Raw genomic sequence first — 54,023 nt, forward strand, 5'->3', positions numbered from 1 at the left:
CGCCTTGACCTGGGCGAGGGCAGCGGCGGCCTGTACCGCCTCGGAGCCGGTGAGCTGGTCCCATGGGACCTCGGCAAGTTCCCGGGCGTGGTCGAGGACGGCGGTCGCCGTCTCGAGCGCTCCGGGAAAAGTCATGCGCTCAGTCTATCGAACAAGTGTTCGAACAGCAAGGGTTGTACGCGATCTATCCGAGGGAATCTGGGGCCCGCCGGCCGGGAAACAAGGGCGCCCACCCGCCCTCCTCGCTCCGTCCAAAGCCCTATCGATCGCCACCACCCACAGCCCGCAAGGTCGCGGGCAGAGGCACGGCGTCTCGATACGACCTCGCGCCAGAGCGCTCGGCCTACTCGACGACCGACGGCGGCTCGGATTCTCTCGACGACCGAGGGGCGCGGCCCGTCAGTCGGCGGCGGCGCGCAACCCGCGCACTCCTTGCTCCCGTCCAAAGCCCTTTCGGTCGCAACCACCCACAGCCCGGAGGTCGCGGGCAGAAGTGCGGCGTCCGATCGACCTCGCGCCAGAGCGCTCGGCCTACTCGACGACCGGAAGGCGTCTCGATACGGCCTCGCGCCAGAGCGCTCGGCCTACTCGACGACCGGAAGGCGTCTCGATACGGCCTCGCGCCAGAGCGCTCGGCCTACTCGACGACCGAAGGCGTCTCGATACGGCCTCGCGCCAGGGCGCTCGGCCTACTCGACGACCGATATCGGCTTCGGTTCCTCCTCGACGACCGATGGCGGCCGGCTCGCGCGACCGAGGGGCGCGGCCGCCGGTCGGCAGCGGCGCGTAACCCGCGCCCTCCTCGCTCCCGTCCAAAGCCCCTTTCGGTCGCCACCACCCACAGCCGCAAGGCCGCAGGCAAAGGCACCGCGTCTCGATACGACCTCGCGCAGAGCGCTCGGTCTACTCGACGACCGGACGGCGCTCGGCTCCTCCTCGACGACCGATGGCGGCGGTCGCAACTACCCACAGCCGCGAGGCCGCAGTGATCGCACCGCGTCTCGATACGGCCTCGCGCCAGAGCGCTCGGCTCCTCCTCGACGACCGATGGCGGCCGACTCGACGAACCGCGACGGGCGCTGGATCAGCGGGGGGAGGCGCGCACCTCGTGTCGACCGGAGAGGTCGACCTCGAGCACGGCGGTGCCGTCGGGGGCGGCGACCACCAGATCTTCTGCAGCCCCGAGCACGTCGTACTCCCGTCCCGGGACGAGCCGGTCGAGCAGCAGGACGGTGCGGACCGGGCCGGCACCGGGGCGGAGGACGAGGTCGAGGGCGTGGCCGTCGGTGACGGCGCGGGCGACGAGGACGTCGGGGTAGGCGGCCTCGGCGAGCACCGGACCCTGGCGCCAGGCGTCGGGGGCGCCGTACCGCACCAGGTCGCGCAGGGCGCTATGGCGGCCGAAGCGGCCGAGGTTGGCGTAGAGGTTCGTCATCCCGGAGGCGCCGGCGTAGCGGCGGGCGCCCGCCGCCTCGGCGATCTCCTCGCCCTCGTCGAGGGAGCGCTGCACGCGGGCGGCGAGCTCCTCGTCGCCGAGCTCGCGGGCGGCCATCATCAGCACGACCCGGCTGTAGATGTCCTTGCCGAGCTGGTAGTTGCCGGGGTCGAGCCGGTTGGCGACGCCGGGGCGGGTGGTCACCGTGCCGTCCTGCTCACGGAGCTGCTCGCGCAGCAGCCACCAGGTCCGCTGGGCGATGTCGGGCAGCGCGGCGTGCATCCAGAACGACGTCGTGGTCTGGATCGCGGGCCCCGACCAGAGGTTCCACGACAGCCCGAGATGGCTGCTGCGGACGCCGATGATCCGGCCGTCCGGGCGCAGGAACTCCGTCTCGTACGACGTGCGCAGCCGGTCCTCGACCTCGGCGAAGTAGCCGGTGCCGTGCAGGCGGTCGTGGCTGAGCATGGTGTTCATGCCGAACGTGTTGCAGACCGTGTAGATCCAGTTCGGCTCGCACGGGAAGAGCGCGTACGGCGAACGCTGCACGTTGCGGTGGATCGACGCCGCGAGCGTGCCGTAGTCGTTGGAGTAGCCGACGTCGTCGCTCCAGCGGTAGGTGAGTGCGCCGGGGCGGGAGAACCGGTCGTCGTTGAGCGACTCGTACATGCCGACCATCAGCCCGTGGAAGCCGGTCAGCATGATGTTCTCGCGGTTGTCCACCGGGTCGCGGTCGAGGTCGAGGTTGCCCCAGGCGTTCTCGAGCGCCCAGTAGCCCCAGATCCTCCGGTCGAGCAGCTTCACGATCGCGTTGCGCTGCGCCTCGGCGAGGTAGCCCGTGAAAGCGGGCGTGCGGGTGAACTGCGACATCGCCAGGGAGTAGCCGAGCGCGTTGCACTGGTAGCGGGTCGCGGCCTCGCGGAACTGGTCGATCTTGGTGAAGCCCTCGAACGAGTCGACGGGCTGCAGCGCGAGGTCGAGCGCGTAGCGCAGGTGGGCGAGGTCGGCCTCGGTGTGCTCGGCGACCGGCACCCGCACGTCGAGCCCCGGCGGCCCGGTGATGACGAACTCGACCTGGCCCAGTCGCTCGTTGATGCGCTCGCTGGCGCGCACCTGCCGCGCGTGGCGCACCCGGTGCGCGAGCACCGCCGCCAGGACCAGCGCCGGGCCGACGGCCAGCACGACCACCCACGGCAAGACCCGGAGGTCGTCCTCGCCGCCGCTCAGCACGCCGCCCAGCGCGGCGGAGCCGACCCACACCAGCGGCGGCAGGACCGTCGGCCCGGCAGCCCACCAGACGAACACGGAGAGGACGACGGCCAGCGCGGCAGCGACGGCGAGCAGGGGGCTCCCGCCGTACGCGAGGCCGCCGCCGGGCAGCGCCAGCCCGAGGCCGGCCGCCGTCCACCCCGAGCCGAGCCCGAGCAGACCTGGAAGAGCACTGACCAGCCAGAGCACGGCATACGCCGCGATGGCGCGGCGCTGGCGGCGGGCGGTGGTCGGAGGTACGGCGCGCGGGGGGACCGGGAGCAGCAGTCGGACCCGCTCGTCGGCGACCGTCGTCGTCATGCGCGCACCGCCAGCATCGTGCCCCCGGCGGCGGCCAACCACAGCCCGGAGGAGTGGAACGCGGTGTCGCTCAGCAGCGAGGCCTCGGCCCATCCGAACCAGCCGAAGGCGTGCATGCCGACCAGGCCGAGGCCGAACCAGGCGAGACCGACCACCACCAGTGCCCGCGCGGCCGGCCGCCGCGCGGGAGCGGTCCTGGCCGCCACGACGGGCGGGCCGGCGGCCACGGCCACGCCTCCGGGTGCCGGCCGGCGAGCGGGCGGCGCGAACGCCGCGGCGGCCTGCGCGGCGCGGGCGCCGGGCACCACGGCGAACCAGCCCCGGCGCACCACTGCGACCAGGTAGGCGAGTGCGACACAGCAGCCCATGCGGACCTCCCGCTAAGTGAGAACGGCAGCGTTCCTACTTTGACGATGAAGCAGGAACGGCGACGTGTCAAGATGTTCTGCGTGCCCGAAGCGGTCCGCCCCTACCGCGGCGTCAGCGCCGACGACCGGCGCGCGCAACGTCGCTCGCAGCTGCTGGAGGCCTGCCTCGACGTGGTGGGTGCCGAGGGCGTCGCGGGTACGACGGCCGAGGCGGTCTGTGCGCGGGCCGGACTGTCGAAACGCTACTTCTACGAGAGCTTCGCCGACCGCGAGGCGGTGCTGGTCGCCGCGCTCGACGCCTTCTTCGAAGCCGCTCGGGAGGCGATCACACCGGCGCTCGCCGAGCCCGCCACCTCGACCGGGGAGCGGCTGACCCGCACCGTCGCCGCTCTCGTCGGCGCGCTGTCGTCCGATGCCCGCACCGCGCGCCTCTACGTCGAGTCGTCGCGGCACCCCGCCCTGGAGCTGCGCCGGATCGCGGCGTACGACGAGTTCGCGCTGCTGATCCTCCGCTACGGGCTCGAGGTCGACACCGAGCCGGCGGACCCACGCTCGCGGCTGGTCGCGCTGCTGCTCGTCTCCGGCACGACCGAGGTGATGGCGCGTTGGCTCTCCGGCGACCTCGACCTCGACGAGCAGACGTTGGTCGAGACCGTCGCCGGGATCGGGCTGGCCGCCGCGGAGCTGCTCAGGGGCCCGTGAGCGCGCGGTCGATCGCGTGCGCGATCGTGTCCTCGCCGCCGACCAGGTTCCACTGACGACCGGTCGTCTGCGGGCGCTCGAGCACCGCGGCCAGGACCGCGGCGACGTCGGCGCGCGGCACCGGGGCCCGTGGCACGTCCTCGCCGATCGTCACCAGTCCCGACGGCTCGTCGTCGGTCAGCCGGCCCGGGCGGATGATCGTCCAGTCGAGGTCGGTGGCGCGCAGAGCGGCATCGGCGTCGCGCTTGGCCTCGACGTACGCCTTCCAGACCTCACCGACGTCGTCGCCGACCGGGTTGTCGACGTCGATCGCGGAGACCTGCACGAACCGCTGGATGCCCGCGCTGCGGGCGCCGTCGATGGACTTCAGAGACCCCTCGAGGTCGACGGTGCGCTTGCGCTCGACGTTGCCGTCGGGCCCACCGCCCGCCGCGAAGACCACCGCGTGGCAGTCCTCGAACGAGCGCGCGAACGCGGCGGCGTCCTCGCGCTCGATGTCGAGCAGCCGGACCTCGGCGCCCAACGACTCGAGGTGGCCGCGCTGCTCCTCCTTGCGCACGAGGGCCACCGGCTGGTGCCCCGCGCCCGCGAGCAGCGGGTGCAGCAGGCGGGCAATCTGGCCATGACCTCCGACGATCGCGACGCGCATGGGCCCAACCTACGCCCGACGTGACCCGGCCCCTCTAGGGTCGGGCCGTGGCCGACTGTGTCTTCTGCGCGATCATCGCGGGCGACAGCCCGGCCGACGTCGTCCTCGACGAGCCCGACCACCTGGCGTTCCTCGACCGTCGTCCGGTCTTCAAGGGCCACGTCCTGCTCGTGCCGCGGACGCACGTCGTCACGCTGCCGGACCTGCCGGCAGACCTCCGCGACGGGTTCTTCGAGGCCACGCAGCGGCTCGCGACCGCGGTCGTCGAGGGACTCGGCGCCCAGGGAAGCTTCGTGGCGATGAACAACGTCGTCAGCCAGTCGGTGCCCCACCTGCACTGCCACGTCGTCCCGCGCACCAAGGGCGACGGCCTGCGCGGGTTCTTCTGGCCGCGCACGAAGTACGACGACGGCGAGGCCGTCGAGTACGCCGGCCGGCTCCGGCGGGCCCTGGGCGGAGACCGGCTGTAGGAGGCGTTGCGGCGTCTCGATACGCTCGCTAGCGCTCGCTACTCGACGACCGGGTGCGTGCAGTCGCTACTCGACGAACGGATGCAGGAGTCAGCAATGGGTCGTTTCGACGGGCGGGTCGCCGTCATCACCGGAGCAGCGCGCGGGATCGGTTTCGGCACCGCCACCCGTTTCGCCGAGGAGGGCGCGTCGGTCGCGATCGTCGACCTCGACGAGTCCGCTGCGAGCGAGGCCGCCAGCAGGCTGCCGGTGACCGACGGCGCGAAGGCGATCGGCGTCGGCGCGAACGTCGCCGAGTCCGCCTCGGTCGACGCCGCCATCGAGCGCGTCGTCTCCGAGCTCGGCGGGATCCACATCCTCGTGAACAACGCGGGCATCACCCGCGACAACCTGCTCTTCAAGATGACCGAGGAGGACTGGGACCTGGTGATGGGCGTGCACCTCAAGGGCGCGTTCCTGATGGCGAAGGCCGCCCAGAAGCACTTCGTGGAGCAGAAGTACGGCAAGATCGTGAACATCTCGAGCATCTCCGCGCTCGGCAACCGCGGCCAGGCGAACTACTCCGCCGCGAAGATGGGCGTCCAGGGCTTCACCCGGACCCTCGGCATCGAGCTCGGCCCCTTCGGCATCAACACCAACGCCGTCGCGCCCGGCTTCATCGCCACCGAGATGACCGACGCCACCGCAGCCCGGCTCAAGCTCGACGTCGACGAGTTCCGGCGGCTCAACGCGGAGGCCAACCCGGTCCGCCGGGTGGGCTTCCCCGAGGACATCGCGGCTGCTGTGTGTTTCCTTGCAAGTGACGAGGCGTCATATATCACCGGCCAGACGCTGTATGTCGACGGCGGAATCAGCCTCGGCACCTGATCCAATAGTCACCAGCCACACCAGCTCCAGCACCCATCGACGATCGGAGTCCGTCGTGCGTCCTGCGCGCCAGCTCATCGGCATCACCGCCACCCTGACCGCCCTCAGCCTCGGCCTCGCCGCCTGCGGAGGCGACGACAGCGGCGGTGACGGGGACAGCGATGCCCCGGGGACCGTCGCCGAGAAGAAGGAGGAGCCCCAGACCTGGCCGCTGACCGGCCTCCCGGTCGACGGCAAGGGCTCCGCCGACGCGGACCACCCGGTGCTCGTCCTCAAGCTCGACAACACCGCGTCCTCGGCTCCGCAGCAGGGGCTCTCGCAGGCCGACCTCGTCGTCGAGGAGCTGGTCGAGGGCGGGATCACCCGGCTCGCGGCGTTCTACTACTCGCAGATCCCGGGCGAGGTCGGCCCGGTGCGGTCGATGCGCGCCAGCGACATCGGCATCGTGGCGCCGGCCGACGCGGCCCTGGTCACCAGCGGTGGCGCCGCGCAGACGGTGCAGCGCATCAACGACGCCGGCATCGAGATCTTCAACGAGGGCAGCCCCGGCTTCTTCCGCGAGAGCAGCCGGAGCGCGCCGTACAACCTGTTCACGGACATGGGCAAGGTCGCCAAGGCGTCGGAGGACGGCAAGGAGGCGCGTCCCGACGACTACCTGCCGTGGGGCAAGGAGGGCGACCTGCCCGCCGGCAAGCCGGCCGGCACGATCACCGCGGACTTCGGCTCCCACTCCACCAACTGGGTCTTCCAGAACGGCACCTACGTCAACCAGAACACCTACGCCGCCGACGGTGACGAGTTCCCGGCCGACAGCGTGCTGGTGCTGCGGGTCGACGTCGGCGACGCCGGCTACACCGACCCGGCGGGCAACCCGGTGCCGGAGACGATCTTCGAGGGCACCGGCAAGGCGCTCCTGTTCCACGGCGGCTCGGTGGTCGAGGGCACGTGGAGCAAGGACGCCCTCGACTCGGCCGTCCAGCTCGAGACCAAGGGCGGCAAGCTGAAGGTGCCCGCCGGCCGGGTGTGGATCGAGCTGGTGCCGATCGACGCCAAGAACGGCTCAGTCACGTACGGGAAGTAGGGCGGTCGGCAGCTCGACACCGGTCTCGACCATGAGCTGCACGCCCTGGAGGAGGAAGGCGATCGCGGCCTCGACGCGGTCGGCCGCCTCCTCCGGGTCGCTCGCGGTCGCGACCGACTCGCCGGCCGACGACATCGCGCCGAAGAAGATCCGGGCGTAGGTCTGCATCATCGGCTCGTCGAGCTCCCAGTCGCCTGCCTGGAGGACCGACCGCACGATGTCGAGGACGTTGGCGAACGTCGAGCGCTCCTCCTGCTCGCGGAACCGCTCGTAGCCCAGCACCGCCGGGCCCTCCTGGATCACGATCCGGCGGTAGCGCGGCTCCTGGACGACCGCGAGGAACGCGCGCAGCCCGGCCAGCGCCTTGTTCCACGGGTCCTTCTGGCCCTTGAGCGCCTGCTGGATCCGCCTCGCCGCGTCGTTCTCGACCCGCTCGAAGACCGCCTCGAACAGCGCCTGCTTGCCGGAGAAGTGGTGGTAGAGCGCGCCCTTGGTCACGCGGGCGCCGGCGACGATGGCGTCGAGCGACGCCGCGGCGTAGCCGGACTCGGTGAAACGCTCCTCGGCGACGTCGATCAGTGCGCGCTTGGTGGAGGCGGAGTACGCCGCCCTGCGCGTCGCCCCCGGGACGCTCGGCACCTTCGGGACCTTCGGCACCTTGGGGACCAGTTTCGACACTGAAGCCTTGGCCACCTCGTCAGCATATGTCGTGCGTCACGTCGGCGGCCGGCCGTTGTGACGATCGTCTGTGGCGGGCGCCACGCCCTACGCGGAAACCCCGTAGATACGCGGAATTCTCCGTTCAACCGGGTGTCTGGGATCACGCCCGAACCTGTTTGGCATGACCGGATCCGGGTCCATACTCTGAGTACGTACCAACGGTATGTCGGTGGTCCCCGGAGCTCCCCTGGGACACCCCATGTCACCGGCACGTGCCTGCGTCCGTTCGGGAGGACCAGGTGCCGTTCACACCAGCAAGGAGCTGACCATGACCTGGAAGGCCTTTCACAACCGGGGCGAGACCCTTCGCTCCGTCATCGCCGCCGCGGCAGACCGCCGCGACGGCCTTCTCCCGATGGACGTCCCCGGCGTCTCCGAGCGGTTCCAGGACGAGCTGGACCTCCTCGGCGCGCTGCAGCTGAAGTGGCACACCCGGCTGGCCGGCTACATCGAGGGCGAGCTCTCCGTGCAGCCGATGGACCTCGAGTCCGCCGTCGCCACCGCCTGGGCCCGCGCCGACCACGAGCTGCCCGGGATCCGGAAGATCATCGACCACTACCGCGACCACCCGGTGGACGACGCGATGGCGCAGGCCGTCGCGCGGTTCACCTCTAAGGAGCACCACTACCTCGCAGCGATGGCCGGCCGGGCCGGCATCGGTCGCGAGGAGGGCCAGCGGATCGGCGCTGCCATCGAGGAGCGCGCCCGCACCACCCGCCCCGGCACTCCTGCCATCGAGGTCGTCGAGGAGGCGCCCCGGCGCCCCCTCCTCGAGCGGCTGCGCGCAGTCGTCGCCGCCTGACGGCGACCCGGCCACCCTCCCAACCCGGCCGGGCTCTCCCCAGACAACAGCCCCGGGCTCGACGCCTCCCTCCCTCCGTGTCGTCCCGGGGCTGTTGCGTGTCCGCCCATCGGGGAAGATGGAGCCGTGAACGACTCGTTCCGAGACCTCACCGCCGGGATGCTGCTGCTCGCGAGCCCGGACCTGCTGGACCCGAACTTCGTCGACACCGTCGTGCTGCTGCTCGACGTCAACGACGAGGGTGCGCTGGGCGTCGTGCTCAACCGGCCGAGCGCGCTGCCCGTCTCCGAGGTGCTGGGGGCGTGGGGCGACGTCGTCGAGGAGCCCGAGGTGCTCTTCCAGGGCGGTCCGGTCTCGACCGACGGCGCACTCGCCGTCGCGCTCGCCAGCCCGGGCGGTGAGGACGCGCTGGGCTTCCGCGCGGTCGCCGACCGGCTCGGCCTGCTCGACCTCGACACCCCCGCGGAGCTGGTGGCCGGCACCGTCGAGCGGCTGCGGATCTTCGCCGGGTACGCCGGGTGGGGCGCGGGACAGCTGGAGGGCGAGATCGACGAGGGCAGCTGGTACGTCGTGCCGGGGCGCCCGGACGACGTCTTCCGGCTCGACACCCGCGAGCTCTGGCGCGAGGTGATGCGCCGTCAACCGGGCGACCTGGCCCTGCATGCCACACGCCCGGCGGATCCCGAGCTGAACTAGAGTGGCCGACGTGACCACCATCGGATTCTCGACAGAAACGGACGTCCGCGAGGACCGCCGTACCGTCCCGACCGACGAGGGTGACCACGAGCGCTTCTCGCACTACGTGCAGAAGGAGAAGCTCACCGAGGCGATGGTGATGGGCACCCCGGTGGTGGCCCTCTGCGGGAAGGTGTGGGTGCCGAGCCGCGCCCCCGAGAAGTTCCCCGTCTGCCCGGACTGCAAGGAGATCTGGGAGAGCCTGAACGACGGTCCGTCCGACCCGGGCTCCGGGGAGTGACGGGCCCCGACGACGCCGCCCCTCTCACCTCCCTCGGTCCGGCCTGGCCGGAACGTGCGGCCTGGGGCACGGCGACCTCGCTCCGGGCGTGGCAGGCGGCCGCGCTGCGCGACTACCTCGACCGCTCGCCGCGCGACTTCCTCGCCGTCGCGACGCCGGGCGCCGGCAAGACGACGTTCGCGCTGTCGGTGGCGGCCGAGCTCCTCGGCCGGCGGTTGGTCGACCGGCTGATCATCGTCGCCCCGACCGAGCACCTGAAGATGCAGTGGGCCGAGGCGGCGGCCAAGGCCGGGCTGCCGATCGACCCGACGTACTCCGCCGGCAAGGGCAAGATCAGCAGCGACTACGTCGGGGTGGCCGTGACCTACGCCGGCGTCGGGGTGAACCCGCTCGCGCTGCGCATCCGCACCGAGCGGTTCAGGACGCTCGTCATCCTCGACGAGATCCACCACGCGGGCGACGCGCTGAGCTGGGGCGAGGGCGTCCGCGAGGCGTTCGAGCCGGCCACCCGACGGCTGGCGCTGACCGGCACGCCGTTCCGCTCCGACGTCAACCCGATCCCGTTCGTCACCTACGCGCCCGGGCCCGACGGCGTCCCCCGGTCGGTCGCCGACTACACCTACGGCTACGCGCAGGCGCTGGCCGACCACGTGGTGCGGCCGGTGCTCTTCCTCGCCTACTCCGGGGAGATGCAGTGGCGCACCCGCGCGGGCGACGAGGTCGCCGCCAGCCTGGGGGAGCCGCTGACCAAGGACCTCACCGCGCAGGCGCTGCGGACCGCGCTCGACCCGCAGGGGTCGTGGATGCCGGCCGTGCTGCAGGCGGCGGACAAGCGGCTTTCCGAGGTACGACGCCACGTGCCCGATGCTGGGGGCCTGGTGATCGCGACCGACCAGGACTCCGCCCGCGCCTACGCCAAGCTGCTGAAGTCGATCAGCGGGGAGAGCGCGACGATCGTGCTCTCCGACGAGAAGGCCGCGTCCAAGCGGATCGCGGAGTTCAGCGCGGACGACAAGCGCTGGCTGGTCGCCGTACGCATGGTGTCGGAGGGGGTCGACGTGCCGCGGCTGGCGGTCGGCGTCTACGCCACCACCACCTCCACGCCGCTGTTCTTCGCCCAGGCCGTCGGCCGGTTCGTGCGGGCCCGCAGCCGCGGCGAGATCGCCTCGGTGTTCCTGCCGTCGGTGCCGCGGCTGCTCGGCTTCGCCTCCGAGCTCGAGGTCGAGCGCGACCACGTGCTCGGTCGCAAGGTGAGCAGCGACGACGACATCTTCGCTGCCGAGGACGACCTGCTCGCCCGCGCGCAGGCGGGAGAGTCCGCGTCGGCCGAGGAGCAGGCGGTGCCGTTCGAGGCGCTCGGGTCGCAGGCGCGGTTCGACCACGCGTTGTACGACGGCGCGGCGTTCGGGCACGAGGGCGAGGTCCATGTCGGCTCGGAGGAGGAGATGGACTTCCTCGGGATCCCGGGCCTGCTCGAGCCGGCCCAGATGAAGGAGCTGCTCCAGCAGCGCCAGGCCTCGCGTGGCAGGGCGCGCAAGCCCCGGGCCCCGGAGCCGGACACCGTGGAGCAGGTCACCACGCACGAGCAGCTCGCCGTCCTGCGACGCGAGCTCAACGGCCTGGTCTCGGCCTGGAACCACCGCACCGGCCAGCCGCACGCGATCACCCACGCCGCGCTGCGCAAGGAGTGCGGCGGCCCGGCGGCCGCGATCGCGAACGCCGAGCAGCTGCGCGCGCGGATCGATCGGATCCGCGAGTGGGCGATGCGTCGCACTTCGTGACTCACCCCACAGGGAAGGCTTGCCTTAGTTAGGTTAGGCTGACCCGCTGTGCGGACAACCGACGTGGAAGCGGGCGCCCTGACGGGGCACGACCTGGTGCTGGGCTACCAGCGCGCCACGGTCGTGCACGGCGTCTCGGTGCGCCTCGAGGCCGGCGTCGTCACGGCCCTGATCGGCCCCAACGGCAGCGGCAAGTCGACCGTGCTCCGGTCCCTGGCCCGGCTGCACCCGGTCGCTTCGGGCAGGGTGACGGTGGGCGAGGCGGACGCGTCGCCGCTGAACGCGAAGGAGTTCGCACGGCTGGTCACGCTGCTCTCGCAGTCGCGGCCGCACCCGTCGGGACTCTCGGTCCGGGAGGTCGTGGCGTTCGGCCGACACCCGCACCGCGGCCGGTTCGCAGCGATGTGCGACGCGGACCGGACGGCGATCGAGCACGCCCTCACGGTCACCGGCGTGACGGCGATGGCCGACCGCTCCGTCGACCAGCTCTCCGGCGGTGAGCTGCAGCGCGTCTGGCTCGCGACCTGCCTGGCGCAGGAGACCGGCGTGCTGCTGCTCGACGAGCCCACCAACCACCTCGACCTGCGCTACCAGGTCGAGACCCTCGATCTGGTCCGCGACCTCGCGGACCACCACGGGACGGCGCTCGGGGTCGTCCTGCACGACCTCAACCACGCCGCCACGGTCGCGGACCGGGTCGTGCTGCTGCACCAGGGCCGGGTGCACGCCGTCGGCACGCCGGTCGACGTGCTGACCGACGAGCACCTCTCGGAGGTCTACGGACTCCCGATCCGCTGCCTGGTCGACCCGGAGACGGGCGCCGTGCGGGTCGAGGCCCAAGGCAGACACCACCAGCGGAACCGCTGACCGAGCGCCCGCACCCAACAGTGAGGAACCGATGAAGACACGATCGATCGCGGCTGCCCTGACGGCGCCGTTGGCGCTGCTCCTGGTCGCCTGCGGCACCTCGGACACGGACTCGGGGGACGACGAGGCGCCGAAGGCCAACGACTCGGCCGACTGCGCGGACGACACGACCGCCACCGCCGAGGGTCCGGTGAGCCTCACCGACTCCTACGGCCGCACGGTCGAGCTCGACCAGCCCGCCGAGCGGGTCGCGGTGCTGGAGTGGCAGCAGACCGAGGACCTGCTGACGCTCTGCCTCACCCCGGTCGCGGTCGCCGACGCCGAGGGCTTCGCGACCTGGGACACCGCCGAGGAGCTCCCGGAGGACGTGACCGACGTGGGCACGCGCGGCGAGCCGAACCTGGAGACCCTGTTCGGCACCAACCCCGACCTCGTCATCGTCGAGGCCTACACGGCCGAGGACGAGATCATCAAGCAGCTCGAGGAGTACGACGTCCCCGTGCTCGCGACCAAGGGCGCCGACGCGGCCGACCCGGTTCAGAACATGCTCGACACCTTCGACCTGATCGCCGAGGCGACCGGCCGCCAGGAGCGCGCCGAGCTGGTCACCGAGCAGTTCGAGACCTCGCTGGCCGAGGCCAAGCAGGCCATCGAGGACGCCGACATCGCCACCGACTCCTTCGTCTACTTCGACGGCTGGATCCAGGGTGGCAACGTCGCGATCCGCCCCTTCGGCCAGGGCTCGCTGATGGGTGAGCTCGGCGAGGAGCTCGGCCTCACCAACGCCTGGGAGGGCGAGGTCGACCCGGCGTACGGCCTGGGCCAGACCGACATCGAGGGCATGAGCGAGGTCGGCGACGCCACCTTCTTCTACACCGGCACCACCGACCCCGCCGGCGACGTCAACGCCGAGCTGGCGAAGAACAGGGTCTGGAACGAGATCCCGGCCGTCGCCGAGGGCCGGGCGTACGCCTTCCCGAGCGGCATCTGGACCTTCGGCGGCCCGCGGTCGGCCGAGCAGGTGATCGACGCATACGTCGACCTGCTGACCCAGTAGCCGACAGCGACGAGGGATGGTGGTCGAGCAGCGGCTGCGGGAGACCCGGACACCCGGGTCTGCCGAAGCCACTCAGCAAGGGCTGGGACGCGTCGGCGTCCTCGGGGGGACCGGTGCCCTGCTGCTGCTCGCTGCCTCCCTCGTCGTGGTCTCGGGCTGGCACCTGACCCAGGGCACGTCGGCCATCGGCGCCGGGGACCTGCTGCGCTGGGCGGTCGGCGAGGGCACCTCCGACGCCGGCAACATCCTGCTCGGCTCGCGGGTGCCGCGGCTGGCCGCCGGCATCGCCGTCGGGTTCGCCCTCGGGGTCGCGGGCGCGCTGTTCCAGTCGCTGGCCCGCAACGCGCTCGCCTCCCCGGACACCCTGGCCGTCACCGGCGGCGCCTACCTCGCCGTCACCACCGTGGCGGCGTTCGGCCTGTCGGTGCCGCTGTGGGCCTCCGGCCTCACCGCGTTCGTCGGCGGCATCGTCGCCGCGGGGGTGGTGCTGGGCCTCGCCGGAGGAGCCGGTACGTCGACCACCCGGCTGGTGCTCGCCGGCTCGGCCGTCGCGCTCGCGCTCCAAGCGGCGACCTCCACGCTCCTCATCCTCTTCGACGAGGAGACGACCAGCCTGTTCGCGTGGGGGAGCGGCTCGCTGAGCCAGCTCGGCCTGGACGCGTTCCAGCAGGCGGCACCGGTCGTCGTCCTCGCGACGGCCGGCGCCCTGCTGCTCGCGCGTCGCCTCGACCTGCTGTCGATCGGCGACGACAGCGCCGCGGTGCTCGGGGTGCCGGTCCGGCGGACCCGGGCGCTCGGCACGATCCTCGCGGTGCTGCTCACGGCGGCGAGCGTCACGCTCGCCGGTCCGATCGGGTTCGTCGGGCTGTTCGCTCCCGTGATCGTGCGGCTGCTCGGCAGCCTGGTCCCGGCGCTGCACCGGCACGTCATCCTGATCCCGGCCGCTGGGCTGATGGGCGCGCTGGTCGTCGTGCTCGCGGACGCGCTGCTGCGCGCCTTCCTCGGCGCCGACGAGGCGATATCGATCCCGACCGGCATCACGACGACGATCGCCGGCGCGCTCGTGATGATCCTGCTGGCGCGCCGCGGTCGGGACTCCGGCCCGGCGAAACAGCCACCCGCCGCGCGGGTCGGCCTGCGCAGCCGACGGCGGTTCGTGCTGGTGCTGGTGCTCGCGACCGCCGCGGCGGGTGGGGTGGTCCTGCTCGGCCTGCTCGGCGGCGACACCTGGCTGCGCACCGGCGACATCGGGCTGTGGCTGAACGACGAGGGCAACCCGCTCATCCGGTTCGCGCTCGATGAGCGCGCTCCGCGCGTGGCTGCCGCCGTGCTCGGTGGCGCCGCACTCGCTCTGTCGGGGTCGCTGGTGCAGTCGACCTGTCGCAACCCGCTCGCCGAGCCGGGCATCCTCGGCATCACCGGCGGCGCCGGTGTCGGCGCGGTCGTGGTCGTCACGGGCAGCGTCACCGCAGCCCCCTCCAACAACGCGGTGCTCCTCGGAGCGGTGATCGGCGCGCTTGTCTCCTTCCTGCTGGTCTACGGCCTGGCCTGGCGGCACGGCCTCGACGCCGACCGGTTGCTGCTGATCGGCATCGCGACCTGGTACGGCGCCGCCGCCCTGACCACGTTCCTCCTGGTGCGCTCCAACCCGTGGGACACCCCGCGCATCTACACCTGGCTGTCCGGCACGACCTACGGCCGCACCTTCGACCAGGTGCAACCGGTGGCGATCGTGCTGGCACTGGCGATCCCCCTGGCCTGGGTCGTACGACGCGAGCTCGACCTGCTCGCCCTCGACGAGGACACGCCGCGCCTGGTCGGCGTCGGCCTCGAGCGGGTGCGCCTCCTGGTGCTGGTCGCCGCCGCCCTCCTCGCCGCCACCAGCGTCGCGGCGGTCGGCGTGGTCGGCTTCGTCGGGCTGGTCGCGCCGCACATGGCGCGGGCGCTCGTCGGTGGCCGCCACTCACGGTCGCTGCCGGTGGCGGTGCTGATCGGCGCGGTCCTGCTCGGTGCCGCCGACCTGGTCGGCCGCACCGTGATCGCACCGGCCCAGGTGCCGGCCGGCCTGGTCGTCGCACTCATCGGCGCGCCGTACTTCGTCTACCTGCTGGCGCGTTCCCGCGCCTGAGGCGGCGTGCTGCAGACTGACGGCGTGATCGGTCGTCTCGGGTCCCGCGCCAGGTCCGTCCTCGTCGCGCTCGTGGTGGTGGCGCCGCTCGTCGCCGTCGTGCGCGCGTGGGCGCTGCCGCCGGCGGACGCCGTCGCCACCGGGGTCGCCCCGGCCGCGGCCGAGCGGGTCGACGTGAAGGAGCGGCTGGCGCGGCTGCCGATCGTGGCAGGCGTGACCGAGCTGAAGCACCCGGGGCCCGCGCGCTTCTTCCGCCTGCGGTTCCGGCTGCCCGTGGACCACGACCGTCCCGGCGGCCGGACGTTCACGCTGCGCGGCACCCTGCTGCACAGCGGAGTCGGCCGGCCGATGGTGATGGCGGCCAGCGGCTACTACGTCTCGACCTGGAACCTCGCCTACCGCTACGAGGTCACCCGGATCGTCAAGGGCAACCAGCTCGACCTGGAGCACCGCTTCTTCAAGCCGTCGCGGCCGAGGAAGCCGCGGTGGCACTCCCAGCTCACGATCGGTCAGGCGGCTGCCGACCAGCACCGGATCGTCCGGGCGCTCCAGCGGACCTACGGCAAGCCGTGGATCTCGACCGGTGCGTCCAAGGGTGGGATGACGATGACCTATCACCGGCGGACGTACCCGGGCGACGTCGCCGGGACCGTCGCCTTCGTCGCCCCCAACGACGTCGTCGACGACGTCGACGCCTACGACGACTTCCAGGCATCGGTGGGCGGTCCGTCCTTCGCCGGGTGTCGCAACCGGCTGGTCGCCCTGCAGCGGCGGCTGCTGACCGAGCGGGAGTGGTTCCGTGGCCGGCTCGTCCGGTGGGCGCGGCACCACGACCAGCACCTCACGCTGGTCGGTTCGGCCGACCGCGCTCTCGAGGTCGCGGCGATCGAGACCTACTACGCGTTCTGGCAGTACCAGTCGGCCGCGTCGGCATGCAGCGACGTCCCGACCGCAACGGCCCGGCGCGGCCGGGTGTGGAGCTGGGTCGACGACGTGCTCGGCTGGCGCTCCGTCACCGACGAAGGCATCCGCCCGTTCGTGCCGTACTACTTCCAGGCCGCGACCCAGCTGGGCGCGCCGGCGCCGTGGGAGGACGAGGTCGCCGACCTGCTGCGCTACCCGGGGCACGACGTGCCGGCGACGTTCGTGCCCGACGGGCTCGAGCCGCTCGCGCACGACCCGGCCGCCATGCCGGACATCGACGAGTGGGTGCGCACGTCGGCGTCCCGGATGCTCTTCGTGTACGGCGAGCTCGACCCCTGGAGCGCAGAGCCGTTCGCCTGCGGGCCGGGCGGCGCCGCGCGCGAGTGCTACCAGCGGTGGGTGCCGGGCGGGAACCACTTCGCGGACATCAGGGACCTGCCGGACGCCGCCCGGCGCGCGACCGTGTCCCGGATCCGGGCGTGGGCCGGCGTCAGCACCAGCAGGGCCGCGGTGGAGGCGGCCGACCGTCGTGCCCGGCGCGCCGGGCCCGACCCGGCGCGTGACCCTGCGAGGACTGTCGCCACGCCCTGACACACTGACCCGCATGCCGACGTACGTCGCCTTCCTGCGCGCGATCAACCTCGGGGCCAACCGGAAGTTCGCGAAGGCCGACATCGCCGCCGCCACCGAGGCGGCCGGGGGCACGGACGTCGCGACCTACATCAACACCGGCAACGTGCGGCTCACGACCCGGATGCGCTCGGCGACCCGGGTGCGGGCGGCGCTGGAGGCGGCCTACCTGGAGCGGGCCGGCTTCGAGGTGCCGACGATCGTGTTCACGACCGACGAGCTGGCTGCGATCGGCGCCGACGCCGAGGAGCTGAACCGTTCCGACCTCGAGCGCCACTACGTCTACCTGATGCGGGACGAGCCCGAGCCGGAGCGGCTCGAGGCATTCGCCGCGCGGGCGGTCGAGGGCGGGGAGATCGTCGTCCGCGGCCGGGCAGCGCACGTCCTCCTCGGACCCGGCTACCAGGCCGGCAACGTCGACCCGGGCAAGGTCGAGAAGTCGCTCGGGGTCGTGGCGACCAACCGCAACTTCAACGTCGTCACGACACTGGCGCGTCAGTGGTGCTCTCGGTGACCGGGGCCTCGGCCCGGGTCATCGACCGCACCGAGCGGGACACGAGCGAGAGCAGCGAGATCGCGCAGTAGGCGAGCCCGGCGACCAGGATCATCTGCTGGACCCCGAACGCCGCGCCGAGCGGGCCGAACGCCAGCTGGCCGACCGGGATCGCGACGAACGAGCCGAGCATGTCGTAGGAGTAGACCCGCGACAGCATGTCGGCCGGTACGTGCTCCTGCATCGCGAGCTCCCAGCCGAGACCGAAGATCTCGATGCCGGCGCCGGCGACGAACGCCGCCGTCATGAGGATCCAGAGCTCGGTCGTGGAGCCGAGCGCGATCATCTGGCCGGCGTAGACGGCGCAGCCGAGCATGCCCCAGAGCAGCGGGCGGCGCAGCGGCACGCGGAGGAACACGATCGAGGTGAGGACCAGGCCGACGGCTCCGGAGGAGAGGATCAGCGCCCAACCGTGCACGCCGATCTCACTGCCCTTCGCGTGGGCGGGCCCGAGGGTCTGGAAGCCACCGCTGGACAGCGCGTTGAGGGCGCTGAAGGCGAGCACGATCACCCACAGCCACGTCGTACGGCGGAAGAAGGTCCAGCCGGTGCGCAGGTCCGCGACGATGCTGTCGCCCTTGCCGCGCTGCGGGGGCGCGGGCAGCTTGATCGGGAGCAGGAGCGCCGCGGACAGCAGGTAGGTCGCGCCGTTGATCGCGATCGCCCAGCCCGGGCCCACGCCGACCACCAGCGCGCCGGCGGCGGCGGGGGCGAGGACGAGGGCGGTGTTGCGGAGCAGCCCGTTGAGCGCGTTGGCCTGCTGGAGCGCGCCCTTCGGCGCGAGCTGGGGGAGCAGGCCGGCGAGGGCCGGCTGGTTGGCTGCTGCGGCGACGCCGTTGACCGCCGTGAGCGCGGCGAGCTGCCAGATCTCGGCGTGGCCGGTCAGCACGAGCGCGGCGATCGCGAGCGCGGTCACCGCAGCGGTGAGGTTGCTGAGCTGGATGATCAGGGTGCGGCCGAACCGGTCGGCGAGCACGCCGCCGATCAGCAGGAACGCCACCAGCGGGACGCTGTGGGCCGCGAGCACGAAGCCGAGCGCGCTGGGGGAGTCGCTGACCTCGAGCACGGCGAACGCGAGCGCGACGCCGCCCATGATGTCGCCGAGCAGGTCGACCGCGCGCGAGGCGAAGTACCACCGGAACCGGCGGTCGCGGAGCGGGGCGAGGGCGGGGCCGCTCATGCCGGCTCCTCCGCCATCCGGAAGCCCGCAACGGTCAGGTTGACCGGGATGGTGCCCTTGGCGCGAGGCTTCTGCGCCTCGCGGTGCACCAGCAGCGATGCCTCCACCAGCATCTCGACAGCGCGCTCCCAGGTGTCGGGTGCGACCCAGAGCTCGGCGTCCGTGAACGTGGCCTTGCCCGCTTGCCGCTGGGGGAACCGCCGAAGCAGCTCGCTGCACATCGCCTCGATGTGCCCCGCCACGTCGTCGTCGCTCCACCGCGACTCGGGCCTGTCGAACGGGTGCCGGTACCTCTTCGCCACGCCGCCGCGGATCCGCTCCTCGCCCTCGACGACGAGGAGGTCGGCCTCCTGCAGCTGGCGCAGGTGGTACGACGCGTTCGCGTGGGTGATCCCCAGCTCCCGCGCGACCTCCGCGGCACTCATCGCGCTGCTGGTCAGCAACGACAGCATCCGCAGCCGCAACGGGTGCGCGGTCGCGCGGAGCGAGGTGATGCGTTCGTCGGTCATCGGTTCTCCACTACCAAAGGAACGTTGGGGGGTTGCTGGAGACAGTCGACCATGCGCTCGCCGTACTGTCAAACGGTTATTGGGGAGTGGGCGTCGGGCGGCGTAGAAGTAGCTCGTCGTTGCTCGTGTGCCACCATGGCGGCGTGACGACCGCGAGCCCTGTCGAGGTGGATCCGGGAGTCGAAGAGGACCTCACCCCGGACGAGATCACGCTCACCGACACGCCCTGGGTGACCGTCGTCTGGAACGACCCGGTCAACCTGATGTCCTACGTCACCTACGTGTTCCAGAAGTACTTCGGCTACTCGAAGAAGAAGTCGGAGAAGCTGATGCTCGAGGTGCACGAGGACGGCAAGTCGGTGGTCAGCAGCGGGACCCGCGAGGAGATGGAGCGGGACGTCCAGGCCATGCACGAGTACGGCCTGTGGGCCACGCTCTCGAAGAGCGAGTGACGGGGGCCGGGGACTGATGGCGGGATTCGTCCGGCACCGCCGGAGCAAGCGCATCATCGCGACCATGTCGGGGTTCGAGGCCGACCTGCTGCGGTCGCTCGCCGCCCAGCTGGTCGAGCTGCTGCGCAACGAGGCCGCGGTGCCGAGCGAGAACGCCGACCCGCTCGAGGCGCTGTTCGAGGGCGGCGACTTCGCGGGGCCCACCACCGAGCCGGACGACCCGGTGCTGGCGCGGCTCTTCCCGAACGCCTACCAGGACGACGGTGAGGCCGCCTCGGAGTTCCGTCGCTACACCGAGAGCACACTCCGTGACGGCAAGGCCCGCGCGGCCGCCACCATCATCGACGCCCTCGAGGATGCCGGGCTGCCGAGCGAGCCCGGGTCGGAGGAGCTGACGATCGACGTCGAGCTCGACCTCCCGACGGCCGAGGTCTGGATGCGCGCCCTCACCGACCTGCGGCTGGCGCTGGGCACCCGGCTCGGGGTCGAGGAGGGCGACGAGGACTACTGGTACGCGCTGCCCGACGACGACCCGCGGGGCCAGGCCCACCACATCTACGAGTGGCTCGGCTACCTCCAGGAGACGCTGGTCCACGCAGTCACGGCTTGACCGGCTTCACGGCCAGCACCGGGCACGGCGCGTCCAGGATCACGCGCTGCGCCACGCTGCCGAGCAGCAGCTTGCCGACGGGCGTGCGGTGCCGGACGCCGACCACGACCAGGTCGGCCGCGCACGTCCGGGCCGCGTCCAGCACCGCCTCCGCCACGTCCGGTACGACGTCGTGGCGGATCTCGACCTCGAGTCCCTCGGCCACCAGCCGCTCCCGCAGGGCGGCGATCTCGTCCTCGTGCGCGTAGCGCTCGTCGACCAGCTTGTCCCCGCGGGTGGCGTTGACGACGACCAGTCGCGCGCCGGCCTCGCGGGCGATGGTCTCGCCCTGCTCCACCGCTGCCCGGCCGTAGTCGTCGGCGCTGTAGGCCGCGACCACGCAGGTCGGCTGCATCAGGCTGCTCATCTCTCCACCAGCTCCTTCTCCTCGTCCCTGCCGGAGTGCTCCGGGTCAGCCGGCGTCGGGCGGCGCAGTCCGGCGACGAGCACCGCGGCCAGCAGCACGGCCATCACGACGTAGACGACCACGGCCACCGGCTCACCCCACAGCGTGGACACGTCACCCTGGGACAGCGCCAACGCCTGGGTCAGCTGCTCCTCGAGCTTGGGGCCGAGGATGACGCCGACGACCAGGGGCAGCACCGGGACTCCGAACCGGCGCATCGCCAGTCCCAGCACGCCGAAGACCAGCAGCAGCGCGACGTCGAACGCCTGGAAGTTCACCGAGTACGCGCCGAGCGTGGCGAAGAAGAGGATCCCCGCGTAGAGGTAGGGCCGTGGGACCTGCAGCACCTTGGCCCACAGCGGCGCCATCGGCAGGTTGACGACCAGCAGCAGCAGGTTCGCGACGACGAGGCTGGCGAGCAGCCCCCAGACCAGGTCGGGCTCGTTCTCCAGCAGCAGCGGACCGGGCTGGATGCCGAAGCTCTGGATCGCGACCAGGATGATCGCGGCCGTCGCAGTGGTCGGCAGGCCCAGGGTGAGCAGCGGCACGAACGTGCCGGCCGCCGAGGCGTTGTTCGCGGCCTCCGGTCCGGCGACGCCCTCGATGGCGCCCTTGCCGAACTCCTCCGGATGCTTCGAGAGCTTCTTCTCGGTGGCGTAGGAGAGGAACGTCGGCACCTCGGCTCCGCCGGCCGGCAGGGCACCGAACGGGAAGCCGTACGCCGTGCCGCGCAGCCACGGCTTCCACGAGCGACGCCAGTCCTCCTTGCTCATCCAGGGCTGGCCGACGGGGATCACCTCGAGCGGCTTGCGCCGCAGGTGCGCGGCCACCCAGAGCGCCTCGCCGATCGCGAAGATCGCGACGGCAACCACGACGATGTCGATGCCGTCGGCCAGCAGCGGCTCGCCGAACGTGAGGCGCGGTTGGCCGGTCGTCGTGCCGATGAGCCCGATCGTGAGGCCGAGGAAGAGGGCGATGAAGCCGCGCAGCTTCGAGGCGCCCAGGACGGTGCTCACCATGAACAGCGCGAGCAGCAGGATCGCGAAGTACGACGGCGCGCCGAGCTCGACGACCACGTCGGCGACCGTGGGCACCAGCACCCACAGCAGCACGGTGCCGATCGTGCCGGCGACGAACGATCCGATGGCCGCGGTCGCGAGCGCCTGGGCCGCGCGGCCGGACTTGGCCATCTTGTTGCCCTCGATGGCGGTCACCACCGAGGAGGACTCGCCGGGGGTGTTGAGGAGGATCGAGGTGGTCGAGCCGCCGTACATGCCGCCGTAGTAGATGCCGGCGAACATGATGATCGCGCTGTCGGCCCCCATGGTCAGGGCGACCGGGAGCAGCAGGGCCAGGGTCATCGCCGGCCCGATGCCGGGCAGCACGCCGACGGCCGTGCCGAGGAGCACGCCGATGACGGCGAAGAGCAGGTTCTCAGGAGCCAGCGCGGTCTGGAAGCCGTCGAGCAGCAGGTCCATCAAAGCACTCCGTCCAGGATTCCGGCGGGGATCGGGATCCCCAGACCGACGTAGAAGCCGTACCAGGTGCCGACCGACAGAGCCACGCCGACAGCGATGTCGCGGACGTGGGTCCGGCTTCCCAGGACGCCGGCGCAGCCGGCGAAGAGCAGCGCGCCCGTGATCGCCCAGCCGAGCCAGTCGATGAGCACGATGTTGGCCACGAGCACGCCCGCCAGCAGACCGACGGTGCGCAGGTCGGTGCCCTGGGTCAGGTCGACGTCCTCGCCCTCCTCCGCCTCCGGCAGGTCACCGCGGGCGGTGGCGATCGCGAGCAGGATCCCGAGGCCGACGAGCACGGCGCCGACGACGTACGGGATCGCGTAGGGCTGCACGGGCTGGTCGGCGAATCCGTCCTCGAGCCCGAGGGCGTCGACGAGGACGACACCGCCGACGACGACGAGGAAGGCCGCGAGGCCGTACTGCGCCTTGTCGATGATCGGTCGCTCGCCCGGTTCCCTGCCCGGTGCGCGCTGTGGTCCAGTGGTGGTGCTCATGCCAGTCCCAGCTCCTCGAGGGTCTCCGCCACGCGGGCGTCCTGCTCGACGAGGAAGTCCTCGAACTCCTCGCCGGTTGCGAAGTTGTCGGTCCAGCCGTTGCTCTCGAGCGCGGCCTGCCACTCATCGGTCTCGTGCAGCTCGGTGAACAGGTCGACCAGGTAGTCGCGTTGCTCCTCGGAGATGCCCGGGGGAGCGAGGACTCCGCGCCAGTTGGTGAAGACCAGGTCGACCCCGGCCTCGGTCAGCGTCGGCGCGTCGACGTCGTCGAGCCGCTCCTCGCCCGAGACGGCCAGCACGCGCAGCGTGCCGTCGGCGATCTGTCCCTCGAACTCGCCGAGCCCGGACATGCCCACGTCGATCTTCTCGCCGAGGAGCGCGGTCGTGAGCGGGCCGCCGCCGTCGTAGGAGATGTAGTTGACCTCGCCCGGCTCGATGCCGACCTCGGCCGCGAGCTGCATCGGGAACAGGTGGTCGGGCCCGCCGTTGCTCGAGCCACCGCCGACGGTGACCGAGCCAGGGTCCTCCTTCCAGGCCGCGACGAGGTCGTCGACGGTCCGGAACGGGGAATCCGCCGGGACGAGGATGCCCTCCTGCTCCTCGACCAGGCGGGCGATCGGGGTCATCTCGCGGGGCGTCGCCTCGGACCCGTTGGTGTAGACGGCGCCCACGACGCCGAGCCCCATCACCATGACCAGGTCGTCGGCGCCCTCCTCGTTGACGAGCCGCTGCATCGCGACGGTGCCGCTCGCGCCGAGGACGTTGGTGATCTCGAACCGGCCGGTGAGCTCGTTGTCCTCCAGCGCTGTCGCGGCAGCCCTCCCCGTCAGGTCGTAGCCGCCGCCAGGGCTGTTGGGGATCATCATCCGCAGCCGCCGGTTGTTCGGGTCGTCCGAGCCGCGGGTCACGCCACAGCCGCTGGCGACGAGGGCGAGAGCCACGAAGGCGGTGAGCACGGCGAGCAGCCGACTCTGTTGCATGGGAACCTCCAGTCGAGACGCGCGTGAGCGGGGTCACGCTCGATCCGTGCCAGCATTGCCGGAGGGTGTGGCGGCCGTCACTCTTGCGAAGACAAAGGAGGTTGTGAACATTGTGGTCGCGCTGAGGAGCGGGTGGCGGCGGGGTGAGCTCACGCTGGCAGCCAAGGTGCTGCTGCTCCAGCTCGCGGTGGTCGCGGTGCTGCTGGTCTCGGTCGGCGTCCTCAGTGTCCGTCAGTCCAACGCCGACTTCGCCGAGGAGCAGGGCGCGCAGATGCGCTCGGTGGCCGAGTACGTCGCGACCCTTCCTCCGGTCCGCGGCCAGCTCCAGCTCGTCGAGGACGGCGACCTGCCCGCGAGCACCAACGCCCGGAACCTCGCGCAGTACGCCGACCGCGGCACCAGTCTCTCCAGTGCCACCGACGTGTCGGTCGTCTCCCTCGACGGCGACGTCATCGGCTCCACCGATCCCAGCCGGATCGGCGAGCCGGCCGACCTCTCCGACAGCGACGCGCTCGAGGGGCGGGGGTGGACCGGCGACGTCTCCGTGGGCGACGACCGGGCGGTGGCGCACCACGCGCCGATCATCGCCGAGGACGGCGACCTGCTGGGCCTCGTCGTGGCCGAGGAGACCTACCCTTCTCTCGCCGACCAGGTCGCCACCGCCGCACCCGACCTGGCGCTCTACCTCGGCCTCGGCGCGCTGCTCGGGCTCGGCGGCACCTGGATCGTCGCGCGCATGGTCCGCCGCTCGACCCGCGGACTCGGCACCACCGAGCTCGCCAACCTGGCCGACCAGCGCGAGGCGTTGTTGCACGCGATCCGTGAGGGGGTCGTCGCGGTTGGCACCGAAGGGCGAGTGACGGTGATGAACGACGCCGCTCGGGCCACCCTCGGCGTGGCGGACGATCCCGACCCGGTGGGCCGCGCGGTCGACGAGCTCGGCCTCGACCCGCACGTCGTCGCGCTGCTGACCGGCGAGGGGGCCGACGTGGAGGATGCCGTCGCCCTGGTCGGCACCCGGGTCGTCGTCTTCAACCGAGGCCGGGCCTCGACCCGGGGTCGCGGCATCGGCACCGTGACCACTCTCCGCGACCGCACCGAGCTGGTGTCGCTGCAGAGCCAGCTCAGCTCGAACCTCTCGATCACCGACACCCTGCGCGCTCAGACGCACGAGTTCGACAACCGGCTGCACACGATCTCGGGCCTCGTCCAGCTCGAGGAGTACGACGAGGTGGCGGCGCTCGTGGGCACGCTGACCGAGCACCGGGCCGAGGTGAGCGAGCGGGTCTCGAAGCGGCTGCACGACCCGGCGGTCGCCGCGCTCGTCATCGCCAAGCACGCGGTCGCGGAGGAACGCGGCGTCACCCTCGAGCTCGACCCGGGCTCGCGGCTCCCGGCTCTCGCCCCGGCCGACGTCGCCGACCTCACCACCGTGCTCGGCAACCTGATCGACAACGCGGTCGACGCGGCAGCCGGCGCGGCCGACGCCCTGGTCGAGCTGTGGGTGCTGGCCGACGACGACGTACGGGTGCGGGTGCGCGACAACGGTCCGGGAGTGCCGGACGAACTCCGCGAGGCGATCTTCGTCCGCGGCTTCTCGACCAAGCCGGAGGTGCTCGGTGGGCGCGGCATCGGCCTGCCGCTGGTCCGCCTGATCTGCGCCCAGCGCGGCGGCGCGGTGACGGTCGAGCCGGCCGACACCGGCGGTGCGGAGTTCCTGGTCAGGTTCCCGCTGGCCGGACCTGTCGAGCAGGATGTCGACCCATGATCCGGGTGCTCGTCGTCGACGACGACTTCATGGTCGCGCGGATCCACAGTGCGTTCGTCGAGCGCACGGAGGGGTTCGAGGTGGTCGGCGTCGGCCGCACTGGCGCCGAGGCCCTCGAGCTGGTCGCCTCACTGGAGCCGGATCTCGTCCTCCTCGACGTGCACCTGCCCGACATCTCCGGGTTGCAGGTGCTCGAGCAGCTCCGCGCCCAGCGCCGCCGGGTCGCGGTCGTGATGGTGACCGCCGAGCGCGGTGCAGCGGCAGTCAGGGCCGCGCTGCACGGTGGGGCGATGCAGTACCTCGTCAAGCCGTTCGAGCACGAGGACCTGGCCGACCGCCTGCGCCGGGTGGCCGATGCCCTGGCCAGCCTGCCCTCCGACGACGACGAGCACCGCGTCGACCAGGCCGCGATCGACCAGGCGTTCGGGGCCGGCCGCCCCGGAGGCGACGTACTCCCTGTCCTGCCGAAGGGGCTCAGCCCGGAGACTGCCGAGCTGGTCCTCGCTGCGGCGCGGGCGACCGAGGAGATCTCGGCGTCCGAAGCGGCCGAGGCGGTCGGCCTGTCGCGGGTCACCGCCCGTCGCTACCTCGAGCACTTCGTCGACACGGGTGCCGCCGAGGTGCGGCTCCGGTACGGAGGCACGGGACGACCGGAGCGTCGCTACCGTGTGGTCGGGAGGGCGACATGACGACAGAGCCAGCGGACGAGCGCGACGAGCGCAGCAACAAGGAGCGGATGCTCGCCGGTGACCTCTACATCACCGACGCCGAGATCCTCGCCGACCAGGTGCGGTCGCAGGAGCTGATGGTGGCCTACAACGCAGCGGCTCCGGGCGATGCCGCTCGCCGGCGGGAGCTGCTGGAGGAGCTGCTGGGGTCGATCGGTGAGGAGACCGAGATCCGACCGCCGTTCTACGTCGACTACGGCAGCCGGATCACGATGGGCGCGCGTTGCTTCGCCAACTTCGGCCTGGTCGCCCTCGACGTCGCGCCGATCACGATCGGCGACGACGTGCAGATCGGGCCCAACGTGCAGCTGCTGACGCCCACCCATCCGGTCGAGCCCGGCCCCCGCCGCGACAAGTGGGAGGCCGCGCAGCCGATCACGATCGGCGACAACGTCTGGCTCGGCGGCGGGGTGGTCGTGCTGCCCGGGGTGACCATCGGCGACGACACCGTGGTGGGCGCAGGGGCGGTCGTGACCAAGGACCTGCCGGCCGGGGTGCTGGCGCTGGGCAACCCGGCCAGAGTCGTGCGATCGCTGGTCGACCCGGCCGACTGATCCCGCAGGTTGGGGTTACCTACGTCGGAGGAGGGCTGGGCCCTAGGCTTCGGACAACGACCGAGCGGGTGCCCCGGGAGACACATGACTGCGATCGAATCGGCCGACCAGACCTCAGCAACCGTCGAGCGGGTGACGATGGGCGAGGACGTCCAGTCCCTCCGAGAACGGATCGCCCTCGCGTCCTTCATCGCCGTGCCGTTCATCGCGTTCCTGGCAGCGATCCCGATCGCCTGGGGCGGCTGGCTGGGCTGGAGCGACGTCGTCATCACCTTCGTGATGTACGGACTCACGCTGCACGGCGTGACCGTCGGCTACCACCGGCTCTTCACCCACAAGTCGTTCAAGCCCAACCGGGCGGTGAAGATCGTGCTCGCGGTCCTCGGCTCGATGGCCATCGAGGGTCCGGTCATCCGCTGGGTGGCCGACCACCGCAAGCACCACAAGTTCTCCGACAAGGACGGCGACCCGCACTCGCCGTGGCGCTACGGCAACTCGTTCGTGGGCCTGACCAAGGGTTTCCTCTGGGCGCACATGGGCTGGCTGTTCGACCCCGAGCAGACCCCGATCGACAAGTACGCCCCCGACCTGGTCAAGGACCGCGACCTGGTCCGCATCTCCCGGATGTTCTGGATGTGGGTGCTCGCCTCGATCCTCCTGCCGCCGTTGGCGGGTTTCCTGATCACCTGGTCGTGGCAGGGAGCTGCGACCGCGTTCTTCTGGGGCACCGTCGTGCGGATCGGTCTGCTCCACCACGTCACCTGGTCGATCAACTCGATCTGCCACGTCGTCGGTGAGCGGCCGTTCCGCTCGCGCGACCGGTCGGGCAACGTCTGGTGGCTGGCGATCCCGTCGGGCGGGGAGTCCTGGCACAACCTGCACCATGCGGACCCGACCAGCGCCCGGCACGGCGTGCGGCGCTGGCAGCTCGACAGCTCCGCCCGGATCATCTGGATCCTGGAGAAGCTCGGTTGGGTCAGGGACGTGAGATGGCCCACGCGGGAGCGGCTCGAGGCGAAGTCCGCCGCCTGACCACGATTCCGGCGGGGCGCGTCGTACGCCCTAACCTGGAGGGGTGCTGACCATCGACCAGGCGACGTACGACGCCATCGTCGCCCACGCCAAGCGGGACCACCCCGTCGAGGCCTGCGGCATCGTCGCCGGCCCGGAGGGCAGCGACCGTCCCGAGCGCTTCATCGAGATGGTCAACGCGGCCGGGAGCCCGACGTTCTACGAGTACGACTCCACCGACCTGCTCCACCTCTACAAGGAGATGGACGAGCGGGACGAGGAGCCGGTCGTGATCTACCACTCCCACACCGCCACCGAGGCCTACCCGAGCGTCACCGACGTCAACCTGGCGAGCGAGCCCGGCGCGCACTACGTGCTCGTCAGCACCCGCGAGCACGGGAATAACGAGGGCCCGGTGGAGTTCAGGTCCTACAGCATCGTCGACGGCGTCGTGACCGAGGAAGAGGTCGCGGTCGTCCCCACTCTCACGAGGAGCGAGTCCTAGTCATGGCCATCGAGGTCCGGATCCCGACCATCCTGCGCAGCTACACCGGCGGCGAGAAGGCCGTCACGGCCGACGGCGCCAGCCTGTCCGCGCTGATCGACTCGCTCGACGCCGACCACCCCGGCATCAAGGAGCGGTTGATCGAGAACGGCGACCTGCGCCGGTTCGTCAACATCTACGTCAACGACGAGGACGTCCGCTTCCTCGGCGGCCTCGAGGCCGAGCTGAGCGACGGCGACCAGATCGTCGTGCTCCCGGCGGTCGCCGGCGGAGCACACCCCACGACCTTCTTCGCCTCCCCCGCTGCGCTCCTCCGGCGAACAACGCCGCGGGGACCCCGAAAAGACCGATGACCCGCTTCGACAACCTGCTCGCCTCGGTCGGGAACACGCCCCTGGTAGGGCTGCCGCGGCTCTCCCCGACCCCAGAGGTGCGCCTCTGGGCCAAGCTCGAGGACCGCAACCCGACCGGCTCGATCAAGGACCGCCCCGCGCTCCGCATGATCGAGGAGGCCGAGAAGGACGGCACGCTCCGTCCCGGGTGCACGATCCTCGAGCCGACCTCCGGCAACACCGGCATCTCGATCGCGATGGCGGCCCAGCTCAAGGGCTACCGCTGCGTGTTCGTGATGCCCGAGAACACCAGCGAGGAGCGGCGCCAGCTGCTCCGCATGTGGGGCGCCGAGATCGTGTCGTCCCCCGCCGCCGGCGGCTCCAACGAGGCCGTCCGCGTCGCCAAGCAGATCGCTGCCGAGCACCCCGACTGGGTGATGCTGTACCAGTACGGCAACGCCGCGAACGCCCTCGCGCACCAGGAGGGCACCGGCCCCGAGCTGCTCGCCGACCTGCCCTCCATCACCCACTTCGTCGCGGGTCTCGGCACCACCGGCACCCTGATGGGCGTCTCCCGCTTCTTCCGTGAGGCCAAGCCGGAGGTGCGCATCGTCGCCGCCGAGCCGCGGTACGGCGAGCTCGTCTACGGCCTGCGCAACCTCGACGAGGGCTTCGTCCCCGAGCTGTACGAGGAGAAGCTCATCGACTCCCGCTTCTCGGTCGGTCCGCGCGACGCCGTACGACGGGTGCGCGAGCTGCTCGAGCTCGAGGGCATCTTCGCCGGCATCTCCACCGGCGCCATCCTGCACGCGGCCCTCGGCCAAGCGGCCAAGGCGGTCAAGGCCGGCGAGACCGCCGACATCGCGTTCGTCGTCGCCGACGGCGGCTGGAAGTACCTCTCCACCGGCGCCTACGAGGGCACCATCGACGAGGCCGAGGACCGGCTCGAGGGCCAGCTCTGGGCCTGAGCAGATCGGTCTCGAGTATCCCCAGTCTTCCGGTCGTCGAGTAGCCCGAGCTTTCCGGTCGTCGAGTAGCCCGAGCTTTCCGGTCGTCGAGTAGCCCGAGCGCGCTAGCGCGAGGGCGTATCGAGACGCCGCAAGCGACCGGTGTCAGTCGTGCCAGGTGAGTGTCTGGTCCGTGCCCCACAGGCTGCCGGGCACGGCCTGGAGGCCGAGCAGCTTGGCGCAGACGTTGGCGAGGTCGCCGTTGCGGATGGGCTGCGGGTCGGCGTCGAACAGCGGGCGTGACGTCCCCGGGTCGGCGTACGTCGGGTTCATGTCGTACAGGTCGCCCTTGTCGACGCCGGCTCCCCAGATGACGAACGGCACCCGGTAGTTCTCCAGCACGCTCGCGGCCGCGTGGCCCTTCTCGCCGGGCTTCCCGCCGTGGTCGGCGGTGAGCACGATGGTGAGGTCGTCGAGGCTGTCGTTGTTGCGGATCGTGGTGAGGATCTGCCCGAGCAGCTCGTCGATGCGCCGTCCGGCGCGGAGGTACTTCGGGCTGAACCAGCCGTGGTCGTGACCGGTGTTGTCCAGCTGGCCGAGGTGGAGGAACGTGAAGGCCCGGTTGTTCTGGACCAGGTCGCGGCGCACCGCCCTCGTGATCGCGAGGTCCTTGTTGTCCTTCACCGTCGACCGGTCGATGGCGTCGGGCCACGAGGCCTTGAAGAGCGTGAACTTCGACTCGGTCGCGAACAGAGCCGTGCTGAGGCCGGCGTCGTGCACCTGGGTGAAGATCGACGCGACGTCCTCGCCCGCGGCGTCCTGGATGGTGTCCGGGCGGCTCGGCTTGTCGTCGTTCCACGTCACGCCGTGCCCGCCCTCGGACGCGTCGATCCGCCGGCCGGTCAGCTGGCTCGTGTGGTTCGGCAGGGTGACCGTGAGCTCGATCTGGGCGCGGGCGTTCTTGGTGCTGGCGCCGTTGCGGAACAGCCGGGTCAGGTTGGGCGCGCCCTTGCGTCCCAGCCGCGTGACGAGGTTCGGGTTGAAGCCGTCGAGCGAGATCGCGAGGACCTGGCCGGAGCTGACGCCGCGCGCCGCGGAGTCCTGTCCGGCCGAGGCGGAGCGCGCCTCGTGCGCCGTGCCCGGCGACGGGGCGAGCGTGGCAGCGAGGACGAGGCCGGCCGAGACAGCAGCGAGTCGGCGACCCCGGGAGCGGGAGGTCATGGTCACCCGCGGCACGCTACTCCCGAACCGTGACCTGCATCGCCATTCGGTGGAGAAAGAGGGGGAAGCGCCTACGCTGGGCGCCGTGCCACCGCTGAGCCCCCTCGACCCCGAGCTGCTGGGCGCTCCGATCGGCATCTTCGACTCCGGGTTCGGCGGCCTCACGGTCGCTCGGTCCGTCATCGACCAGCTGCCGCACGAGTCGCTCCTCTACGTCGGCGACACCGCGCGGCAGCCGTACGGTCCCAAGCCGATCGGCGAGGTGCGCGAGTACGCGCTCGAGTGCCTCGACCACCTGGTCCACCAGGGCGTCAAGGCCCTCGTCATCGCCTGCAACTCCGCGAGCGCGGCGATGCTGCGCGACGCACGCGAGCGGTACGACGTGCCCGTGGTCGAGGTGATCCTCCCGGCTGCGCGGCGCGCGGTGGCCGCGACCAAGAACGGCCGGATCGGCGTCATCTGCACCCGGTCGACGGCGGAGTCGCTGGCCTACGACGACGCGTTCGCTGCTGCCCCCCACGTCGAGCTGACGACCCGGGCCTGCCCGCGGTTCGTCGACTTCGTCGAGGAGGGCGTGACGGGAGGCGAGGAGCTGCTGGCGGTCGCGCACGAGTACCTCGACCCGCTGACCGCCGCCGGCGTCGACACGCTGATCCTCGGCTGCACGCACTACCCGCTGCTCACGGGCGTCATCTCCTACGTGATGGGCGACGGCGTGACCCTGGTCAGCAGCGCGGAGGAGTGCGCCAAGGACGTCTACCGGATGCTGGCCGACTCCGGTCTGATGCGCGAGAGCGGCGAGCCGTCGTACTCCTTCGTGACGACGGGTTCGCCGGCCGAGTTCGAGACCATCGGGCGCCGCTTCCTGGGCCCGGAACTGGCGGCTGCTGACCAGTTCGTGGGTGGGCTGGCATGATCGGAAGATGGGGACCGCGATGACGACGTCGTTCCGCCTGACGGTGGTCGGGTGCTCCGGCTCCTACCCGGGCCCGGACTCGCCGGCGAGCTGCTACCTGGTCCAGGCCGAGCACGGCGGCCGCACCTGGAGCCTGGTGCTCGACCTCGGCAACGGCGCCCTCGGCGCGCTGCAGCGCTACGTCGACCCGCTCGAGGTCGACGCCGTGCTCCTCAGCCACCTGCACGCCGACCACTGCGTCGACATGACCAGCTACTACGTCGTCCGGAAGTACCACCCCGCCGGCGCGCAGCCGAAGATCCCGGTCTGGGGACCGAGCGGCACCGACGAGCGGCTCTCCAAGGCCTACGACCTCCCGACGCTCCCGGGCATGCGCGAGGAGTTCGAGTTCCACACCTACGACGCGCCGTTCGAGATCGGGCCCTTCACCATCGACGCGCGCGCGGTCGACCACCCTGTGGAGGCCTACGGCATGCGGATCTCGGCCGTCACCGAGGAGGCGGGCCTGCGGACCCTGGCCTACAGCGGTGACACGGGTCCGACCCCGTCGCTGCTGGAGATCGCCGCCGACGCCGACCTGTTCCTCTGCGAGGCCTCGTTCCGCCACGGCGACGACAACCCGCCCGGACTGCACCTGACCGGCACGGAGTGCGGCGAGACCGCCGCCAAGTGCAAGGTGAAGCGGCTGGTCATCACCCACGTGCCCCCGTGGCACGACGCCCAGGGCATGCTCACCGAGTCGCTCTCGGCCTACGACGGCCCGACCGAGCTGGCTGCTCAGGGCGCGGTCTACGCCATCTGACGGGCTCGGGCCGGCTCAGACCAGCCCCGCGTCGTGGGTGCAGATCGCGATCTGGACGCGGTTGGTGACCTCGAGCTTCTCGAAGAGCCGGGAGACGTGCGCCTTCACGGTCGGAACGGACAGGTAGAGCTCGGAGGCGATCTCGGCGTTGCTGAGGCCGCGACCGACGCAAAGGGCGACGTCGCGCTCGCGGTCGGTGAGCCGGTCGAGGCGCTCGCGGGCGACGGCGGCGCGGTCGTCGACGCCGCCGGCGCGGACCCGGTCGATGAGGGTGCGGGTCACCGACGGCGAGAGCATCGGGTCGCCGGCGGCGACGGCCCGGATCGCGGCGACGATCTCGGCCGGGGGAGTGTCCTTGAGCAGGAAGCCCTCGGCGCCCGCACCGAGGGCAGCGACCACGTGGTCGTCGGCGTCGAAGGTCGTGAGCACGATGACCCGTGGCGGGTCGGGGTCGCGGTGCAGCTCCTGGGTCGCCGTCACGCCGTCGAGGTGGGGCATCCGGATGTCCATGAGCACCACGTCGGGCCGCAGCTCGCGGGCCACCGCGAGCCCGGCGCGGCCGTCAGCGGCCTCACCGACCACGCGGAGGTCGGGCTGCCCACCGAGCATCAGGGTGAGCGCGGAGCGGACGAGCGGGTCGTCGTCGACGATGACGACGCTCGTCGCGGCGTCGCCGCTCACTGCGCCCACTTCGCTCACGTCGCCCACGGTAGCCAGGCCCGCAGGACGAAGGCGCCGTTCTCGGTGCCGTGCGTCAGCCACCCACCAGCGAGCTCGGCACGCTCGGTGAGCCCCACGAGCCCGAGCCCGGCGCCCGGCGTGCTGGTCGGGCCGAAGCGCAGCCCGTTGCGGATCTCGACGTCGATGCCCTCAGCGGGTGAGCCGGAGACCGCGATCCGGATCGCGGCCGCGGGGGCGTGCTTGCGCGCGTTGGTCGTCCCCTCCTGCACGATCCGGAAGATCGTGCGGCCGACCGCGTCCGGCACCGCGGCGTCGTCGGGGAGGGCGGCGTCGTAGGTCACCTGGCCACCGGCCGCGCTGACCTCGGCGACCAGGCCCGCCACGTCGGCGTACGTCGGCTGCGGGCCGGTCATCGGCGCGCCGGTGCCGTCGCGCAGCACGCCGAGGACGCCGCGGAGGTCGGTCAGCGCTTCGTGCGCCTTGTCCTGGATCACCCGCACGCTGTCGCGCATCTCGTCGGCGCTGAGGTCCTCGCGGAACGTCAGGGCGTTCGCGTGCATCGAGATCTGCGAGATCCGGTGCGCGAGCACGTCGTGCATCTCCCGCGCGATCCGCTCGCGCTCGTTGGAGCGGGCCTGGGTCGCGCGCAGGTCGCGCTCGGCCTCGGCCTCCTCGGCGCGCTGGCGGAGGGTCCACAGCAGCTCGCGGCGGGACCCGATGAACATGCCCCAGGCGAGCGATCCCGAGACGGCGGCGACGGTGAAGGTGCTGATCAGCCAGACGGGATCGGAGTCGCTGACCGGCTGCACCTGGTAGTAGACCCAGGTCGTCGCCAGGCTGAGGATCCCGATCGTGATGACCTGCCACCAGCGTCGACGGGTCGCCAGCGACACGGTGGCGAGCGTGATGGCGCCGGCGCCCAGTGAGCTCAGCGGCGTGAGAAGGACCGCGACGACGGCGACCGGCATCGGCCAGCGCCGCCGGAAGGCGACGAGGACGAAAGCGAGGAGCCCGACCAGGAGGTCCACCCAGAAGAGCAGCGGACGTTCGGTGGCCTGCGCCTCCATGACCGGCACCCAGGCGACCAGGCCGATGGTGAGCGCGAGCGCATAGCGCCAGGCGTGGCCCGGCCAGCGCAGCCGGGGCTGGTACCGGCTCGGGTCGTCGCGCTCCACGGCGCTCACGCTAGCGAGCGCGCACCGCCGCCACACCGGGCCGTGGTCTCGTCGACACCCCTACCAAAGTTTCACGAGTTCTCGACGTGGGGCTCATGTTCGACGTCGCGGGATCGGGCAGGCTGGTGCCCATGATCACGGTCGATCACCTCACCAAGACCTACGGCCAGTTCCGGGCCGTCGACGACGTCAGCTTCGTCTGCCAACAGGGCCGCGTGACCGGCTTCCTCGGCCCGAACGGCGCCGGCAAGACCACCACGATGAGGGTGATGGTCGGGCTCACGCCGCCGACCAGCGGCCGGGTCACCATCGGCGGCCTCGACTACGGCAGCATCCCCAACGCCGGGCGCCACGTCGGCGTCCTGCTCGACGCCTCCGCCCAGCACGGCGGCCGCACCGGCCGCGAGATCCTCTCGCTCGGCGCCCTGTCGATGGGCCTGCCGTCCTCCCGCGTCGACGAGATGCTGGCCCTGGTCGGCCTCACCGACGACGAGGCGAAGCGCCGGCTGCGCAACTACTCGCTCGGCATGAAGCAGCGGCTCGGCATCGCCCACGCACTGCTCGGCGACCCGGAGGTCCTGATCCTCGACGAGCCCGCCAACGGGCTGGACCCCGCCGGCATCCGGTGGATGCGCGGCCTGCTGAAGGGGTACGCCGACCGCGGCGGCACCGTCCTCCTGTCCAGCCACCTGCTCAACGAGGTCGAGCTGATCGCCGACGAGATGATCCTCATCGGCAACGGCCGGATCGTCGCCCAGGGCGACAAGCGGTCGCTGCTGGCCAGGGCCCAGGGCTCGGCGACCGCGCTGGTGATGTCGCTCGACAACGCAGCCCTGCAGGCCGAGCTCGCCCGGCGCGGCCACCTGGTCGAGGCGATGGGTGACGGTCTCAAGGTCAACGTCGCACCCGAGGAGGTCGGCCGCGCGGCCCTGGCGGCCGAGATCGTGCTGACCGACCTGCGCGCCGGCGGCGCCGGCCTGGAGGACCTGTTCCTCGAGCTCACGTCCGCCTCGGCGCGCGAGGGGACGGGCGCCGTACCGCCGCCACCCCCGCCGCCCCCGCACGCCCCCTCGCCCGTCCCGACCCCCGGAGGCCACGCATGACCACGATGCCCCCGCCGCCCGCCATGTCCGCACCGTCCGCCCCGCCGAGCCCCGGGCCGGTGCTCGACGTCTCCGGCACCCGGCCGATCCCGTTCTGGCGGCTGGTGCTGGTCGAGCTGCGCAAGTCCTACGACACCCGCGCCGGCTTCTGGCTGCTCGCGACGATCGCGATCCTGGTCAGCCTCGTCGAGGCCGTGATCATGATCAGCACGCTGGTCAACGACAGCTACGTCTACTTCGAGGACTTCGCCGGCACCGCCGGTGGCATCGCCTCGATCCTGCTCCCCGTGCTCGGCATCATCCTGGTGACCAGCGAGTGGGGGCAGCGGACCGCGATGGTCACCTTCGCCATCGAGCCGCGGCGGTCGCGGGTGGTGCTCGCGAAGCTGGTGGTCGGCGCTGTGGCATCGGTCGTGACCGTCGCCGTCATGCTGCTCGTCGGTCTGGTGTGCACGCTGGTCTGCGAGGCGCTGCAGCCCGACCTGACCTACTGGGAGATGGAGTGGTGGCTGCCGTTGGCGTTCATCATCACGATGACGCTCACCATGACCGTCGGGTTCTCGATGGCGTCGCTGCTGCTCAACACCCCGGCGGCGATCGTCGTGTTCTTCCTGTACTGGTACGCCCTCGCGATCGTGCTGTTCGTCATCGCCGACCTGATCTCCGGCTTCGAGGAGATTGCGCCGTGGATCAACTTCCAGGCGGCGCTCGACCCGGTCTGGTCGTGGTCGCTGGAGACCGCGGAGGAGTGGGGCCAGCTGATCGTCTCGGCCGGCCTGTGGATCGCCCTGCCGCTCGGCCTCGGCCTGTGGCGGATCGTCCACGCCGAGGTGAAGTAGCACCGCACCGGCCGCGTCCGGCCGTCCTCCGGCGGGTGGCTAGGCTCGCTGACCATGAACTCACCCCAGGTGACACGTGAGGACGGCCGCGCCGACGACGAGCTGCGCCCGATCAAGATCACCCGCAACTGGCTCGACCACCCTGCCGGGTCGGTCCTGATCGAGTTCGGCAGGACGCGCGTGCTCTGTGCGGCGTCGGCGTCCGAGGGCGTGCCGCGGTGGCGCAAGGGCAGCGGGCTCGGCTGGGTCACCGCCGAGTACGCCATGCTCCCCGCCTCGACCAACACCCGATCGGACCGCGAGTCGGTCAAGGGCCGGATCGGCGGCCGCACCCACGAGATCAGCCGGCTGATCGGCCGCTCGCTGCGTGCCGTGATCGACGACAAGGCGCTCGGCGAGAACACCATCCAGCTCGACTGCGACGTGCTCCAGGCCGACGGCGGCACCCGCACCGCCGCGATCACCGGCGCGTACGTCGCGCTGGCCGACGCCTGCGCCCACCTCGGTGTCACCGGTGCTCTCACCGGCTCGGTCGCCGCCGTCAGCGTCGGCATCATCGATGGCATCCCGCGTCTGGACCTTCCCTACGTGGAGGACGTCCGTGCCGAGACCGACATGAACGTCGTGATGACCGGTGCCGGCAGCTTCGTGGAGGTGCAGGGCACCGCCGAGGGCGCGGCCTTCTCGCGCGCGGAGCTCGACGCGCTGCTCGGCCTGGCCGAGAAGGGCTGCGCCGACCTGACCCGGATGCAGCAGGAAGCACTCGCGGAGTAGCCCGGTGGCCGACCCTGTCGAGATCCTCGTCGCCTCCCGCAACGCCAAGAAGCTCGAGGAGATGCAGCGGATCCTGCGCGAGCACCTCGTCGAGATCGCGGTCCTCGGGCTCGACGACGTGACGCCGTACGACGAGCCCGTCGAGGACCAGCCCACCTTCGTCGGCAACGCGCTCCTCAAGGCCAGAGCCGGCGTCGCCGCCACCGGCCTCCCGACGCTGGCCGACGACTCGGGCCTCTGCGTCGACGCGCTCAACGGAATGCCCGGCGTGCTGTCCGCCAGGTGGAGCGGGCCTCCCAAGTCCGACCACCGCAACAACGAGCTGCTGCTCGCCCAGCTTGCGGACGTGCCCGACGAGCGGCGCACGGCGTACTTCACTTGCGCCGTCGCCGTCGTCCTCCCCGACGGCACCGAGCAGGTCGTCGAGGGCCGGATGGACGGCCGGATCATCCGCGAGGTGCGCGGCGCCGGCGGCTTCGGCTACGACGTGCTCTTCGAGGCCGACGACGCCCCCGGCGTCACCACTGCCGAGCTCACGCCCGCCGACAAGGACGCCATCTCCCACCGCGGCAAGGCGCTGCGCGAGATCGCGCCGCTCGTGGCCGACCTGCTGCGCTGAGATCGCTCCTACGCGTGCGCCCGGTGAGACTCGAACTCACACTGGTACGGACCTAAACCGCATGCCTCCTGCCAATTGGGCTACGGGCGCGCGCGTCGGAGTCTAGGCGGACGGCTGTCTCGCTATCGAGGCGGCCGAGACCACTACTGCCGGATCCCAGGATCGGGGTACCCGGGGTGAACCTGCTTGATGGGGACTTCCCCGATGAGCAGTCGCCCGCTATTGCCGAGTAGAGGGCGGGCGTGACCCTGCGCCGGTAACGAAGGTTGCTGGATCAAGCGCCCCGCCAGGCCGGATGGCGCGGCTGATACGAAACAGCGAGCACGACGACCACCCCAGAAGTAGAGCGAACCCGCACATCACGGCACCTCCGACCAGGGGGTACGACTCGCCGACGCGGTTGAGGAGGGAAACGGCACCGAACCCCGCCAGCGTTATACCGATCCCCTCGGCCTCCGAACGCCGGACTGTCGGCAATGGTCTCCGGAAGGCGACCACGCCGCCAAGCGCGAAGAGCATCGTCAGGCCGAGGATCGCCAACCAGCCAAGGTCGGAGATCCGTAACGCTGCCCAGATCGCGCATCCGATTGGGATGGCGACTGCGAACGCCAGCACGGTGCTCGGGGATCCCTTCTTCGTTTCCGCTACCGGATCGTGAAAGGACCACTGGTCGGGGTCTGACGTGGAGTTCGCTGGAGAACCCTCGAAGGCTCGTGACTGAAGGCAAGCGTCGCAAGCCCAAGAGTCGTGCTTGTCGAGGCCGTACCGCCGAGACCCAAAGATTGAACGCTGCGACAGCGACCCGCCGCACCAAGAACAACCAGTCGGCTGGCCAGCACTCGCGTTCACTACGTCATCTTCACACGGGCGCGCGTGCCCGCTAATGCCGCATGGCGTGCGCGCTGATGCCGAATCGGGCGCGCGCCAGTCTGCTCCGACCTAGAGTGCGCTCATGCGTCTGGCCGCTGCCTGCCTTGTCTTGCTCGTCGGCAGCACGCTCGCGGCTTGCGGTGACGATGCCGACCGAGCCTCGCGCGCCGACCGTTCAGTCTCATCCGGTGCGAGTGAGAGTGTCGAAGCAACGCCGCCCGGTCGATCAGATCTGTTGTCGCTGGACGCCGCGTGCTCACGAATCTGGGATCTGTTCAAGCGCCATGGCGACGCGCCAGTAGGAGAGTCATGGGACGCCTTGGTCGCGGGAGCGAGAAGGGTTGTCGCGAGGTCTCAACCCGACGTGGTTGAAGCCCTAGAACCAGAGGTCGATGCGTTCGAAGAGGCCACGATCGATGACTACGACCGGTCACAGGTGAACCTGTTGATCCGACGCGGCGACCGGGTCGTCAACGACTTGGCTGCTGCATGCGGGACGACGATCGAGCGATCTTACGAACACGTCCGCTAATGCCGCCCTGCGTGCTCGCGGAGCAGCACGCTACTGCCGCCCGTCGGGTGCGAGCCGAGCACGGGCAGTTGTGACCAGTGCCGAGTAGGCAGCATCGAACGGTTGAACCAGAAGACGCTCCAGTTGCGCCGAAGGATTCCAGAGCGCCACCTGCTCGGCCGGGTTTCGCGCGCACGCGTTGGAGGCGGCCAGACGCGGCCGAAAGCGGTCGGTCGTGAATGTTCGCCCATGGTGCAATGCGATCGTGACTGAGACCGAAGGCCAGGGCCGCAGCGGCGCCGGGCGTGCGGACCCGAACGATTGGTACAACGAACAGTTCCTCCGTGCGATCGAGAAGCTGGTGGATAAGGGACTCGACCAGACCGAAGCCACGATCGAGGCACTAGACGTGATGCACCGGGCAGCGGAGCGGGCAGCAGACAGGCACATCAGCGGGATCGTGGACGCCGGACGCGAGTACGTGTCTGATGCAGCGTCCTACCGTGCCGGGTTCGAGGAGCGACTCCGCGCGCACTGGGGAGAGGCTCTCGATCTCTACGAAGTCTTCGTGGCGGCGATTGAGCACGCGGGAGGGCGGTTCATCACCCGCAACTCAGCGAGCAACAGGGATGAGGGGGATGACGACAGGGAGCGTGTTCTCGCCCAGGTCCTGGCGCAGCTGAATGGGCAGTCAATCCGGATCGCTCGTGAGGTTCACGTGCTTCTACGGTCGGGGTTTCCGCTGGGTGCGCTCGCGCTCTCTCGATCGCTTCACGAGATCTCGGTGCGCGCGATGGTGCTGTCCGAGTTCGGCAAGGAGGACGAGCACGCGGACCTCGCGGAGCGTTTCGTGCTGCACGACCACGTCGCGAACTATCAGGACGCGCTCATCTATCAGCGCGACGCCGGCAAGCTTGGGTATGAGCCATTCACTGATGAGGAAGTAGAGGCGATGAAGGCTCGGCACGACGAGCTAATCGATAAGTACGGCAAGGCGTACAAGTCACAGTTCGGCTGGGCGTCGGGGCTGCCCGACCTTGCCGGGGAGCCGACCTTCGAACGCATGGAGACGGCGGCATCGCTCGGGCACCATCGCGGGCTCTACAAGTGGTCGAGCCACGTCGTTCACGGCGACTCCAAGGCGATGCGCCTAGCCCGGATCGAACGTGGGGGCCGCGTTGTCGTCCTCACCAACGCCACCAATGACAAGTTGGCGGACCCCGGACAGCACGCCCTCCTGAGCCTCTATCGCACGTACGTGGCGATGGCGACGTCGGTTCTGCCGATGTCGTTCTACGACGATCAGATGTGCCAGTCTCTGCAGCGTCTGTTGGACAGGATCTGCCACCTGCTGGTTGACGCTGAGAAGGCCGTCGGGGCAGCTGAGCAGAGCATGCAGGCTGAGCTGGCCAAGCGGGGCCTCCGGTTCGACCCAGTGCTCGGCGAAGTGCCACTCCTGCAGGACTCCGACACCGACTGAGGCCGCCGGCGCCCTTGCGGCCCATTCAGTCCCAGATCGCAAGCGCTCGGCAAGCGCGGCGCTCTGGGCCTGCTGTCGGGCGGACGACGGACGATCCGGTTGAGACAGTCGAACATGTCGGCCAGCTCGTATGCGCGCAAACCGGTCGACCGCCTCGCGCTTCCCAGCGGAGATGCCGGGATCGTTGACGAACGCCACCGAGTCCGCGAGCACCGTCTCTCAGAGGTCGCGCTGAGCGCCGCCAAATGCCGCTCTGAGCGCGCGAACTTGCCGAATGTCGGGCGGGCCATGCTCAACCAGCGGTGAGGGCACGCACTTCCTGGACGACCGCGCTCAACTGCTCTCCCGGGTCGATGCTCACGTCGACACTCGCAGTCCAACCCTCTAGATCCCCGCTCGGATCCAGGTGGCGCAGCGTCGCCCTCAACTGAACACGGCTGCTCTCGTGGCGCGCTTCGATGCTCAAGTGTCCTTCGAGCGACCTCCAGGTCCGGGCCCCCTCCCACCCGCGCCAGTCGCGTTCCAACTGCTCGAAGAACTGGACGAGATCGTGCAGGCCATTCAGGTGATACACCGAGCGCGAAGCGGTCAGTCCCTCGTGAGAGAGGACGGCATTCACATGCTCCGGAATCGATGATCCGATCGGTGCCCACACCAGTCGCAGACCCCGCGACGGCGTGCCGAGCTGAACCCTTGCCGCGCTTTCCACTTGCGTAAGTCTGCCAAACAAATCCGCCCGCTACTGCCTCCCCTCCGTGCTCGCCTGCCCTCTCGACCCTTGAGCCGGGACGTCAGGACTACGTACCTGATCTCGCGGTCCACGGCCAGCGCATTCAGCCGATGGACCTCTGCTTCCGCTGCTGCGTGCTCACGGAAAGTTGCGACTGCCGAGACCTTGTGCGACACCTCGGCGTCGCCCAGGTAGTCATCGATCCGAAGCACGATGAAGACGTGGGGCCACCGTTGGTTCGGCCTCTCCACGTTCGCGTTCACCGGATGATCCAAGCACCCCACGGCGCAAATCCAGAGAACGCACGCTAATGCCGCACGGCGTGCTCGCGGAGCAGCACGCTACTGCCGCACCGAGCGTGGGCTCTTGCTGAGGGCGCCCCGAGCAAGCGGTAGCCGTAGGGTCGGTGCTATGGACACACCGCGCGGGTACATCATCTGCGCCACGCCACGAACGGGATCGACCTTACTTTGCAGGTTGGTCGCCAGCACAGGGGTCTTGGGTCGCCCGGAGTCCTTTTTCAGAGAGCCCGACGAGGCGAGTTGGGCGCTCCGCTTCAATCTGCGCACCGTTGGCCCTCGGGTCGAGGACTACAGGGACTTCGTTCGCGCCGTGCGTGACGCTGGCACGACCCCTAACGGCGTCTTCGGTGCGCGGATCATGTGGGGCTCGGTTGGGCGGATTCGCCGCGGACTCAAAGCGCCCATCCACCAATCCGACCTGGCTGCACTGCAAGAGGCATTCGGCTCCTTGCGCTTCGTTCACCTTCGTCGGAGCGACGAGATCGGTCAGGCCGTCTCGTGGACTCGGGCCGAACAAACTGGCTACTGGCAGGAAGGTGACAGCGTGCAAGGCCCGGCCGAGCCCGACGTGACCCGAATGGTCCAACTGGTTCGGACGATTCGGCAGCACAACGCTTCATGGCGCTCGTGGTTCGCCCAGAATGGGATCGAGCCGCACCATCTCGACTACGAAGACCTCACGCAGCGACCGGATGTTGCTCTCCGCGAGATTGCCGCGCTTGTCGGACTCTCGGCGCCGTTGATCTGGAAGGTCGAAGGGCTCCCCGCGCGACAGGCCGATCGAATGAATGCGAAATGGTCAGCCCTATTGCGAGATGCGATGGAGGAGGGCTGACGACTGGGTGCCCGCTACTGCCGCCCGGCGTGCGCGGTGTTGCCGAGCAGCGGTCACTCGGCGGTCAGTTCCTCCACCAGCTCAGGCCAGTCGCTAACGAGGCCCGTGTCCGGCCAGCGCGGGTCCGATTCCACCTTGTAGGTCAGGTGCACCCACGCCCATCGGCTGCTGTCTGGCAGCCAGAAGATCACGTCCTTGAGGTGGCGCTTGACGGCTACCGCCTCAACCCGAAGACCGTGTAGGTCGTGTCCCGGTGGCACTTCCCGCTCGACCTCGCGTGCCAGTTCAGCAGCCTGCTCCTGATCTTCAACGAGCCACCATTCGCCGGGCAGCAGACTCAGGTCGATCGAGGGAGGCACTCTCCCATGGTGTCGCACGTCGGCGCCGAGTGCCCGCTACTGCCGCACGGCGTGCTCGCGGAGCAGCACGCTACTGCCGCTCGGCGCGAGCGCTTGCCGAATAGCGATCGCCTGTCGTCAGTGGATGCGCCACAGGTGGACGGTGCGGACACCTGGGAGACTGTGACGATGGAGGCGAAGCCCGTCAGCGCCTGGGCGCTGGTGGTCGAGACCTGCATTCCGTTCCTTGCTCTCGCTCTGTCGGCGTGGCTCTCGCAGGTCATCTCGTCGGATGACTGCCTGGGCGGTTGCCCGCTGAGCGCCGACGAGCGTCGGCTCGCAATCGTTCTTTCGTTGGTAGCGGCGGGCTCAGTCGCTTGCGGATTGGCCTTCGCGATCCGACGCGGTGGAGTCGGAGCGATCTTCCTGCATGGAGCCGTGGGCGTGCTCGCAGTCGCAGTCGTCCTCGTGGGCGAGTTCTTCTGACACCAGGTCCGCTAATGCCGCCCGGCGTGCCCAGCTGCCGAGTAGCGGGTGGCAATCGCGTTTGGCACGGACGACTCAGGCACTCAGGATGTAGCTGTGGCGCGAATGCATGCTGACGAACTCGCGGTCGATGCGGATCTTGTTAGGCGTCTGCTGTGGAAATTATTCCCCGACCTGGCGGAGCTTCCGATCCGCCAGGTAAGCGACTCCGGCTCGTCGAACTCGCTGTACCGCCTCGGGGAGGCCCTGGCTGTGCGCCTTCCTCGCCAACCAGGTGGCGGAGACACCATTGTGAAAGAGGCCGCGTGGTTGCCGTACTTGGCTTCCCGGCTGACAGTGAACGTCCCAGACCTTGTAGGTGTGGGTGTACCAGGCCACGGTTACAGCGAAGTCTGGGCAGTGACGTCGTGGCTTGATGGAAGCGTCCCGCGCGCCCGGCTCCGGGGAGCAGAAGCGGTCGCCCTGGCGCAGGACCTAGCTCGGTTCATCCTCGACTTGCGCCACGTGGCGGTGCCCTCCAACTCGGTCGAGGACGCCGCTGAACTCTCAACGTATCGAGGCGCGCCTCTCCCCAGTTTCGACGATGACTTCCGCGGCATCGTCGATGCATGCCGCGACCTCAACCTCAACCTCGACCTGGAACAGGTCCTGCATTGTTGGGAGACAGCAACGGCAGCAGCGTCTGAGATCTCGCCGACGACCCTCTGGTATTACGGCGATCTGCTGGCGGAGAACGTCCTGCTCGACAAGCATGGACGGCTGGCGGCAGTACTCGACTTCGGCGGTCTAGGACTCGGTAACCCTGAGGTGGATCTTGTGATCGCGTGGGATCTCCTCGATCCCGAGGGACTTGTGGCGTTCCGCCGAGCACTCGGAATCCAGGACGCTCAGTGGAGTGCGTCGCGCGGGTGGGCTCTCTTCTTGGCTCTGATGACCTTCCCCTATTACGGCTCCTCGATGCCGAACCGATGCGCTTCCCGTCTTGCCATGGTGCACGCCGTCCTCGCTGACGCATAGCCAGGTGTTAGTAGGTGCCGCGCCATCCGCTATTGCCGCCCGGCTTGCGTGAAAGCCTCCTCCGAGCGGTGTGCGGTACCGCCGCCTATGGTCGGTTCATGAGACTCGGTCGATGTCTCGCGGCGCTGGTCGTCGCGACGACTCTCTTGAACGCCTGCGGCAGCGAGTCATCGGACGAAGGCGAGAGCGATGAGTCCGGCGACGCGCCTGGGCGTCCGCCGACCCGCGTGGTCGCAACCGGTCCGGATGGTGAGGTCGTTCAGTTCACGGACTTCTCGGTGACATGCCGACCGAGCGAGGAGGAGCAGCCGCCGGCGCAGATCGTGTACGCCTTGGCCGGCTTCGGCGACGCCGACAATCCGAGCAGGCCGAAGGGGCCCGCGATGATGATCGAAGCGGCTGACACGGTTGACGGAATGACGGTCGAACTTCCCCATATCGAGGAGTACGGCAACGAGAAGACGTTCGTCAGTGCCTTCATCACCGAGGTAGGTGACGAACGCGAGATCGCTTCGAACACCGAACTCTCCACTGGTGAGATCGAAGTGATCAGCGCGACCTGCGAGCCGACGCCCCGGCTCGAAGTGCGGATCGACGGCGTGATGGAGAGCGAACTCTCGGACAACACCGTCACTGTTCAGGGCTACGTGGTCGCGGAGTGAACTAGCAGGACACGGGAGTCCGAGACCCATCGTTGTTCTCGTCCGCGACGGGCAGGAAGGTTCCGGAAGCGCGCCCGGGACGGCAGCCCGTCGTGCGCGCAGCTGCCGAGATCGCGCACCGCACCAGGACCGTGAGACGTTTGACGCGTGCGGAGTGACGGGGAAGTCTCGTGGAGTCCGGCGACTCAGATCGTCATCTCGCTGTGGTTCTCCTTCACGTGCTGGACGATCTTCGTAGTGCTCTTGGCGTTCACCACCGAGCGTGACGTCCGACCTGTCTGGGTTCTGCCAGTCGTGGCTGGCGTTAGCTACGTTGTCGTCCTCGTCGTCCGCTCACTGTTCCACTGGCAACTCAGACGAGTTGACCCGTGGGCGGCGGTCGTGAGCAGCGTTGCGGCAGCAGTCGCTATCTACTTCCTTCGAACGGGGCCGGACGGGCCGTTCTGGTTCGCGATCCTGCTCGCGGTCTTGTGCGGGTACATGGGCGGAGTTGGCGTCGCGCGAGCCCGCGTCCGTAGCGGCGATTCGCGAGCTAGCAATCGCCGGCTACTGCCGCCCGGGGCGCGCTCGGAGTAGCCCACTGCGTCTAGATGAGCCGTATCTCAGGTAGACACCCGAGGCCTTGCCGTTGCATTCAACTGTTCTTGCCTGTGGCGACTCCATGCCAATACTCGGCGCTTTGACTTCCACGAACCGTTACCTCGTCAGGGGTCTGAGGGGCTAGCCACAGCTGCAGCAGGTAGCGGTCCGGCGCAGACTCATCTTCCTCCGGCGTGTCTAGTTCGCGGCCCTCGTCCATCCCGCTTGCACAGTAGCGTGCGCGATACCAACCGGTCGTGGGCAACTCGATGCCAACGAACTCGTCAAAACTGGAGAGCAGAGCACCCGCCTCGGTGAACTCGACTGACGCCTCCACGACGTCCTGCCAGGAACCGTCAACGTCAGGTTGGTCGGGATGCCATTCGATCCTGAACGGCACTTCTCCGGTGTGGAGCCCAGTCATCATCGAAAGTTGATTGGGAGCCTGAGCGCCCTGTAACCCGTTTCGCTGCCCGGCTCGCGTTCCGTTCAGGTCGTCACTCGGCTCGCTTCCTGCGCTGAGGAACATGAAGCCGTAGTGAACCGGCATGAAGTCGTCATACAGAACCTTCGGATCCCTAGGAGGCTCGCTGATCTCCCGAACGACGGCCGGTGCCGGCTCTAGACCGAGCGAGATCGTTTCCTTCGCAACAGTCTTGCTCCCGCTGGTGTAGGTGACCTCAACCTCCGTCGTCCCGTTCAACTCGGGTGCGAAGTTCATCGAGTACCGCCGTGAGTTGCCGCCGCCACCCCGCCTACCCTCGCCGAGCTTTCCGTCTAAACCTTTCATGCGCATTCGGCTCTGCAGGTCTTCGAACAGGTCCCAAGAGTCGTCCGCACCGGCAGGCGGGTTCGGGTTGGAGAATACGAAAGTCACCCACATCTGACCGGCGGCGATTCCGATCGGCATTCGCTCGAGTAGCCAACCGTCATCGAACGTCACTCTGAACTGCTCTGTGCGCGGTGTCGCCATGGTTAGACCCTATGGCTGGGAAGCACCATGCTGCAGCGACTTCAATCCTCATGCAGGACGCGAAAGCTACTGGCGCCCCGCGCCTGACTGCCGAGCAGCGCGCGAGTCCAGCTGTGCCTGCGGTCGTGCCTCGTAGCGTGATCGTCCTAAGCAGCGATCCTGACCTGTTCGATCACGTGCGGGCAGTTGTCCGGGACGACAACCGGTTCATCAATGTCAGTGATCTAGTGCATTGCGACGGCTCGGCGGCACCGCTCACCAACATCTACCCGGCGCAGAACGACCCGGTTGACTGGGACGGCTGGGAGCCCGTGCCGGGGATGCCGGACCCGCGCACCATGTCCGCCCTCATCTTCGAATGCAGTTCGGCCGAGTGGGTCGCGGAGGTGGGCACCCTCTTGGTCCACGGTCGGAGAGCAAGCGATGTTGTATGGGATGGCGAAGTAGAGGCCATCCTGTTCGACAACGGCCGTGATGCCGCGCAACTGCGCGACGGCGACTTGCTGCGCATCGGCGGCGAGTCTGTCCGAGGAGACGTGCCGCTGCCGGACCGGATCGTGCCTTGGGTCGAACAACCAGGCTAAGGCTGTCGGGGCGAACGCTTCTTCGTACATGAGATCGACCCGTCGCCGTGAACCGCGCACGCTACTGCTGCACCCTGGGCGCACGAGGGACGTCCTCGATGTTCGACCTGCCAGACTTGCCTGATGTTCTCGGCAATCGAGTTGCTGGCACTCGCCATACTCCTCACCCTCGCCTTCTTCGGCACTTTGTACTTCGTCGTGTTTGCAGCTGTGAAGGCCGGATCACTCGCCGCGCACGAGGAAGCACGCAGGAGCAGTCCTCAGACTGACTGAGTGTTCATGCCGCCGTCGGGCGCGACCTTGCCGAGAAGCGGTCGTGCCAGGCCGTGCGGAGGACGAACACCTTCAGCAGGCGAAAGTGAGCTTCTTTGTCGTGGGGAGGCTGTCGGCGTCCCCGGCGTAGCGCGCGACGATCCTGCACCTCGTTGTCTTGGCGGGATTGGCGAAGGCAGCGGAGTAGTCGCCGAATGCAGTGAGAGTGGGGGTCGTGCGGCGCACCAGCCGGAAAGCGGCGCCGTTGTGGCGCTGGAGGTCGACCTGCATCAACTGCTGGGGGTTGGCATTGAAGAGCTCACCTTTGAGGGTGATCCGCTTCTTCCTCACCGTGGCTCTGAGCGTCGTGTAGGTCGAGGACGCGGCGTTGGACGGCAGCGGCTGCCATGCCGGGGCTGCGTCGGAGCCCGGCCCGTTGTCAGGCAGTTGCCGGACGCTGGTGCCGTCGGGGCGCGCTAGGAAGAGATCTGGACCGTTGGGGGCGGTGTAGCCGCTGGAGGAGAAGACGATCCAGTCGCCCTCAGGCGACCAGGCCGGGGCGGTACCGCCCTGGTCCGGTCCGGCGGCGATCGCGGTCTGCTGGGTTCCGTCGCTGTTCATGGTCCAGATCTGGCCGTTGCGGTCGTAGACCAGGCGCAGCCCGTCAGGGGACCAGTCCGGGGTCTTCTCGGTCGAGAGGGCGCCGGTCGTCGCCGTCAGTTGTCGCTTGTTGTCTCCGCTGGCGCTCATCACCCAGATGTCCCCGCCTCGCACATAGGCGATGGTGTCGCTGGCCGGGGACCAGGCTGGGCTGTGGCCGGCTGCGGGGAGCGCGGGATCGTGGGTGAGGTTCTGCTTGCCGGCGCCAGTGGTGGCGTCCATGACCCAGACGTCGCCTTGGTAGGAGTAGGCGATCTTGGTGCCGTCCGGCGACCAGGTCGGCTCGACGCCTGCCTGGCCGGACTCGGTGCTGTCTGCCAACGGCGTCAGGTTGGTCAGGCCCGAGCCGTCGGCGTTGACGACCCAGATGTCCAGGTGCGCTCCGTCGCGGGTGCTGGAGAAGGCTAGTCGCGTGCCGTCAGGCGACCAGGCCGGGTCCTGGTCGCGCGCAGGATTGTTGGTGAGGTTCGTGCGGGACGTCCCGTCCGGGGCGACGGTGTAGATCTCCAGGCTGTTGGCGTGATCGGGGTTGGGCGCGACGTAGGCGACGAGCCCTTCGGCGCCGGGCGGTGTCGCGGTCGCGGGCGAGGGCGGGACGACCGAGCTGGCGGCTATTGCAAGCAGCCCGGCTGCTGTCCCGCAGACAACGTGATTTCGCAATGCCATGGTGATGCCTTCCGCTCGATGACGATGTCCACGCACCACCGTCGCTGTCCGCGCTCAAGAAACGCTCAAACGGTTCGGGAAGCCTATGACCCCCGCCTAACTTGTCAAACGCATTTAGCCTGTTAGCGTAGTCGGATGGCCACCACCGAGCGGAAGCAGGTCCTCCGGTTCGCGGACGGCGGCTGGACCGAGGCGATCGGCGGCCACCTCGCGCTCGACCTGGTCAACACCGTCTCCTGGCGGCCCGACCCCCACCGAACCGTCGACCGCCTGTCCGACGCCGCAGCGCTGGCGCGCTGGGCCGACTTCGTCGGGCTCCACCACGCAGCTGTGACCGAGCGGACCGTCGCCGAGGTGCGACGGCTGCGCGAGCGCGTCCACCGCGTCGTCCAGCCGCTCGCAACCGGAGCCGAGCCGGCGGCCGCTGACGTGGCGGCCTGCCGGCGCCTGCTGCTGGACGCGGTGGGCAGGGCGCAGGTCGTCTCTTTGATGCCGGTCGAGCTCACCGCGACGAGCGTGTACGACGAGCTCGCGCTGGCCGCGTGGGCGCTGCTCGAGCGCGAGGACGCGCGCCGGCTGCGGCAGTGTCGAGCGGACGACTGCGGGTGGCTCTTCCTCGACCGGACGAAGAACGCCTCGCGGGTGTGGTGCAGCTCGGCCGACTGCGGCAACCGCGACCGGGCCCGGCGCCACTACGCCCGCCGGACGGCGGAGCAGCAGTGACCTTCCGCGCGGACTTCGCCGACGGCGCCCGCAAGGCGATCGGCCCCGCGGCGGCCACCCTGACCCTCGGGATCTCGTTCGGCGCGGCGGCCGCGGCGGCGGGATGGGGGATCGCAGCGCCGCTGACGTTCTCAGCGGTGGGCTTCTCGGGGTCGGCGCAGTTCTCGCTGCTGGCGACCCTGCACACGGGCAGCGCCCTCGCGGCCGTCGCGTCCGCGGTGCTGATCAACATGCGCTACCTGGTCATGGGGATCGCCCTCAACGACAGCCTCGACGGCAGCAGCCGGCGTCCGGCTCCTCTGAGTCCGGCGGAGGTCCTACTCCTCCCACACCCAGGTGTCGAGGACGCCGTCGTAGGTGTCCTTGAAGCCGGAGTCGCCCTGCCGGAAGCTCGCGGTGATCGAGTACTGGTCCTCGCCCGAGATCACCAGGTAGGCGATCTGGTGGACGTCGAAGTCGTTGTCGTTGGTCCACTTCAGCTCGACGCCGATCGCCGTCTTGCCGCCGATGTCGCGGGTCCCGATGTCGGTGGGGGTGGCGCCGGTCGAGGAGGTCAGCAGGCGCTTCCAGTCCTCGGCGATCTCGGCCGGGTCGGTGACGCCGAACGCGGAGGACGACTCGACGAGGATGTTGCCGCGGGCGGTGGTGAGGGAGTCGCCGGGCGCCGCGATCGTGTCGATCGTCCCCGTCGTGTCGGGGGTGTCGGCCGTCAGGTCCTTCCAGTCGTCGTTGGGGAACTGGTAGCTGTAGCCGTTGCCCTGCAGCGTCAGCGCCGGGTCGGTGGTGACGGTGTCGCTGGTCTCGACGGTGTCGCTGGTCTGCGACGTGGTCGACGACTGGTCGTCGGCCGACTTGTCGTCGTCACCCCCGGACAGCGCGATGATGAGCACGATCGCGATCACGCCGAGCGCCACCATGCCGGCGATGGCTCCGATCAGCAGGCCGTTGGAGGACTTCTTCTGCGGCGGCGGGCCGTAGCCCGACCCCCCGCCCGGGGAGTACGACGGCGCCGCGGCGTACTGCGGCTGCTGCGGCTGCTGCGGCTGGTGCTGCAACGGCTGGTGGGAGGGCTGGCCGGGCTGACCCGGCAGCTGCGTGGGCTGCGGCGGCGTCGCCGGAGCCTGCGCGCTCGGCGGCGCGCTGGTCGGCGAGGGCCACTGCTGGGCCGGTGAGTAGCCGGGCAGGTCCTCGGGCCGGGCGATGTTGGTGGGCTCGCTCAGGTGGGCGTCCGGCGACACGGCCGGCCGCGGCGCGGTGGAGCCACCCGGCTCGCCGTGCGGCGTCTCCGCGGTGAGGGCGTCGGGGCGGAGCCGGGTCGCGAGCTCCACCGGCACCTTGCCGAGTGCGTAGCCGAGGACGGCGCACGCCCACTGGGACCCGGCGACGTCGGCGCTGCCGCGGTCGCGGGAGAGCCGCTGGCCCGCCGACTCGACGGCGTCCTCGACCCCGGCGCCGCTGTCGAGCATCGTCACCATGGACTGCAACGCGCCCAAGCGGACGGCGTCGGTCAGCAGGTTGATGGTGCCGGTCGACGCGCTGCCCTCGTCGAGGTAGTCGTCGAGCGCCCCGCGGAACGCGTCGGCCTCGGCGAAGAGCGACTCGCCGTGGTCCCGCGCCAGCTGGGCGAGACTCTCGTGCAGCTCCATCAATGTCCCTCCGTCGCTCTTCTCGTCGTCGCCGGTGCCCCGGTCAGGCGACGTCCAGCTCCCGGCGCAGCTTGGCGACGTGGCCCGTCGCCTTCACGTTGTACTGCGCCACCTCGATCTTGCCGTCCGCCCCGACGACGAACGTCGACCGGATCACGCCCTCCACGAGTTTGCCGTACAGCTTCTTCTCGCCGTAAGTCCCATACGCGCGGTGGACCGTGAGCTCGGGGTCGGACAGCAGCGAGATCGTCAGGCCGTCGCGCTCGCGGAACTTCGCCAGCTTGGCCGGGTCGTCCTTGGAGATGCCGACCACCGTGTAGCCGGCCGCCTGGAGGGCGTCGAGGGAGTCGGTGAAGTCGCAGGCCTGCGTCGTGCAGCCCGGGGTCATGGCGGCTGGGTAGAAGTAGACGATCACCTTCCGGCCGTCCTCGAGCAGCGCGTAGAGGTTGACCTGCCTGCCCGTGTCGGAGGCGAGGGTGAAGTCGGGGGCGGGGTCGCCGGCGGCGAGACGGCTGTCGGGCACTCTGGCTCTCCTGGTTCTGACCTGCGATCGCTATTGCAATTGCTTTGCAATAAGGTGGCTGACGCGTTGTGCTTCTGCACCATCCAACCCCATCGCCCCAGACCGGAGCCCACCGATGCACGTGCCTGACGGATTCCTCGACGCGCCGACGTCGATCGCGACCGGCGTCGTCGCCGCTGCCGGCGTCGCCGTCGCGCTGCGCAAGTCGCGCGACGAGCTCGACGACCGTACGGCGCCGCTGGCGGGCCTCGTGGCGGCGTTCGTCTTCGCCGGCCAGATGATCAACTTCCCGGTCGGAGCCGGCACCAGCGGCCACCTCCTCGGCGGGGCGCTGGCCGCGGTGCTGGTCGGACCATGGACGGCCACGCTCTGCATCAGCGTGGTGCTCCTGGTGCAAGCGCTGTTCTTCGCCGACGGCGGCCTGACCGCCCTCGGCACCAACATCACGCTGATGGGCCTGGTCGGGGTCTTCGTCGGCTACGCCGTCTTCCTCGCCGTCCGCGCCGTGCTGCCCCGGCGGCTCGGGGTGGTGCCGGCCGCCGCCGCGATGGGCGCGCTGGTCTCGGTGCCGGTCGCCGCGGCGACCTTCACCGGGCTCTTCGCCGTCGGCGGCAACGCGGACCTCGACATGGGCGAGGTGCTCACCGCGATGCTCGGGTGGCACACGGTGATCGGCATCGGCGAGGCCGTGATCACGGGGCTGGTCGTCAGCGCGATCTGCACCTCGCGGCCGGACCTGGTGCACGGTGCGCGCCGAGCCCTCGCCGCCCGAGCCGCGGACGAGAGAACCGACGTCACCACCAGCGAGGTCGTGGCATGAGCAGGCCCCGGTCGAACCGCCGCGTCTTCGCCGTCCTGCTCGTGGTGGCGCTGCTGGTCGCCGGCGTGGCCAGCTACTACGCCAGCAGCCACCCCGACGGCCTGGAGTACGTCGCCGGCAAGACCGGCTTCCTCGAGACCGCCGACGAGGACGGACCGAGCATCGACAGCCCGCTCGCCGACTACGGCACCGAGGGCGTGGACGACGAGCGGCTCAGCGGCGGGCTCGCCGGCGTCGCCGGCGTCGCGCTGACGCTCGCGATCGGGGGCGGGCTGTTCCTCCTGATCCGCCGTCGCGACCCCGCGGACAAGACCGGCGACTGACCGATGGGGGCTGGCCACGGCCACCGGCTGCACTTCCACGGGCACAGCCCCGTCCACCGCGCTCCGGCGCACCTGAAGATCCTCGGCCTGCTGGCGTTCGTGCTGGCCGTCGTCGCGACCCCCCGCGAGTGGTTCGCCGCGTACGCCGGCTACCTCGCGGCGCTGCTCGTCGTGGTGCTGGTCGCGCGGGTGCCGATCCCCTTCCTGCTGCGCAGGCTGGTGATCGAGGTGCCGTTCGTGGTGTTCGCGGTGCTGATCCCGTTCATCGCGCAGGGCCCACAGGTCGCCGTACCCCTGCCCTGGGGCGACCTCATGGTCTCCGAGTCCGGCCTGCTCGCCGCGTGGGGGATCCTCGTCAAGGGCACCCTCGGCGTGCTCGCCTCGCTGACGCTGGCGGCCACCACCGAGCCGACCGATGTGCTGATCGGGCTGCAGCGGCTGCGGATGCCGGACCTGATCGTCCAGATCATGGCGTTCATGATCCGCTACCTCGACGTGGTGACCGCCGACCTCGGCCGGATGCTCACCGCCATGCGTAGCCGCGGCGTCGACCCCCGGGCGCCGCGCCACTGGCCGGCGCTCGCCCGGACCCTCGGCGCGCTGTTCGTCCGCTCCTACGAGCGCGGCGAGCGGGTGCACCTCGCGATGCTCTCGCGGGGCTACGACGGGAGGCTGCCGCGATGACCCCCGTCCTCGACGTCCGCGGGCTCACGTTCAGCTATCCCGACGGCCACCGCGCGCTCGACGGTGTCGACCTGCACGTCCACCGCGGCGAGCGGGTCGCGCTGCTCGGCCCCAACGGCGCCGGCAAGACCACGCTCGTCCTCCACCTCAACGGGATCCTCGGCTGCGGCGGAGGTGGCACCGGCACCGGGTCGGTCACGGTCAGCGGCCTCGACGTGACCAAGGCCAACCTCAAGGAGGTACGACGCCGCGTCGGCATCGTCTTCCAGGACCCCGACGACCAGCTGTTCATGGGCTCGGTGCGCCAGGACGTCGCGTTCGGGCCCGCCAACCTCGGGCTCAAGGGCGAGGCGCTGGAGCGCCGGGTGATGCACGCGCTCGACCTGGTCGGGATGGCGGACTATGCGGACCGGCCGCCGCACCACCTGTCCTTCGGCCAGCGCCGCCGGGTCGCCGTGGCGACCGTGCTGGCGATGGAGCCGGAGATCCTGGTGCTCGACGAGCCCTCGTCCAACCTCGACCCCGCCTCGCGGCGCGAGCTCGCCGACATCCTGCGCAGCCTGGACGTGACGGTGCTGATGGTCACCCACGACCTGCCCTACGCGCTCGAACTGT

59 protein-coding genes, 1 tRNA gene and 2 pseudogenes (1 of these 62 running past the window's edge) are annotated in these 54,023 nt (G+C 70.3%); 42 read left to right on the forward strand and 20 right to left on the reverse strand.

What is annotated here, in order from left to right:
• Positions 1–1,084 precede the first annotated feature (1,084 nt).
• The gene (locus DJ010_RS17550; protein WP_109696187.1) at positions 1,085–3,004 is read right to left on the reverse strand and encodes a linalool dehydratase/isomerase domain-containing protein; all 1,920 of its coding nucleotides are present in this window, start codon (positions 3,002–3,004) and stop codon (positions 1,085–1,087) included.
• Positions 3,001–3,372 carry a hypothetical protein gene (locus DJ010_RS17555; protein ID WP_109696189.1) on the reverse strand — a complete coding sequence of 124 codons (372 nt, stop codon included), beginning with the start codon at positions 3,370–3,372 and terminating at the stop codon, positions 3,001–3,003. The genes DJ010_RS17550 and DJ010_RS17555 overlap by 4 nt, the downstream gene beginning before the upstream one ends.
• Before the next feature lie 81 nt (positions 3,373–3,453).
• Between DJ010_RS17555 and DJ010_RS17560 the strand changes: the two genes are divergently transcribed.
• Positions 3,454–4,074 carry a TetR/AcrR family transcriptional regulator gene (locus DJ010_RS17560; RefSeq protein WP_158283051.1) on the forward strand — a complete coding sequence of 207 codons (621 nt, stop codon included), beginning with the start codon at positions 3,454–3,456 and terminating at the stop codon, positions 4,072–4,074.
• Here the strand turns inward: DJ010_RS17560 and DJ010_RS17565 are convergent.
• Positions 4,061–4,723 carry an SDR family oxidoreductase gene (locus DJ010_RS17565; RefSeq protein ID WP_109696193.1) on the reverse strand — a complete coding sequence of 221 codons (663 nt, stop codon included), beginning with the start codon at positions 4,721–4,723 and terminating at the stop codon, positions 4,061–4,063. The two genes, DJ010_RS17560 and DJ010_RS17565, sit on opposite strands and share 14 nt — an antisense overlap.
• Positions 4,724–4,770: 47 nt before the next feature.
• Here DJ010_RS17565 and DJ010_RS17570 point away from each other — a divergent pair, with 47 nt between their 5' ends.
• The 3 genes from DJ010_RS17570 to DJ010_RS17580 all read left to right on the forward strand — a co-directional run bounded on the left by DJ010_RS17570 (position 4,771) and on the right by DJ010_RS17580 (position 7,141).
• Complete coding sequence (locus tag DJ010_RS17570) at positions 4,771–5,193, forward strand: HIT family protein (protein WP_109696194.1); 423 nt, start codon at positions 4,771–4,773, stop codon at positions 5,191–5,193.
• Positions 5,194–5,289: 96 nt separating this feature from the next.
• Positions 5,290–6,060, forward strand: coding sequence for an SDR family NAD(P)-dependent oxidoreductase (locus DJ010_RS17575; protein ID WP_109696196.1), 771 nt, complete (start codon positions 5,290–5,292; stop codon positions 6,058–6,060).
• A 55-nt stretch (positions 6,061–6,115) separates the two neighbouring features.
• Positions 6,116–7,141, forward strand: coding sequence for a DUF3048 domain-containing protein (locus tag DJ010_RS17580; RefSeq protein ID WP_158283052.1), 1,026 nt, complete (start codon positions 6,116–6,118; stop codon positions 7,139–7,141).
• Here the strand turns inward: DJ010_RS17580 and DJ010_RS17585 are convergent.
• Positions 7,121–7,834, reverse strand: a complete 714-nt coding sequence (locus tag DJ010_RS17585) for a TetR/AcrR family transcriptional regulator (RefSeq protein ID WP_109696200.1) — start codon at positions 7,832–7,834, stop codon at positions 7,121–7,123. The genes DJ010_RS17580 and DJ010_RS17585 overlap by 21 nt on opposite strands.
• Before the next feature lie 295 nt (positions 7,835–8,129).
• Here DJ010_RS17585 and DJ010_RS17590 point away from each other — a divergent pair, with 295 nt between their 5' ends.
• The 9 genes from DJ010_RS17590 (at position 8,130) to DJ010_RS17630 (ending at position 17,540) form a co-directional block, all read left to right on the forward strand.
• The gene (locus DJ010_RS17590) at positions 8,130–8,663 is read left to right on the forward strand and encodes a hypothetical protein (RefSeq protein ID WP_109696202.1); all 534 of its coding nucleotides are present in this window, start codon (positions 8,130–8,132) and stop codon (positions 8,661–8,663) included.
• 126 nt (positions 8,664–8,789) lie between these two features.
• Positions 8,790–9,359, forward strand: a complete 570-nt coding sequence (locus DJ010_RS17595) for a YqgE/AlgH family protein (protein ID WP_245927658.1) — start codon at positions 8,790–8,792, stop codon at positions 9,357–9,359.
• 10 nt (positions 9,360–9,369) lie between these two features.
• Positions 9,370–9,639 (forward strand): DUF3039 domain-containing protein, encoded by a 270-nt coding sequence (locus DJ010_RS17600; protein WP_211318860.1) that lies wholly within the window; start codon positions 9,370–9,372, stop codon positions 9,637–9,639.
• Positions 9,636–11,420 (forward strand): DEAD/DEAH box helicase, encoded by a 1,785-nt coding sequence (locus DJ010_RS17605; protein WP_109696203.1) that lies wholly within the window; start codon positions 9,636–9,638, stop codon positions 11,418–11,420. The genes DJ010_RS17600 and DJ010_RS17605 overlap by 4 nt, the downstream gene beginning before the upstream one ends.
• Positions 11,421–11,468: 48 nt before the next feature.
• Complete coding sequence (locus DJ010_RS17610; RefSeq protein ID WP_109696205.1) at positions 11,469–12,287, forward strand: ABC transporter ATP-binding protein; 819 nt, start codon at positions 11,469–11,471, stop codon at positions 12,285–12,287.
• Positions 12,288–12,318: 31 nt separating this feature from the next.
• Positions 12,319–13,344: an iron-siderophore ABC transporter substrate-binding protein gene (locus DJ010_RS17615; protein ID WP_109696207.1), complete on the forward strand. Its 1,026-nt coding sequence runs from the start codon at positions 12,319–12,321 to the stop codon at positions 13,342–13,344.
• Positions 13,345–13,360: 16 nt separating this feature from the next.
• Entirely contained in the window at positions 13,361–15,472 is a 2,112-nt protein-coding gene (locus DJ010_RS17620; RefSeq protein WP_109696209.1) for an iron ABC transporter permease, read from the forward strand.
• Between the two features lie 24 nt (positions 15,473–15,496).
• Positions 15,497–16,987, forward strand: a complete 1,491-nt coding sequence (locus DJ010_RS17625) for a S28 family serine protease (protein ID WP_158283053.1) — start codon at positions 15,497–15,499, stop codon at positions 16,985–16,987.
• 13 nt (positions 16,988–17,000) lie between these two features.
• Positions 17,001–17,540, forward strand: a complete 540-nt coding sequence (locus DJ010_RS17630) for a DUF1697 domain-containing protein (protein ID WP_109696213.1) — start codon at positions 17,001–17,003, stop codon at positions 17,538–17,540.
• Here DJ010_RS17630 and DJ010_RS17635 read toward each other — a convergent pair.
• Positions 17,506–18,759, reverse strand: coding sequence for an MFS transporter (locus DJ010_RS17635; protein ID WP_109696215.1), 1,254 nt, complete (start codon positions 18,757–18,759; stop codon positions 17,506–17,508). The genes DJ010_RS17630 and DJ010_RS17635 overlap by 35 nt on opposite strands.
• A complete protein-coding gene (locus DJ010_RS17640) occupies positions 18,756–19,268 on the reverse strand; it encodes an ArsR/SmtB family transcription factor (RefSeq protein ID WP_109696217.1) in 513 nt (170 codons plus the stop codon). The genes DJ010_RS17635 and DJ010_RS17640 overlap by 4 nt, the downstream gene beginning before the upstream one ends.
• A 167-nt stretch (positions 19,269–19,435) precedes the next feature.
• Between DJ010_RS17640 and clpS the strand changes: the two genes are divergently transcribed.
• Together clpS and DJ010_RS17650 are read left to right on the forward strand one after the other, a co-directional pair.
• A complete protein-coding gene (clpS, locus tag DJ010_RS17645) occupies positions 19,436–19,720 on the forward strand; it encodes an ATP-dependent Clp protease adapter ClpS (RefSeq protein WP_439331700.1) in 285 nt (94 codons plus the stop codon).
• 16 nt (positions 19,721–19,736) lie between these two features.
• The gene (locus DJ010_RS17650) at positions 19,737–20,330 is read left to right on the forward strand and encodes a DUF2017 domain-containing protein (protein ID WP_109696221.1); all 594 of its coding nucleotides are present in this window, start codon (positions 19,737–19,739) and stop codon (positions 20,328–20,330) included.
• On the opposite strand, the gene DJ010_RS17655 is transcribed toward DJ010_RS17650, so the two are convergent.
• Genes DJ010_RS17655 through DJ010_RS17670 form a run of 4 tightly spaced genes read right to left on the reverse strand, consistent with a single transcriptional unit; the run spans position 20,320 to position 23,769 of the window.
• On the reverse strand, positions 20,320–20,736 hold the full coding sequence (locus DJ010_RS17655) for a universal stress protein (protein ID WP_245927660.1): 417 nt from the start codon (positions 20,734–20,736) through the stop codon (positions 20,320–20,322). The genes DJ010_RS17650 and DJ010_RS17655 overlap by 11 nt on opposite strands.
• Positions 20,733–22,253, reverse strand: a complete 1,521-nt coding sequence (locus DJ010_RS17660; RefSeq protein WP_109696223.1) for a tripartite tricarboxylate transporter permease — start codon at positions 22,251–22,253, stop codon at positions 20,733–20,735. The genes DJ010_RS17655 and DJ010_RS17660 overlap by 4 nt, the downstream gene beginning before the upstream one ends.
• The gene (locus DJ010_RS17665; protein WP_109696225.1) at positions 22,253–22,789 is read right to left on the reverse strand and encodes a tripartite tricarboxylate transporter TctB family protein; all 537 of its coding nucleotides are present in this window, start codon (positions 22,787–22,789) and stop codon (positions 22,253–22,255) included. Before DJ010_RS17665 ends, DJ010_RS17660 begins: the two co-directional genes overlap by 1 nt.
• Positions 22,786–23,769 carry a Bug family tripartite tricarboxylate transporter substrate binding protein gene (locus DJ010_RS17670; RefSeq protein ID WP_109696227.1) on the reverse strand — a complete coding sequence of 328 codons (984 nt, stop codon included), beginning with the start codon at positions 23,767–23,769 and terminating at the stop codon, positions 22,786–22,788. Before DJ010_RS17670 ends, DJ010_RS17665 begins: the two co-directional genes overlap by 4 nt.
• Positions 23,770–23,872: 103 nt before the next feature.
• Here DJ010_RS17670 and DJ010_RS17675 point away from each other — a divergent pair, with 103 nt between their 5' ends.
• The 7 genes and pseudogenes from DJ010_RS17675 (at position 23,873) to DJ010_RS17705 (ending at position 29,635) form a co-directional block, all read left to right on the forward strand.
• Entirely contained in the window at positions 23,873–25,537 is a 1,665-nt protein-coding gene (locus tag DJ010_RS17675; RefSeq protein ID WP_211318861.1) for a sensor histidine kinase, read from the forward strand.
• Positions 25,534–26,226: a response regulator gene (locus DJ010_RS17680; protein WP_109696231.1), complete on the forward strand. Its 693-nt coding sequence runs from the start codon at positions 25,534–25,536 to the stop codon at positions 26,224–26,226. Before DJ010_RS17675 ends, DJ010_RS17680 begins: the two co-directional genes overlap by 4 nt.
• Entirely contained in the window at positions 26,223–26,819 is a 597-nt protein-coding gene (locus tag DJ010_RS17685) for a sugar O-acetyltransferase (RefSeq protein ID WP_109696233.1), read from the forward strand. Before DJ010_RS17680 ends, DJ010_RS17685 begins: the two co-directional genes overlap by 4 nt.
• A gap of 84 nt (positions 26,820–26,903) precedes the next feature.
• The gene (locus DJ010_RS17690; protein WP_109696235.1) at positions 26,904–27,851 is read left to right on the forward strand and encodes an acyl-CoA desaturase; all 948 of its coding nucleotides are present in this window, start codon (positions 26,904–26,906) and stop codon (positions 27,849–27,851) included.
• Positions 27,852–27,894: 43 nt separating this feature from the next.
• A complete protein-coding gene (locus DJ010_RS17695; protein WP_109696237.1) occupies positions 27,895–28,335 on the forward strand; it encodes a M67 family metallopeptidase in 441 nt (146 codons plus the stop codon).
• A 2-nt stretch (positions 28,336–28,337) separates the two neighbouring features.
• A pseudogene (locus DJ010_RS17700) lies at positions 28,338–28,607 on the forward strand (MoaD family protein); the annotation flags it as partial.
• Between the two features lie 77 nt (positions 28,608–28,684).
• Entirely contained in the window at positions 28,685–29,635 is a 951-nt protein-coding gene (locus DJ010_RS17705) for a PLP-dependent cysteine synthase family protein (RefSeq protein WP_109696241.1), read from the forward strand.
• Positions 29,636–29,779: 144 nt separating this feature from the next.
• Here DJ010_RS17705 and DJ010_RS17710 read toward each other — a convergent pair whose 3' ends face one another.
• Positions 29,780–30,835, reverse strand: coding sequence for an alkaline phosphatase family protein (locus DJ010_RS17710; RefSeq protein ID WP_245927700.1), 1,056 nt, complete (start codon positions 30,833–30,835; stop codon positions 29,780–29,782).
• Positions 30,836–30,920: 85 nt separating this feature from the next.
• Between DJ010_RS17710 and murI the strand changes: the two genes are divergently transcribed.
• Positions 30,921–31,751, forward strand: coding sequence for a glutamate racemase (gene murI / locus DJ010_RS17715; protein WP_245927661.1), 831 nt, complete (start codon positions 30,921–30,923; stop codon positions 31,749–31,751).
• A gap of 7 nt (positions 31,752–31,758) precedes the next feature.
• Positions 31,759–32,553: an MBL fold metallo-hydrolase gene (locus DJ010_RS17720; protein WP_245927663.1), complete on the forward strand. Its 795-nt coding sequence runs from the start codon at positions 31,759–31,761 to the stop codon at positions 32,551–32,553.
• A gap of 15 nt (positions 32,554–32,568) precedes the next feature.
• On the opposite strand, the gene DJ010_RS17725 is transcribed toward DJ010_RS17720, so the two are convergent.
• Complete coding sequence (locus DJ010_RS17725) at positions 32,569–33,252, reverse strand: response regulator (RefSeq protein ID WP_281271147.1); 684 nt, start codon at positions 33,250–33,252, stop codon at positions 32,569–32,571.
• Entirely contained in the window at positions 33,249–34,409 is a 1,161-nt protein-coding gene (locus DJ010_RS17730) for a sensor histidine kinase (protein WP_109696607.1), read from the reverse strand. Before DJ010_RS17730 ends, DJ010_RS17725 begins: the two co-directional genes overlap by 4 nt.
• A gap of 131 nt (positions 34,410–34,540) precedes the next feature.
• On the opposite strand from DJ010_RS17730, the gene DJ010_RS17735 reads away from it, so the two are divergent.
• Genes DJ010_RS17735 through rdgB form a run of 4 tightly spaced genes read left to right on the forward strand, consistent with a single transcriptional unit; the run spans position 34,541 to position 37,744 of the window.
• A complete protein-coding gene (locus DJ010_RS17735; RefSeq protein WP_211318862.1) occupies positions 34,541–35,512 on the forward strand; it encodes an ABC transporter ATP-binding protein in 972 nt (323 codons plus the stop codon).
• Entirely contained in the window at positions 35,509–36,351 is an 843-nt protein-coding gene (locus DJ010_RS17740) for an ABC transporter permease subunit (RefSeq protein ID WP_245927664.1), read from the forward strand. Before DJ010_RS17735 ends, DJ010_RS17740 begins: the two co-directional genes overlap by 4 nt.
• Positions 36,352–36,405: 54 nt before the next feature.
• Complete coding sequence (gene rph / locus DJ010_RS17745; protein ID WP_109696246.1) at positions 36,406–37,125, forward strand: ribonuclease PH; 720 nt, start codon at positions 36,406–36,408, stop codon at positions 37,123–37,125.
• 4 nt (positions 37,126–37,129) lie between these two features.
• Positions 37,130–37,744 (forward strand): RdgB/HAM1 family non-canonical purine NTP pyrophosphatase, encoded by a 615-nt coding sequence (gene rdgB, locus DJ010_RS17750; protein ID WP_109696248.1) that lies wholly within the window; start codon positions 37,130–37,132, stop codon positions 37,742–37,744.
• 15 nt (positions 37,745–37,759) lie between these two features.
• Here the strand turns inward: rdgB and DJ010_RS17755 are convergent.
• Positions 37,760–37,834: transfer RNA gene (locus tag DJ010_RS17755), tRNA-Leu, on the reverse strand.
• Between the two features lie 862 nt (positions 37,835–38,696).
• Between DJ010_RS17755 and DJ010_RS21850 the strand changes: the two genes are divergently transcribed.
• Entirely contained in the window at positions 38,697–39,146 is a 450-nt protein-coding gene (locus DJ010_RS21850) for a hypothetical protein (protein ID WP_146207385.1), read from the forward strand.
• A gap of 244 nt (positions 39,147–39,390) precedes the next feature.
• Positions 39,391–40,605, forward strand: coding sequence for a DUF5677 domain-containing protein (locus DJ010_RS17765; RefSeq protein WP_109696252.1), 1,215 nt, complete (start codon positions 39,391–39,393; stop codon positions 40,603–40,605).
• A 292-nt stretch (positions 40,606–40,897) separates the two neighbouring features.
• Here DJ010_RS17765 and DJ010_RS17770 read toward each other — a convergent pair whose 3' ends face one another.
• Positions 40,898–41,314, reverse strand: coding sequence for a DUF6228 family protein (locus DJ010_RS17770; protein ID WP_211318863.1), 417 nt, complete (start codon positions 41,312–41,314; stop codon positions 40,898–40,900).
• 432 nt (positions 41,315–41,746) lie between these two features.
• Here DJ010_RS17770 and DJ010_RS17775 point away from each other — a divergent pair, with 432 nt between their 5' ends.
• Entirely contained in the window at positions 41,747–42,472 is a 726-nt protein-coding gene (locus tag DJ010_RS17775) for a Stf0 family sulfotransferase (protein ID WP_109696254.1), read from the forward strand.
• Positions 42,473–42,525: 53 nt separating this feature from the next.
• On the opposite strand, the gene DJ010_RS21855 is transcribed toward DJ010_RS17775, so the two are convergent.
• Entirely contained in the window at positions 42,526–42,831 is a 306-nt protein-coding gene (locus DJ010_RS21855; RefSeq protein ID WP_146207386.1) for a hypothetical protein, read from the reverse strand.
• A 6-nt stretch (positions 42,832–42,837) separates the two neighbouring features.
• On the opposite strand from DJ010_RS21855, the gene DJ010_RS17780 reads away from it, so the two are divergent.
• From DJ010_RS17780 to DJ010_RS17790, 3 genes are all read left to right on the forward strand, one after another.
• A complete protein-coding gene (locus tag DJ010_RS17780; RefSeq protein ID WP_146207387.1) occupies positions 42,838–43,296 on the forward strand; it encodes a hypothetical protein in 459 nt (152 codons plus the stop codon).
• 105 nt (positions 43,297–43,401) lie between these two features.
• Positions 43,402–44,313: a phosphotransferase gene (locus tag DJ010_RS17785; protein ID WP_109696257.1), complete on the forward strand. Its 912-nt coding sequence runs from the start codon at positions 43,402–43,404 to the stop codon at positions 44,311–44,313.
• A gap of 98 nt (positions 44,314–44,411) precedes the next feature.
• A complete protein-coding gene (locus DJ010_RS17790) occupies positions 44,412–44,975 on the forward strand; it encodes a hypothetical protein (RefSeq protein WP_146207389.1) in 564 nt (187 codons plus the stop codon).
• 634 nt (positions 44,976–45,609) lie between these two features.
• On the opposite strand, the gene DJ010_RS17800 is transcribed toward DJ010_RS17790, so the two are convergent.
• The gene (locus tag DJ010_RS17800; RefSeq protein ID WP_146207390.1) at positions 45,610–46,527 is read right to left on the reverse strand and encodes a hypothetical protein; all 918 of its coding nucleotides are present in this window, start codon (positions 46,525–46,527) and stop codon (positions 45,610–45,612) included.
• Positions 46,528–46,538: 11 nt separating this feature from the next.
• Here DJ010_RS17800 and DJ010_RS17805 point away from each other — a divergent pair, with 11 nt between their 5' ends.
• Both DJ010_RS17805 and DJ010_RS22135 read left to right on the forward strand, forming a co-directional pair.
• Positions 46,539–47,111: a hypothetical protein gene (locus tag DJ010_RS17805; RefSeq protein ID WP_211318864.1), complete on the forward strand. Its 573-nt coding sequence runs from the start codon at positions 46,539–46,541 to the stop codon at positions 47,109–47,111.
• Between the two features lie 123 nt (positions 47,112–47,234).
• On the forward strand, positions 47,235–47,384 hold the full coding sequence (locus tag DJ010_RS22135; protein WP_158283056.1) for a hypothetical protein: 150 nt from the start codon (positions 47,235–47,237) through the stop codon (positions 47,382–47,384).
• Between the two features lie 72 nt (positions 47,385–47,456).
• Here the strand turns inward: DJ010_RS22135 and DJ010_RS17810 are convergent, their stop codons facing one another.
• A complete protein-coding gene (locus tag DJ010_RS17810) occupies positions 47,457–48,728 on the reverse strand; it encodes a TolB family protein (RefSeq protein ID WP_146207391.1) in 1,272 nt (423 codons plus the stop codon).
• 96 nt (positions 48,729–48,824) lie between these two features.
• Here DJ010_RS17810 and DJ010_RS17815 point away from each other — a divergent pair, with 96 nt between their 5' ends.
• Positions 48,825–49,412: a CGNR zinc finger domain-containing protein gene (locus tag DJ010_RS17815; RefSeq protein ID WP_109696269.1), complete on the forward strand. Its 588-nt coding sequence runs from the start codon at positions 48,825–48,827 to the stop codon at positions 49,410–49,412.
• Positions 49,409–49,693: pseudogene (locus DJ010_RS23050) on the forward strand (AzlC family ABC transporter permease); the annotation flags it as partial. The gene DJ010_RS17815 and the pseudogene DJ010_RS23050, both read left to right, overlap by 4 nt.
• 36 nt (positions 49,694–49,729) lie before the next feature.
• On the opposite strand, the gene DJ010_RS17825 reads toward DJ010_RS23050, so the two are convergent.
• Entirely contained in the window at positions 49,730–51,058 is a 1,329-nt protein-coding gene (locus DJ010_RS17825; protein WP_109696271.1) for a hypothetical protein, read from the reverse strand.
• A gap of 43 nt (positions 51,059–51,101) precedes the next feature.
• Positions 51,102–51,581 (reverse strand): thioredoxin-dependent thiol peroxidase, encoded by a 480-nt coding sequence (gene bcp / locus DJ010_RS17830; protein WP_109696273.1) that lies wholly within the window; start codon positions 51,579–51,581, stop codon positions 51,102–51,104.
• 115 nt (positions 51,582–51,696) lie between these two features.
• On the opposite strand from bcp, the gene DJ010_RS17835 reads away from it, so the two are divergent.
• The 4 genes in view from DJ010_RS17835 to DJ010_RS17845 are tightly spaced (at most 3 nt apart) and all read left to right on the forward strand, a layout consistent with a single transcriptional unit that may run on beyond the window.
• Positions 51,697–52,401: an energy-coupling factor ABC transporter permease gene (locus DJ010_RS17835; RefSeq protein ID WP_170124664.1), complete on the forward strand. Its 705-nt coding sequence runs from the start codon at positions 51,697–51,699 to the stop codon at positions 52,399–52,401.
• On the forward strand, positions 52,398–52,724 hold the full coding sequence (locus DJ010_RS22325; RefSeq protein ID WP_170124665.1) for a PDGLE domain-containing protein: 327 nt from the start codon (positions 52,398–52,400) through the stop codon (positions 52,722–52,724). The genes DJ010_RS17835 and DJ010_RS22325 overlap by 4 nt, the downstream gene beginning before the upstream one ends.
• Before the next feature lie 3 nt (positions 52,725–52,727).
• A complete protein-coding gene (gene cbiQ / locus DJ010_RS17840) occupies positions 52,728–53,408 on the forward strand; it encodes a cobalt ECF transporter T component CbiQ (protein ID WP_109696275.1) in 681 nt (226 codons plus the stop codon).
• Positions 53,405–54,023, forward strand: partial view of an energy-coupling factor ABC transporter ATP-binding protein gene (locus tag DJ010_RS17845; RefSeq protein WP_109696277.1) — the 5' portion only. The gene runs 170 nt beyond the window's last position; only the first 619 of its 789 coding nucleotides appear in the window; it begins with the start codon at positions 53,405–53,407; its stop codon lies off the right edge, out of view. Before cbiQ ends, DJ010_RS17845 begins: the two co-directional genes overlap by 4 nt.

The organism is Nocardioides silvaticus, assembly GCF_003160695.1.
In the GTDB taxonomy this organism is placed as follows: Bacteria; Actinomycetota; Actinomycetes; order Propionibacteriales; family Nocardioidaceae; genus Nocardioides; species Nocardioides silvaticus.

What these genes read in the sequence shown, in the direction of transcription:
- DJ010_RS17550 (WP_109696187.1), bottom strand. Translation starts at nt 3,004, where the DNA reads ATGACGACGACGGTCGCCGACGAGCGGGTCCGACTGCTGCTCCCGGTC.
- DJ010_RS17555 (WP_109696189.1), bottom strand. Translation starts at nt 3,372, where the DNA reads ATGGGCTGCTGTGTCGCACTCGCCTACCTGGTCGCAGTGGTGCGCCGG.
- DJ010_RS17565 (WP_109696193.1), bottom strand. Translation starts at nt 4,723, where the DNA reads ATGCGCGTCGCGATCGTCGGAGGTCATGGCCAGATTGCCCGCCTGCTG.
- DJ010_RS17575 (WP_109696196.1), top strand. Translation starts at nt 5,290, where the DNA reads ATGGGTCGTTTCGACGGGCGGGTCGCCGTCATCACCGGAGCAGCGCGC.
- DJ010_RS17590 (WP_109696202.1), top strand. Translation starts at nt 8,130, where the DNA reads ATGACCTGGAAGGCCTTTCACAACCGGGGCGAGACCCTTCGCTCCGTC.
- DJ010_RS17615 (WP_109696207.1), top strand. Translation starts at nt 12,319, where the DNA reads ATGAAGACACGATCGATCGCGGCTGCCCTGACGGCGCCGTTGGCGCTG.
- DJ010_RS17620 (WP_109696209.1), top strand. Translation starts at nt 13,361, where the DNA reads ATGGTGGTCGAGCAGCGGCTGCGGGAGACCCGGACACCCGGGTCTGCC.
- DJ010_RS17630 (WP_109696213.1), top strand. Translation starts at nt 17,001, where the DNA reads ATGCCGACGTACGTCGCCTTCCTGCGCGCGATCAACCTCGGGGCCAAC.
- DJ010_RS17635 (WP_109696215.1), bottom strand. Translation starts at nt 18,759, where the DNA reads ATGAGCGGCCCCGCCCTCGCCCCGCTCCGCGACCGCCGGTTCCGGTGG.
- DJ010_RS17640 (WP_109696217.1), bottom strand. Translation starts at nt 19,268, where the DNA reads ATGACCGACGAACGCATCACCTCGCTCCGCGCGACCGCGCACCCGTTG.
- DJ010_RS17650 (WP_109696221.1), top strand. Translation starts at nt 19,737, where the DNA reads ATGGCGGGATTCGTCCGGCACCGCCGGAGCAAGCGCATCATCGCGACC.
- DJ010_RS17655 (WP_245927660.1), bottom strand. Translation starts at nt 20,736, where the DNA reads ATGAGCAGCCTGATGCAGCCGACCTGCGTGGTCGCGGCCTACAGCGCC.
- DJ010_RS17660 (WP_109696223.1), bottom strand. Translation starts at nt 22,253, where the DNA reads ATGGACCTGCTGCTCGACGGCTTCCAGACCGCGCTGGCTCCTGAGAAC.
- DJ010_RS17665 (WP_109696225.1), bottom strand. Translation starts at nt 22,789, where the DNA reads ATGAGCACCACCACTGGACCACAGCGCGCACCGGGCAGGGAACCGGGC.
- DJ010_RS17670 (WP_109696227.1), bottom strand. Translation starts at nt 23,769, where the DNA reads ATGCAACAGAGTCGGCTGCTCGCCGTGCTCACCGCCTTCGTGGCTCTC.
- DJ010_RS17680 (WP_109696231.1), top strand. Translation starts at nt 25,534, where the DNA reads ATGATCCGGGTGCTCGTCGTCGACGACGACTTCATGGTCGCGCGGATC.
- DJ010_RS17685 (WP_109696233.1), top strand. Translation starts at nt 26,223, where the DNA reads ATGACGACAGAGCCAGCGGACGAGCGCGACGAGCGCAGCAACAAGGAG.
- DJ010_RS17690 (WP_109696235.1), top strand. Translation starts at nt 26,904, where the DNA reads ATGACTGCGATCGAATCGGCCGACCAGACCTCAGCAACCGTCGAGCGG.
- DJ010_RS17705 (WP_109696241.1), top strand. Translation starts at nt 28,685, where the DNA reads ATGACCCGCTTCGACAACCTGCTCGCCTCGGTCGGGAACACGCCCCTG.
- DJ010_RS17710 (WP_245927700.1), bottom strand. Translation starts at nt 30,835, where the DNA reads ATGACCTCCCGCTCCCGGGGTCGCCGACTCGCTGCTGTCTCGGCCGGC.
- DJ010_RS17720 (WP_245927663.1), top strand. Translation starts at nt 31,759, where the DNA reads ATGGGGACCGCGATGACGACGTCGTTCCGCCTGACGGTGGTCGGGTGC.
- DJ010_RS17735 (WP_211318862.1), top strand. Translation starts at nt 34,541, where the DNA reads ATGATCACGGTCGATCACCTCACCAAGACCTACGGCCAGTTCCGGGCC.
- DJ010_RS17740 (WP_245927664.1), top strand. Translation starts at nt 35,509, where the DNA reads ATGACCACGATGCCCCCGCCGCCCGCCATGTCCGCACCGTCCGCCCCG.
- rph (WP_109696246.1), top strand. Translation starts at nt 36,406, where the DNA reads ATGAACTCACCCCAGGTGACACGTGAGGACGGCCGCGCCGACGACGAG.
- DJ010_RS21850 (WP_146207385.1), top strand. Translation starts at nt 38,697, where the DNA reads ATGCGTCTGGCCGCTGCCTGCCTTGTCTTGCTCGTCGGCAGCACGCTC.
- DJ010_RS17775 (WP_109696254.1), top strand. Translation starts at nt 41,747, where the DNA reads ATGGACACACCGCGCGGGTACATCATCTGCGCCACGCCACGAACGGGA.
- DJ010_RS17780 (WP_146207387.1), top strand. Translation starts at nt 42,838, where the DNA reads ATGGTGTCGCACGTCGGCGCCGAGTGCCCGCTACTGCCGCACGGCGTG.
- DJ010_RS17785 (WP_109696257.1), top strand. Translation starts at nt 43,402, where the DNA reads ATGCATGCTGACGAACTCGCGGTCGATGCGGATCTTGTTAGGCGTCTG.
- DJ010_RS17790 (WP_146207389.1), top strand. Translation starts at nt 44,412, where the DNA reads ATGAGACTCGGTCGATGTCTCGCGGCGCTGGTCGTCGCGACGACTCTC.
- DJ010_RS17800 (WP_146207390.1), bottom strand. Translation starts at nt 46,527, where the DNA reads ATGGCGACACCGCGCACAGAGCAGTTCAGAGTGACGTTCGATGACGGT.
- DJ010_RS17805 (WP_211318864.1), top strand. Translation starts at nt 46,539, where the DNA reads ATGGCTGGGAAGCACCATGCTGCAGCGACTTCAATCCTCATGCAGGAC.
- DJ010_RS22135 (WP_158283056.1), top strand. Translation starts at nt 47,235, where the DNA reads ATGTTCTCGGCAATCGAGTTGCTGGCACTCGCCATACTCCTCACCCTC.
- DJ010_RS17815 (WP_109696269.1), top strand. Translation starts at nt 48,825, where the DNA reads ATGGCCACCACCGAGCGGAAGCAGGTCCTCCGGTTCGCGGACGGCGGC.
- DJ010_RS17825 (WP_109696271.1), bottom strand. Translation starts at nt 51,058, where the DNA reads ATGGAGCTGCACGAGAGTCTCGCCCAGCTGGCGCGGGACCACGGCGAG.
- DJ010_RS17835 (WP_170124664.1), top strand. Translation starts at nt 51,697, where the DNA reads ATGCACGTGCCTGACGGATTCCTCGACGCGCCGACGTCGATCGCGACC.
- DJ010_RS22325 (WP_170124665.1), top strand. Translation starts at nt 52,398, where the DNA reads ATGAGCAGGCCCCGGTCGAACCGCCGCGTCTTCGCCGTCCTGCTCGTG.
- cbiQ (WP_109696275.1), top strand. Translation starts at nt 52,728, where the DNA reads ATGGGGGCTGGCCACGGCCACCGGCTGCACTTCCACGGGCACAGCCCC.